The sequence below is a fragment of the Flavobacterium gelatinilyticum genome (genome assembly GCF_027111295.1).
Classification (GTDB): domain Bacteria; phylum Bacteroidota; class Bacteroidia; order Flavobacteriales; family Flavobacteriaceae; genus Flavobacterium; species Flavobacterium gelatinilyticum.
Window position 1 is genome coordinate 3,056,589 of the sequence record NZ_CP114287.1, and the last position, 57,671, is coordinate 3,114,259.

At 35.3% G+C, this 57,671-nt stretch carries 48 protein-coding genes and 3 tRNA genes (1 of these 51 only partly in view); 30 read left to right on the forward strand and 21 right to left on the reverse strand.

The window, feature by feature from the left end:
* Nucleotides 1-451 carry the 5' portion of a lysylphosphatidylglycerol synthase transmembrane domain-containing protein gene (locus tag OZP11_RS12925; protein WP_281230978.1) on the reverse strand. It extends 494 nt beyond the left edge of the window, so 451 of the gene's 945 nt are visible here — the first part of the coding sequence; it begins with the start codon at nucleotides 449-451; its stop codon lies beyond the left edge, outside the window.
* Nucleotides 452-640: 189 nt separating this feature from the next.
* Here OZP11_RS12925 and OZP11_RS12930 point away from each other — a divergent pair, with 189 nt between their 5' ends.
* The 9 genes from OZP11_RS12930 (at nucleotide 641) to OZP11_RS12970 (ending at nucleotide 7,425) form a co-directional block, all read left to right on the forward strand.
* Nucleotides 641-2,314 (forward strand): WG repeat-containing protein, encoded by a 1,674-nt coding sequence (locus tag OZP11_RS12930; RefSeq protein ID WP_281230980.1) that lies wholly within the window; start codon nucleotides 641-643, stop codon nucleotides 2,312-2,314.
* Between the two features lie 9 nt (nucleotides 2,315-2,323).
* Entirely contained in the window at nucleotides 2,324-2,878 is a 555-nt protein-coding gene (ruvC, locus tag OZP11_RS12935) for a crossover junction endodeoxyribonuclease RuvC (RefSeq protein ID WP_111288456.1), read from the forward strand.
* A gap of 101 nt (nucleotides 2,879-2,979) precedes the next feature.
* Complete coding sequence (gene hemW, locus OZP11_RS12940; RefSeq protein WP_281230981.1) at nucleotides 2,980-4,110, forward strand: radical SAM family heme chaperone HemW; 1,131 nt, start codon at nucleotides 2,980-2,982, stop codon at nucleotides 4,108-4,110.
* Between the two features lie 120 nt (nucleotides 4,111-4,230).
* Nucleotides 4,231-4,608, forward strand: a complete 378-nt coding sequence (locus OZP11_RS12945; RefSeq protein WP_281230982.1) for a GxxExxY protein — start codon at nucleotides 4,231-4,233, stop codon at nucleotides 4,606-4,608.
* A gap of 56 nt (nucleotides 4,609-4,664) precedes the next feature.
* Complete coding sequence (locus OZP11_RS12950; RefSeq protein ID WP_281230983.1) at nucleotides 4,665-5,429, forward strand: cyclase family protein; 765 nt, start codon at nucleotides 4,665-4,667, stop codon at nucleotides 5,427-5,429.
* Between the two features lie 51 nt (nucleotides 5,430-5,480).
* Nucleotides 5,481-5,882, forward strand: coding sequence for a GNAT family N-acetyltransferase (locus OZP11_RS12955; protein WP_281230984.1), 402 nt, complete (start codon nucleotides 5,481-5,483; stop codon nucleotides 5,880-5,882).
* On the forward strand, nucleotides 5,879-6,229 hold the full coding sequence (locus OZP11_RS12960; protein ID WP_281230985.1) for a DUF4260 domain-containing protein: 351 nt from the start codon (nucleotides 5,879-5,881) through the stop codon (nucleotides 6,227-6,229). The genes OZP11_RS12955 and OZP11_RS12960 overlap by 4 nt, the downstream gene beginning before the upstream one ends.
* A 6-nt stretch (nucleotides 6,230-6,235) precedes the next feature.
* Nucleotides 6,236-6,604 (forward strand): MmcQ/YjbR family DNA-binding protein, encoded by a 369-nt coding sequence (locus tag OZP11_RS12965; RefSeq protein ID WP_281230986.1) that lies wholly within the window; start codon nucleotides 6,236-6,238, stop codon nucleotides 6,602-6,604.
* A 110-nt stretch (nucleotides 6,605-6,714) separates the two neighbouring features.
* On the forward strand, nucleotides 6,715-7,425 hold the full coding sequence (locus OZP11_RS12970) for a PH domain-containing protein (protein ID WP_281230987.1): 711 nt from the start codon (nucleotides 6,715-6,717) through the stop codon (nucleotides 7,423-7,425).
* 182 nt (nucleotides 7,426-7,607) lie between these two features.
* Here the strand turns inward: OZP11_RS12970 and OZP11_RS12975 are convergent, their stop codons facing one another.
* Complete coding sequence (locus tag OZP11_RS12975; protein WP_281230988.1) at nucleotides 7,608-8,708, reverse strand: DUF4407 domain-containing protein; 1,101 nt, start codon at nucleotides 8,706-8,708, stop codon at nucleotides 7,608-7,610.
* Between the two features lie 234 nt (nucleotides 8,709-8,942).
* Between OZP11_RS12975 and OZP11_RS12980 the strand changes: the two genes are divergently transcribed.
* Both OZP11_RS12980 and OZP11_RS12985 read left to right on the forward strand, forming a co-directional pair.
* Nucleotides 8,943-11,753, forward strand: a complete 2,811-nt coding sequence (locus OZP11_RS12980; protein ID WP_281230989.1) for a TonB-dependent receptor — start codon at nucleotides 8,943-8,945, stop codon at nucleotides 11,751-11,753.
* A gap of 77 nt (nucleotides 11,754-11,830) precedes the next feature.
* The gene (locus tag OZP11_RS12985; protein WP_281230990.1) at nucleotides 11,831-12,889 is read left to right on the forward strand and encodes a phytase; all 1,059 of its coding nucleotides are present in this window, start codon (nucleotides 11,831-11,833) and stop codon (nucleotides 12,887-12,889) included.
* Between the two features lie 129 nt (nucleotides 12,890-13,018).
* On the opposite strand, the gene pckA is transcribed toward OZP11_RS12985, so the two are convergent.
* Nucleotides 13,019-14,623 carry a phosphoenolpyruvate carboxykinase (ATP) gene (pckA, locus tag OZP11_RS12990; protein ID WP_281230991.1) on the reverse strand — a complete coding sequence of 535 codons (1,605 nt, stop codon included), beginning with the start codon at nucleotides 14,621-14,623 and terminating at the stop codon, nucleotides 13,019-13,021.
* 204 nt (nucleotides 14,624-14,827) lie between these two features.
* Nucleotides 14,828-15,214: a DUF423 domain-containing protein gene (locus tag OZP11_RS12995; protein ID WP_281230992.1), complete on the reverse strand. Its 387-nt coding sequence runs from the start codon at nucleotides 15,212-15,214 to the stop codon at nucleotides 14,828-14,830.
* A gap of 188 nt (nucleotides 15,215-15,402) precedes the next feature.
* On the opposite strand from OZP11_RS12995, the gene OZP11_RS13000 reads away from it, so the two are divergent.
* Nucleotides 15,403-16,767 (forward strand): saccharopine dehydrogenase family protein, encoded by a 1,365-nt coding sequence (locus OZP11_RS13000; protein WP_281230993.1) that lies wholly within the window; start codon nucleotides 15,403-15,405, stop codon nucleotides 16,765-16,767.
* Nucleotides 16,768-17,146: 379 nt separating this feature from the next.
* Here the strand turns inward: OZP11_RS13000 and OZP11_RS13005 are convergent, their stop codons facing one another.
* Complete coding sequence (locus OZP11_RS13005; RefSeq protein WP_281230994.1) at nucleotides 17,147-18,535, reverse strand: dipeptidase; 1,389 nt, start codon at nucleotides 18,533-18,535, stop codon at nucleotides 17,147-17,149.
* A 110-nt stretch (nucleotides 18,536-18,645) separates the two neighbouring features.
* On the opposite strand from OZP11_RS13005, the gene OZP11_RS13010 reads away from it, so the two are divergent.
* Nucleotides 18,646-18,727: transfer RNA gene (locus tag OZP11_RS13010), tRNA-Leu, on the forward strand.
* 235 nt (nucleotides 18,728-18,962) lie between these two features.
* Here the strand turns inward: OZP11_RS13010 and OZP11_RS13015 are convergent.
* Nucleotides 18,963-19,202, reverse strand: a complete 240-nt coding sequence (locus tag OZP11_RS13015; protein WP_281230995.1) for a hypothetical protein — start codon at nucleotides 19,200-19,202, stop codon at nucleotides 18,963-18,965.
* A gap of 670 nt (nucleotides 19,203-19,872) precedes the next feature.
* Nucleotides 19,873-20,535 carry an HAD family hydrolase gene (locus OZP11_RS13020; RefSeq protein WP_281230996.1) on the reverse strand — a complete coding sequence of 221 codons (663 nt, stop codon included), beginning with the start codon at nucleotides 20,533-20,535 and terminating at the stop codon, nucleotides 19,873-19,875.
* Nucleotides 20,536-20,651: 116 nt separating this feature from the next.
* Between OZP11_RS13020 and OZP11_RS13025 the strand changes: the two genes are divergently transcribed.
* Nucleotides 20,652-21,272 carry a hypothetical protein gene (locus OZP11_RS13025; protein ID WP_281230997.1) on the forward strand — a complete coding sequence of 207 codons (621 nt, stop codon included), beginning with the start codon at nucleotides 20,652-20,654 and terminating at the stop codon, nucleotides 21,270-21,272.
* A 352-nt stretch (nucleotides 21,273-21,624) separates the two neighbouring features.
* On the opposite strand, the gene OZP11_RS13030 is transcribed toward OZP11_RS13025, so the two are convergent.
* From OZP11_RS13030 to OZP11_RS13070, 9 genes are all read right to left on the reverse strand, one after another.
* Nucleotides 21,625-23,211, reverse strand: coding sequence for an efflux MFS transporter permease (locus OZP11_RS13030; protein WP_281230998.1), 1,587 nt, complete (start codon nucleotides 23,209-23,211; stop codon nucleotides 21,625-21,627).
* A gap of 1 nt (nucleotide 23,212) precedes the next feature.
* Nucleotides 23,213-24,265 (reverse strand): HlyD family secretion protein, encoded by a 1,053-nt coding sequence (locus tag OZP11_RS13035; protein ID WP_281230999.1) that lies wholly within the window; start codon nucleotides 24,263-24,265, stop codon nucleotides 23,213-23,215.
* A gap of 95 nt (nucleotides 24,266-24,360) precedes the next feature.
* Nucleotides 24,361-25,722, reverse strand: a complete 1,362-nt coding sequence (locus tag OZP11_RS13040; protein WP_281231000.1) for a TolC family protein — start codon at nucleotides 25,720-25,722, stop codon at nucleotides 24,361-24,363.
* Nucleotides 25,723-26,144: 422 nt separating this feature from the next.
* Nucleotides 26,145-26,969 (reverse strand): helix-turn-helix transcriptional regulator, encoded by an 825-nt coding sequence (locus OZP11_RS13045; protein ID WP_281231001.1) that lies wholly within the window; start codon nucleotides 26,967-26,969, stop codon nucleotides 26,145-26,147.
* A gap of 478 nt (nucleotides 26,970-27,447) precedes the next feature.
* Nucleotides 27,448-27,693: a GIY-YIG nuclease family protein gene (locus OZP11_RS13050; protein WP_281231002.1), complete on the reverse strand. Its 246-nt coding sequence runs from the start codon at nucleotides 27,691-27,693 to the stop codon at nucleotides 27,448-27,450.
* A gap of 62 nt (nucleotides 27,694-27,755) precedes the next feature.
* Nucleotides 27,756-27,829: transfer RNA gene (locus tag OZP11_RS13055), tRNA-Asp, on the reverse strand.
* 512 nt (nucleotides 27,830-28,341) lie between these two features.
* Nucleotides 28,342-28,415, reverse strand: a tRNA-Asp gene (locus OZP11_RS13060).
* 86 nt (nucleotides 28,416-28,501) lie between these two features.
* Entirely contained in the window at nucleotides 28,502-29,428 is a 927-nt protein-coding gene (locus tag OZP11_RS13065) for a DUF58 domain-containing protein (RefSeq protein WP_281231003.1), read from the reverse strand.
* Nucleotides 29,425-32,013: a M1 family aminopeptidase gene (locus OZP11_RS13070; protein ID WP_281231004.1), complete on the reverse strand. Its 2,589-nt coding sequence runs from the start codon at nucleotides 32,011-32,013 to the stop codon at nucleotides 29,425-29,427. The genes OZP11_RS13065 and OZP11_RS13070 overlap by 4 nt, the downstream gene beginning before the upstream one ends.
* A 157-nt stretch (nucleotides 32,014-32,170) precedes the next feature.
* Between OZP11_RS13070 and OZP11_RS13075 the strand changes: the two genes are divergently transcribed.
* The 5 genes from OZP11_RS13075 (at nucleotide 32,171) to OZP11_RS13095 (ending at nucleotide 37,830) form a co-directional block, all read left to right on the forward strand.
* Nucleotides 32,171-32,521 carry a hypothetical protein gene (locus tag OZP11_RS13075; protein ID WP_281231005.1) on the forward strand — a complete coding sequence of 117 codons (351 nt, stop codon included), beginning with the start codon at nucleotides 32,171-32,173 and terminating at the stop codon, nucleotides 32,519-32,521.
* A 404-nt stretch (nucleotides 32,522-32,925) separates the two neighbouring features.
* A complete protein-coding gene (locus tag OZP11_RS13080) occupies nucleotides 32,926-33,846 on the forward strand; it encodes a DUF4625 domain-containing protein (protein ID WP_281231006.1) in 921 nt (306 codons plus the stop codon).
* 15 nt (nucleotides 33,847-33,861) lie between these two features.
* On the forward strand, nucleotides 33,862-34,332 hold the full coding sequence (locus OZP11_RS13085) for a DUF4625 domain-containing protein (protein WP_281231007.1): 471 nt from the start codon (nucleotides 33,862-33,864) through the stop codon (nucleotides 34,330-34,332).
* Nucleotides 34,333-34,344: 12 nt separating this feature from the next.
* On the forward strand, nucleotides 34,345-36,549 hold the full coding sequence (locus OZP11_RS13090; protein WP_281231008.1) for a TonB-dependent receptor: 2,205 nt from the start codon (nucleotides 34,345-34,347) through the stop codon (nucleotides 36,547-36,549).
* 51 nt (nucleotides 36,550-36,600) lie between these two features.
* Nucleotides 36,601-37,830 (forward strand): hypothetical protein, encoded by a 1,230-nt coding sequence (locus OZP11_RS13095; protein ID WP_281231009.1) that lies wholly within the window; start codon nucleotides 36,601-36,603, stop codon nucleotides 37,828-37,830.
* 221 nt (nucleotides 37,831-38,051) lie between these two features.
* On the opposite strand, the gene trxA is transcribed toward OZP11_RS13095, so the two are convergent.
* Nucleotides 38,052-38,369 carry a thioredoxin gene (gene trxA, locus OZP11_RS13100; RefSeq protein WP_068844792.1) on the reverse strand — a complete coding sequence of 106 codons (318 nt, stop codon included), beginning with the start codon at nucleotides 38,367-38,369 and terminating at the stop codon, nucleotides 38,052-38,054.
* A gap of 251 nt (nucleotides 38,370-38,620) precedes the next feature.
* Between trxA and OZP11_RS13105 the strand changes: the two genes are divergently transcribed.
* From OZP11_RS13105 to OZP11_RS13115, 3 genes are all read left to right on the forward strand, one after another.
* The gene (locus OZP11_RS13105; RefSeq protein WP_281231010.1) at nucleotides 38,621-41,086 is read left to right on the forward strand and encodes an AsmA family protein; all 2,466 of its coding nucleotides are present in this window, start codon (nucleotides 38,621-38,623) and stop codon (nucleotides 41,084-41,086) included.
* 104 nt (nucleotides 41,087-41,190) lie between these two features.
* Entirely contained in the window at nucleotides 41,191-41,958 is a 768-nt protein-coding gene (locus OZP11_RS13110; protein WP_281231011.1) for an HNH endonuclease, read from the forward strand.
* Between the two features lie 504 nt (nucleotides 41,959-42,462).
* Nucleotides 42,463-42,777 (forward strand): HPF/RaiA family ribosome-associated protein, encoded by a 315-nt coding sequence (locus OZP11_RS13115; RefSeq protein ID WP_281231012.1) that lies wholly within the window; start codon nucleotides 42,463-42,465, stop codon nucleotides 42,775-42,777.
* A gap of 193 nt (nucleotides 42,778-42,970) precedes the next feature.
* Here OZP11_RS13115 and OZP11_RS13120 read toward each other — a convergent pair whose 3' ends face one another.
* Nucleotides 42,971-43,633, reverse strand: coding sequence for a hypothetical protein (locus OZP11_RS13120; RefSeq protein WP_281231013.1), 663 nt, complete (start codon nucleotides 43,631-43,633; stop codon nucleotides 42,971-42,973).
* A 361-nt stretch (nucleotides 43,634-43,994) separates the two neighbouring features.
* Between OZP11_RS13120 and OZP11_RS13125 the strand changes: the two genes are divergently transcribed.
* The 5 genes from OZP11_RS13125 (at nucleotide 43,995) to OZP11_RS13145 (ending at nucleotide 48,033) form a co-directional block, all read left to right on the forward strand.
* The gene (locus tag OZP11_RS13125) at nucleotides 43,995-44,483 is read left to right on the forward strand and encodes a nuclear transport factor 2 family protein (RefSeq protein WP_281231014.1); all 489 of its coding nucleotides are present in this window, start codon (nucleotides 43,995-43,997) and stop codon (nucleotides 44,481-44,483) included.
* Nucleotides 44,484-44,746: 263 nt separating this feature from the next.
* Nucleotides 44,747-46,129, forward strand: a complete 1,383-nt coding sequence (locus OZP11_RS13130; RefSeq protein WP_281231015.1) for an ammonium transporter — start codon at nucleotides 44,747-44,749, stop codon at nucleotides 46,127-46,129.
* 138 nt (nucleotides 46,130-46,267) lie between these two features.
* Nucleotides 46,268-46,945, forward strand: a complete 678-nt coding sequence (gene trmB, locus OZP11_RS13135; protein ID WP_281235527.1) for a tRNA (guanosine(46)-N7)-methyltransferase TrmB — start codon at nucleotides 46,268-46,270, stop codon at nucleotides 46,943-46,945.
* A 40-nt stretch (nucleotides 46,946-46,985) separates the two neighbouring features.
* Nucleotides 46,986-47,624, forward strand: coding sequence for a LysE family transporter (locus OZP11_RS13140; RefSeq protein WP_281231016.1), 639 nt, complete (start codon nucleotides 46,986-46,988; stop codon nucleotides 47,622-47,624).
* Between the two features lie 82 nt (nucleotides 47,625-47,706).
* Entirely contained in the window at nucleotides 47,707-48,033 is a 327-nt protein-coding gene (locus OZP11_RS13145; protein WP_281231017.1) for an MGMT family protein, read from the forward strand.
* Between the two features lie 12 nt (nucleotides 48,034-48,045).
* Here OZP11_RS13145 and OZP11_RS13150 read toward each other — a convergent pair whose 3' ends face one another.
* Nucleotides 48,046-49,371 carry a sensor histidine kinase gene (locus OZP11_RS13150; protein WP_281231018.1) on the reverse strand — a complete coding sequence of 442 codons (1,326 nt, stop codon included), beginning with the start codon at nucleotides 49,369-49,371 and terminating at the stop codon, nucleotides 48,046-48,048.
* A 100-nt stretch (nucleotides 49,372-49,471) separates the two neighbouring features.
* Nucleotides 49,472-50,815: a sigma-54-dependent transcriptional regulator gene (locus OZP11_RS13155; protein ID WP_281231019.1), complete on the reverse strand. Its 1,344-nt coding sequence runs from the start codon at nucleotides 50,813-50,815 to the stop codon at nucleotides 49,472-49,474.
* Between the two features lie 158 nt (nucleotides 50,816-50,973).
* Between OZP11_RS13155 and OZP11_RS13160 the strand changes: the two genes are divergently transcribed.
* The 3 genes from OZP11_RS13160 to OZP11_RS13170 all read left to right on the forward strand — a co-directional run bounded on the left by OZP11_RS13160 (nucleotide 50,974) and on the right by OZP11_RS13170 (nucleotide 55,596).
* A complete protein-coding gene (locus tag OZP11_RS13160; RefSeq protein WP_281231020.1) occupies nucleotides 50,974-52,218 on the forward strand; it encodes an efflux RND transporter periplasmic adaptor subunit in 1,245 nt (414 codons plus the stop codon).
* A 127-nt stretch (nucleotides 52,219-52,345) separates the two neighbouring features.
* Entirely contained in the window at nucleotides 52,346-53,053 is a 708-nt protein-coding gene (locus OZP11_RS13165) for an ABC transporter ATP-binding protein (protein WP_281231021.1), read from the forward strand.
* A 113-nt stretch (nucleotides 53,054-53,166) separates the two neighbouring features.
* Nucleotides 53,167-55,596 carry an ABC transporter permease gene (locus OZP11_RS13170; protein WP_281231022.1) on the forward strand — a complete coding sequence of 810 codons (2,430 nt, stop codon included), beginning with the start codon at nucleotides 53,167-53,169 and terminating at the stop codon, nucleotides 55,594-55,596.
* A gap of 61 nt (nucleotides 55,597-55,657) precedes the next feature.
* Here OZP11_RS13170 and OZP11_RS13175 read toward each other — a convergent pair whose 3' ends face one another.
* Nucleotides 55,658-57,271 carry a L,D-transpeptidase family protein gene (locus OZP11_RS13175; RefSeq protein WP_281231023.1) on the reverse strand — a complete coding sequence of 538 codons (1,614 nt, stop codon included), beginning with the start codon at nucleotides 57,269-57,271 and terminating at the stop codon, nucleotides 55,658-55,660.
* Nucleotides 57,272-57,671: the final 400 nt, after the last annotated feature.

The window sequence follows — 57,671 nt, forward strand, 5'->3', positions numbered from 1 at the left end:
AATAAAGCAATCCAAAAATCCCGAAAAGAATCGTCAGGATCATCTGGATTCCGTTGCAGATTAAGTTTAAGAAAACGACTTTTTTAGCTTCCGATTTTGGATAATACAACGCTTTTCCTGCATACTCTCCTACTCCGTTTGGCGTGAAGATCCCGGCTGTTAAAGCAGCTAAAACCTGTTTTGTGGCTTCATAAACCGATATTTTATGAATTACCTGAGCCAGATTCTGCCATTTTAAGATCTCGAAATAGCGATTCAAAACACTCAAAAGCAAGATAAAGCCAATTCCTAAAACCGATTGATTTTTTTTAAACAGAGTCATAAACTTCTGCCAGTCCAGTTTATCGTTATTTGCCAGCTGATTGTAAATAAAATAAAATGCACCGCCAACAATCAAAAGTTTGACTACAAGAACGAGGAATTGCTTAGCTTTGTGAGGAATTGAAATCATGCCGCAAAAGTAATGCAAAATGTGGCAATTTGAGAATTAGAAAATGTGGCAATTTTCGAAATCTGAAACTTTAAACTTGAAACAAAAAATCTATTGGCAAAAGAACGCATTATATTATTTTTTCTATCAATGTTAATGATTGCATGCAGCAAAATTGACGTTACTTCACCTAAACTTTTTGTTCGAGTCATGGGACAAAATACATGGGGATATAATGATGAGAAAGGAAATATTCTTATTCCACTAGGAAAATATAAGTTCCTAAATCCAATAGATGAAAAAGGAATGATATTGGCTGACTTAAAAAACAAACACGGTTATATTGATATTCATGAAAATATACTTGTTCCGTTTGAATATGATGATTTAACTGTTTTTTCAGAAGAATTGGCTTGTGCAAAAAAGAATAGCAAATTTGGCTTTATAAATAGAAAAGGAAAAATAGTAATTCCGTTTCAATATGATGACGAAACCTATTTTCAGAAAACAGGATTAGCACTTGTCAAGAAAAACAAGCTTTATGGTTTTATAAACAAAAAAGGAAAAGAAATTATTCCAATTCTTTACCAAAATGCAGATGAAGGCACAGCAGACAGTTTAGTCACTTTGAATAAAGGAGGGAAATGGGCTTTCTTCGATTCATTTGGAAAACAGAAAACCGATTTTATTTATGATGAAATTGCTTTAAGTGGTATTGAAATAAAAGGAAAAAGCGAAAGTTCGTACTGGAAAAATGGCTTGATACTAGTTAGAAAAAACAATCAAATTGCTTATTTGGATAAAAACTTAAAAGAAGTCATTCCTTTTGGCAAATACAATACTGGTGAAAGATTTAATCAACACAGAATTGCTATAGTTTCTAAAAATGGAAAATATGGTATTATTGATGAATTTGGAAAAGAACGCGTTAAACCAGAATACGATACTATGGAACATCCTGAAGAATCTTATCATGAATCTGAAATTTTTGTTGCTGAAAAAAGCAATTATCTCGTTTTACTTAATGAACATGGAAATAAAATTTATGATAAGATAAAAGGCTTCTCTTTTGATTATTGCCGTTTAAATAACAAAATTGAAAAAATTTACCATGTTCAGGATTTAAATGGAAAATATGGTGCGATTGACACAAAAGGAAAATTGATAATTCCTGTTATATATGATGAATTTCAAGACTTTGGAAGTAATTACAATGCCATTGTAAACTATAAGGAAAAATTTGGATTAATCGATTCAAATAACAAAACAACTTACCCAATTGAGAACGAATTAATTTACGCAGGTACCCGAGAATTAGATTATTATATCATAAAGAAGAATAGCAAAGTTGGAATAATAGACAAAAACCTAAAACCAATTTTTAATTTTGACTTTCAAGAAATAAATCCCTGTTTCTATGATACGAAAAATAGATTTATTGCCAAACAAAATGATAAATACGGCGTTATAGACAGAGCTGGAAGAGTAATTATTCCTTTCGAATATAGTCAAATGTCAAATTGGGTTGAATATGGTCCTGGCGAAAATTATCATTTTGTGACAAAAAACAAAAAACACGGTTTGATAACCAAAGAAGGAAAAACAGTTATTCCTGTTATTTATAATAGCCTGTTTTATAATGATGACAAAACAATTATTCTCTCAAAAGATGGGAAATATGGAGTAGTTACAATACAAAACAAACCCATAATTCCTTTTATGTATGAAAAAATATATATTGAATCTATTTTTGCTCCAAAAAAGAAAGAAATTGAATTTTATGTGTTGCAAAATGGAAAATACAATGCAATAAATAATAAAAATGAAGTCATTAGGTCTAATATTTCAAAAAAAGAAATAGAAGAGAAAATTCTCCGATTATAAATAAAACAATTGACACAAGAACGCATCATATTAGGTATTGACCCAGGAACCACGATTATGGGGTTCGGATTGATTAAAGTAATCAATAAAAAAATGGAATTTCTGCAATTGAATGAATTGCAGCTTTCTAAATACGACAATCATTATCAAAAACTAAGAATCATCTTCGAAAGAACGATCGAACTTATCGAAACGCATTGTCCTGACGAAATTGCAATTGAAGCGCCTTTCTTTGGCAAAAACGTTCAATCAATGCTGAAATTAGGCCGTGCGCAGGGTGTTGCCATGGCAGCAGGACTTTCCAGAGGAATTCCGATTACAGAATACGAACCTAAAAAGATCAAAATGGCCATAACCGGAAACGGAAATGCCAGCAAAGAACAAGTTGCCAAAATGCTGCAACAGCTTTTAGGTTTAAAAGAATTACCAAAAAATCTCGATTCAACAGACGGTTTGGCGGCTGCAGTTTGCCATCATTTTAATTCCGGAAAAGTTGTTGCCGGAAAAAGTTATTCGGGCTGGGATGCTTTTGTGAAACAAAACGAAGATCGAGTTAAAAAATGAGATAATGTGGCAATTTGATAATTAGATAATTTTGAAGACAAGAATAAATTATCTCATTTTCTAATTCTCTAATTGACACATTCTCTAATTATCTAATTAAAATGTCGGGGATCTACATTCACATACCATTTTGCAAGCAGGCTTGTCATTACTGCGACTTTCATTTTTCGACTTCTATGAAAAAGAAAGACGATATGGTTTTGGCTTTAGCTAAAGAAATTGGTATGCGCAAAAATGAGTTTGAAAATGAAATTGTAGAAACTATTTATTTTGGCGGCGGAACGCCTTCTGTGCTGAGCAATGAAGAAATCAACTTTCTGATTTCGGAAGTTTATAAGAATTATAAAGTTGTCGATAATCCTGAAATTACACTGGAAGCCAATCCGGACGATTTGTCGGCGGAACGAATTTTAGAATTATCAAAAAGTCCGATAAATCGTTTAAGTATTGGCATCCAGTCTTTTTATGAAGATGATCTAAAAATGATGAATCGCGCTCATAATTCGGCGGAAGCCAAAAAATGTCTGGAAGAAGCGACAAAATATTTCGATAATATTTCGCTGGATTTGATTTACGGAATTCCGGGAATGAGCGACGAAATGTGGAAACAGAATATTCAAACGGCTTTAGATTTTGGGATTCCGCATATTTCGAGTTATGCTTTAACGGTTGAACCAAAAACGGCTTTGAGCAAATTAATTCAAACCGGAAAAATTGCCCAACCTCAGGATGAAGCGGCTTCAAACCATTTTATGATTTTGGTCGAAACACTTCAAAACAACGGTTTTATTCATTACGAATTATCAAATTTTGGAAAAGAAAATTATTTCTCCAAAAACAATTCGGCGTATTGGCTTGGCAAAAAATATATCGGAATTGGTCCTTCGGCGCATAGTTATGACGGCGAAAAAAGAGGTTGGAATATTGCTAATAATTCGCTTTATATAAAATCAATTCAAAATAACGAACTTCCTATTGAAACTGAAGTTCTGACAATTTCGGATCGTTATAATGAATATATTATGACGGGCTTACGAACCATTTGGGGCGTTTCTTTAGATAGAATCGAAAATGAATTTGGACTAGAATATTTAGATTATCTAAAGAAACAATCTCAAAAGTTCTTAAATGATGATTTGCTTTCGATTGAAAACGACATTCTAAAACCAACTCCAAAAGGAAAATTTTTAACGGATGGAATTGCTTCAGATTTATTTTATCTTGAAGAATAACTTAACCGCAAGGTACGCTAGGAATTACGCAAAGGTCGCTGTGTTTTTTTTTGTAAGAATTAAATTATGTTTGTGTTTTAATATTTTACATTTGAGTTTTAATATTTATTGAAACTACTTATGTCAGAAAATGATTTATCCCGAATTGTATTTAATTCAGCTTTAAAAGTTCATCAAACCTTAGGTCCTGGTCTTTTAGAAAGTGCTTATGAAGAATGTTTGTTTTATGAATTAAAAAAATTAGATCTTAAAGTAGAGAAACAAAAGCCATTGCCATTAATTTACGAAGAAGTAAAATTAGATGTTGGATATCGTTTGGACATTTTAATAGAAAATAAACTAATTTTGGAAATAAAGGCAGTAGATTGTTTAAATGAAGTTCATTTTGCTCAGCTGCTTACTTATTTAAAACTAACAAATTGCAAATTAGGTTTATTAATAAATTTTAATGTCGCATTATTAAAACACGGCGTTAAAAGAATAGCAAACAACCTTTAATAAAATCCTAGCGCCCTTTGCGTAAACCTTAGCGAACCTTGCGGTTAAATAATTTTATGAAAGCAAAAATCAACAACTTCGAAATAGATTTATCAAAACCAATCGACATCTCGATTCCTTTAACGAATACCGATGAAAACCCAATTGCCTGGTATATCGAAAAACCTTCTATTGAACCTGTAGTTTTTGGCGATTGGATTGGAAAAGTTTCGGAAGGAAAATCATCTACGAATTTCAATAATATTTTCTTCAATCCGCATGGGCATGGAACACATACGGAATGTCTGGGACATATTACCAATGATTTTTACAGCATCAATCAATCATTGAAACAGTTTTTCTTTACTGCAAAATTGATTACGATTGAACCTGAAAAAATTGGTGATGATTTCGTTATTACAAAAGATCAAATTGCAAGCTTGGTTACTGAAAAAACAGAAGCTTTAATTATCAGGACACTTCCAAATCAGCTGGATAAAAAATCAAGAAAATATTCGAATACCAATCCGCCATATTTGGCTGAAGACGCCGCGATTTTCATCCGCGAAAGCGAAATTCAACATTTATTGATTGATTTGCCTAGTGTGGATAAAGAACATGACGAAGGAAAATTATTGGCTCACAAAGCGTTTTGGAATGTAAAAGACACTGTGAATCTAAATCAAGACGCGAGATTAAATGCTACAATAACCGAAATGATTTATGTGCCGGATGAAATCGAAGACGGAAATTATATTCTAAATCTTCAAATCGCTTCTTTCGAAAATGATGCGAGTCCAAGCAAACCGATTTTATACAAAATTGCAGATTTTAGATTGTAGATTTTAGATTCTGCTTCTACAAAATCTGAACTCTAAAAATCTAAAATTAAAATGATAACAGTATCTACAGATAAAACAAAACTCGACGTTCTCTTTATTCAGAACTTTTTAAAAGACATTTATTGGGCTGCAGGGCGAACCATAGAAGAAGTTCAAAGAACAATCGATGCTTCTGTTTGTTTTGGAATTTACTTAGACGGAAAACAAATTGGTTTTGCGCGCGTGATAACCGATTATGTTGTTTTTACTTATCTGATGGATGTATTTATTACAGAAGAACATCGCGGAAAAGGTTATTCGTCAATTTTAATTGAAGCGATGATGAACGAACCGCAATTACAGGAAGTCAAAATCTGGCGGCTGGCAACAACTGATGCGCACTTTTTATACGAGAAATTCGGATTTACAAAACTAAATCATCCTGAAAAGATGATGGAAAAAATAATCAAATGAAAACAGTTTTAAAACTTGAAGAAACGGCTTTATTTATTCTTGGAATCTTTCTTTTCAACCGTTTAAACTTTGAATGGTGGTGGTTTCCGGCTTTAATTTTAGCTCCGGATTTGTCGATGATTGGATATGCTTTCGGAAACAAAGCCGGTGCATTTTTGTACAATATCTTTCATCACAAAGGAATTGCGCTTTTAATTTATGGTATCGGATATTATTTAAATATTGAAAGTATTCAATTAGCCGGAATTATTTTATTTTCACATTCGGCAATGGATCGTATATTTGGTTACGGACTGAAATATGAAGAAGGCTTTAAATACACACATTTAGGTGAAATTGGTAAATAAACAATTATGAATTTAGAAACGTTTTACGAATATTGTCTTTCGAAAAAAGGGGTAAGCGAACATTTTCCTTTTGACGAAGATACTTTGGTTTTTAAAGTTGGCGGAAAAATGTTTGCTTTGTCTTCTCTTTCTCAATGGGAAAAGAACGAGCAGTCGGTGAATTTAAAATGCGATCCAGACCGCGCACAGGAACTCAGAGCTGAATATGACGAAATACAACCGGGTTTTCATATGAGCAAAGTGCATTGGAATACAGTGGCTTTAAACGGAAATTTGCCCGTAAAATTCGTCAAAGAATTGATCGATCATTCGTACGAATTGGTTTTCAAAAGTTTGACAAAGAAAATTCAAAATGAAATAACCAGCCAGACATAAATTTTTTTACCGAACAGGCGAAGCAATTAGAAAATTAGGCATTACATTTGCATCGTTAGAAAAAACCTTAGCAACTTAGTTACTGTGTGACTTAGCAACTTATAACAACCATGAAAGAACAATTTAAAAAATTTCTAAACGAAGAACAAGATCCAAAAGCGATTGAAAAAATCACTTCGAAACTTACAGATTTATTAATGAAAGGCGAAGAAGTTGGATATATCGCAGTGCAAAAAAAGCCTGCAATTACTGTTTTTCCAGATAGTATAATCTTAACCAATAAACGTATCATTATCTGTACGCCTAAAAACTTAGGTCTTTCAATGAATTTTACAGATTATACTTGGGATGATATTACAGGCACATTTGTTAAAGAAAACATTTTAGGTTCTGAATTTTCATTTAGCACTAATACAGACCTGATTCTTTCTATAGATTATATTCCGAAAATTCAGGCTAGAAAAATGTATACTTATGCTAAAGAGCAATTAGATTTATTGAAAAATCCAGTTCAGACTGCAGCTCCAGTTCAAGAAATTGTGGAAGAAGCTGAACCGGAAATTGAAGATGAAATCGAAGAAGTAGAAGCTGAAGAAGTCACAAATTTTGCTGAAATTTTACCGCCTGCTCCTCCTGTTACAGAAACTTTTGAACCACTTCCTACTCAACCAGCTCAGCCTGCTGGAGAACGTAGATTAAGCGATTTATCTAAAGAAGAACTTTTTGATAAATTACAGAACTATAAAAAACTTCTTGATAATGGTTTAATCATGCAGGGAGAATATGATGCTTATAAAAAAGAAATCTTAAGTTACATGTAAATAAGTCTTAAAGTCAAAAGTCGAAAGTCTTAAAGTTTTCTTCTCTTTATAAATAATAAAAAGTCCGAAATAGAATTCTATTTCGGACTTTCTTTTTCAAGTCTGTTTAGACTTTATGACTTTTGACTTTTCAACTTTCTGACTGAAAAATACTTTATGACTTTTGACTTTCCAACTTTCGACTAAAGCGTAGCTTTCTGCTTCTCTACAAATTTATGCGATTGCAGCTCCAAGAGTTCTTTTGCGTTTTTACGCTGTAAATCGTAAAGTGCTTTATCTTCTGCAATATCAGCGTATACTTTGTCATGCATTTCGGCGCTGGTTTTTATTAAGAGTTCACGCTGGTATTTGTTTTGTTCAAGAGTCGCTTTCATAGCAGTTTCGGCTTCTTCCTGTTTGAAATCGAATTCTCCTTTTGGCGCTAATAATTTGGCAATAATCGGCGAAGTTTCAATTGCCAGAAACAACAGCATGATAAAAAATGACGGAAGCCAGGGCAGTTTGTTCAATGCATTGATACGGGCCATTAATCCGTCAAATCCTTCGATGATAGGCTGTGTCTGCGAAACTTTTTTATCTAAATCAGCTTGCAATTCTTTTCCTGTTTTCTCTTTTTCGGCGATTTTGGCTTCGTTTGTTTTTTTAAGCGTCTCGTATTCTTTAAGAGCGGCATCGTGTTTTTCACGTTTTTCTTTATATACTGGGCCTTTTCCAAGTTTTTTAGTTCCGGCAGTTCCTTCAGCTTCTGTAATATAAGTCGAATACAAGGCATTCACTTCTTTTTCTTTCTTTACAATATCGGCTTTTAACGCTGCAATCTCAGCTTTATTTTTATCTAAATCCGATTTGAAATAATTACCAACCTGCTTTTTGTTAGCCAGTTCCATTTCATTTTTCTCCTTTAATAAAACAGTATTGATTTCTTTTTCAAAAATTTTAATTTCCAAAGGCTTCGAAATTACAATAGCAATAATAACGGCTAATATAATACGCGGAGTCGCCTGCAGGAATTCATCCATAAAGCGATCTCTCTTTTTAATAGTCGAAACGATGAATCGGTCAAGGTTAAAAATAAGTAAACTCCATACGAATCCAAAAATTAAAGCCGGATAAATGGAATCGAAAACGGTAAAAAGTGCATAAGCACTGGCAAGAAAAGCCATTACGGCAGTAAAAAAGACAGTGGCGCCAATTCCAACGTATTTGGTTTGTTCCCCTTCGGAACAATCTTTCAGAAGATCGCGGTCGGCTCCTGAACAAAGGATAAAAAATTGTTTTAACATGATTGATGATTTTTGATTGATTGATAAGGCAAATTTAACGCCAAATTTTTAATTATGATTAAATTATTTTTTTGTTTTTAATTGTAAATCAATTATTTGATTACTTATATGTTATTTAAAGATTAATAAATGCAGATTTTAAAGGTTTAATCATAACACTATGTTAATTTTTTTTCAAGGGTTTAGTAATACTGGGGTTTTAGCTTCGCAACCAAAATCAAACTAAACAACACAATGAAAAAATTCTATTTATTAATCGCATTCTTTTTATTAGCCTTTACAGGTTTTGCCCAGAAGGGGATTATCTCCGGAAAGGTACTGGATGCTGATGACAAACTGCCTCTGCCAGGAGCCATGGTGCAAATTGTAGGTGAGAAAAAATACACCGTTTCAGATTACAACGGTCGTTTTGAACTATTGAATATTACTGAAGGAACTTACAAAGTTGAAGTAAAATATATTGGATACACCACTTTAAGCCAGGAAATAAAAGTAGAAGCAGGAAAAAACAATGTAATCGATTTTGCTCTTAAAACTTCTGAAAACGAACTGAAAGAGGTTGTAGTTGGAGACATCTTAAAAGGTCAGGCAAAAGCACTGAACCAGCAGAAAAACAATAAAAACATCGGAAACGTAATTTCTTCAGATCAAATGGGTCGTTTTCCGGATGCTAACGTTGGAGACGCTTTAAAACGTGTTCCGGGTATTACAATGCAGAATGATCAGGGTGAAGCTCGTAACATTATCATTAGAGGTCTGGCTCCGTCTTTGAACTCAGTTACCTTAAATGGCGATCGTATTCCGTCTGCTGAGGGAGATAACAGAAACGTACAAATGGACTTAATTCCATCTGATATGATTTCTACAATCGAAGTAAACAAAACCCTTACATCAGACATGGATGCTGATGCAATTGGAGGTTCTGTAAATTTAATTACAAGAGCAACTCCAAACGGAGAAAGAATTTCTGCGACTCTTGCAGGAGGATATCTGCCAATTCGTGACCACGCTTCTTATACTGCAGGTTTAGTATATGGTAATCGTTTTGCAAAAGATAAATTAGGAGTAGTTTTCAGCGGATCATACAATAATGTTGATTATGGTTCTGATAATATCGAAAACGAATGGGTAAAAGATGATTTTGGAAATGAATATTTACAAGCATCAGAAATTAGAAGATATGATGTACAGCGTATCCGTAGAAGTGCTTCGGTTGCTTTAGATTATAAATTTAACGACAACAATACGATTTTTGCCAATGCAATCTATAACTGGAGAGATGATAGAGAAAACCGTTTCAGAACTACTATCGATGATATTGAGCCTCTTTACAACGGTGAAGAAATCATTGGTTTTGAAGGTCGTGTAAAACGTCAGACAAAAGGTGGTGTTGACAACAGCAGAAACAAAAACAGAAGATTAGAAGATCAGAGAGTTCAAAACTACTCACTTCGAGGAGAACACCTAATCAACTCTACTTTAGACTTAGACTGGTCTGCCAACTATGCTAAAGCAAGAGAATACCGTCCGGGAGAGCGTTATATCGAATACCGTCAGAAAGGTCTTGATGTGTTTCAGAATTTAACTGACCCAAGATTTCCTTTAGTAACAACTGAAGGTGAAGCAGCTGACCAATTCGAATTTGATTCGGTTACAGAAAACACAGACGAAACAAGCGAAAGCGAATTTGGTGCTAAAGTAAACATCCGTTTCCCATTCTCTGTAATTGCAGGAGAAAAAGGAAGATTGAGAACAGGTCTTAGACTTCGTTTAAAAGAAAAAGAAAGAAACAATATGTTCTATTCTTATACTCCAATCAACGACGACATGGAATTATTATCACAAGTTCCAACAAGTTATTTTGGCGGACAAGGATTTAATCCGGGAAGTAAATATGTAGCAGGAACTTTTGCCTCTGCAAATTATTTAGGAGGTTTAAACTTAAACAACGCTTCTTTATTTGAAAAAGAAACAGATCCTGCAGAATATTTAGCAGTAAACTACAACGCAAAAGAAAGCATTTATGCCGCTTACGTAAGATGGGATCAGGATTTCAACGATAAACTTTCTATGGTTCTTGGTTTCCGTATGGAAAACACACGTATCGATTACACAGGAAACCGTGTATTAGATGAAGAAGAATTAGAAAGCAGAATCAACAATACCAATTCATACCTGAATTTATTGCCAAGTATTTCTTTCCAGTACAATGCTACAAAAGATTTAATCTTAAGAGCAGCTGCAACAACGGCTTTGGCAAGACCTAACTATTATGCTTTGGCTCCTTATGTAAACAATATCGCTGCCGATAAAGAAATTACAGCAGGTAACCCGGATCTTGATGCTACTTACTCATACAACTATGATTTCATGGCCGAAAACTATTTCAAATCTGTTGGTTTAGTTTCGGGAGGTGTTTTCTACAAAAGATTAAACGATTTCATTTACAACTACAGCGACAATCAGTATACTGATGCAAAATTTGCTGCAGATTTCCCGGGACAGGTAAACCCGATTCCAGCCGGAGAAAACTGGTCATTTTTACAATCAAGAAACGGAGACAAAGTTGACGTTTACGGATTCGAGGTTGCTTTCCAGCGTCAGTTAGATTTCCTTCCTGGAAAATTCCTTAAAGGTTTTGCAGTATACTTAAACTATACTTACACACAATCTAAAGCAAGAGGTATTGCAGATGAGGACGGAAACGAAAGAAACGACATCAGCCTTCCGGGAACGACACCTCATATGTTTAACGGGTCTTTATCTTGGGAAAACAAACGTTTCTCTGCAAGGATTTCTACAAACTTTACATCTGATTACTTAGATGAATTAGGTTCTGAGTCTTACAAAGACAGTTACTATGACAAGCAGTTTTTCTTAGATGCAAATGCTTCTTATAAAATCACTCCAAAACTTCGCTTTTTTGCCGAAGCTAATAACTTAACTAACCAGCCGTTACGTTACTATCAGGGAGTTGCTGCTCATACAAAACAAGCTGAGTACTACCAGCCTCGTTACAATTTCGGATTGAAATTAGACTTGTAAAACAAACCTATTCTAAAATTTATAAATTAGACAGAGTTTAACCGCTCTGTCTAATTGCATTCAAAACAAACAACAAAATGAAAAATAAATCTATACTGTCTTTTTTACTTTTAAGCGTTTTATTTACAGCTTGTAAAGACGATAAATTAGCTCCAATACAGCCAAATGCCCTAAAACCAACAGCAGTTACAGAAGCTCTGCCTCATGATACTGATGATCCATCGATCTGGATTCACCCAACAGATTCAACAAAAAGCATTATTGTAGGAACAGATAAAGACACAGACGGAGCTTTATATGCTTTTGATTTAAACGGAAAGATCCTTAAAAAATCGATCACATTAAAACGTCCAAACAATGTTGATATCGCTTACGGATTAATTATTGACGGAAAAAAAGTAGACGTTGCCGTAACAACAGAACGTGAAGAAAATAAAATCAGAATTTTCAGCCTACCTGATTTAGAGCCTATCGACAACGGTGGAATCTCGGTTTTTGAAGGAGAAGAGCAACGCGACCCAATGGGAATTGCTTTATATACACGCCCAGGCGACGGAAAGATTTTTGCAATCGTTGGCAGAAAATCAGGTCCTTCGGGAACTTATTTATGGCAGTATGAGCTTTCCGGAAACGGAAAATTCGCCGCGGCAAAAGTAGTCCGTAAATTTGGTGCCTACAGCGGTAAAAAAGAAATCGAAGCCATTGCGGTTGATAATGAATTAGGAACGGTTTTATATTGTGACGAACAATTCGGAATCAGAAAATACAAAGCAGACCCTGCTTTGAACGATAATAAAGAAATGGCTCTTTTTGGACAAAAAGATTTCAAAGCTGATAATGAAGGAATCGCAATCTACAAGAAAACAGATTCTACGGGTTATATTTTAGTATCAAATCAGCAGGCAAATACTTTTATGGTATATCCAAGAGAAGGTGCAAAAGGAAATCCAAACAGTTATCCTTTGTTGGCAGAAGTTCCAACTTCGACAATCGAATGTGATGGTGCCGATGTTACAAACCTAAACTTAGGAGGAACTTACAAAAACGGACTTTTTGTAGCGATGAGCAACGGGATGACTTTTCACTATTATGCGTGGGATTTAATCCAAAAACGTATCGACGAAGCTAAAAAATAATATTTAGTCGCGGTTTTCAGTCGCAGTGTCCTGTGTTAGTGTTTATTTTTTTTTAGCTGCGATTGTCAACCAGACAAAAAAAAGCTGTTCATGTATATGAACAGCTTTTTTGTTTTGAATTAATCCCTTTTATTCTGTAATTGGTGCTCCTGCCAGGATTTCAGCATTTGCAAACTCTTCAAACTTCGCGAAATTAGCTTTGAACTTCTTAGCTAATTCCAACGCTTTTATATCATATAATTCTCTGTCTTCCCAGGTATTTCTAGGATTTAAAATTTCACTTGGAACATTCGGACAAGATTGTGGTTTTGCAATTCCAAATACTGTGTGATTTTCGTATTCTACATTATCCAGTTCACCGTTTAATGCAGCGGTAATCATCGCACGGGTATATTTAAGCTTCATACGGCTTCCTGTTCCATATGCACCGCCTGTCCATCCGGTGTTGATTAACCACACTTTTACACCTGCATCTTTCATTTTTTTGCTTAACATTTCAGCATATTTTGTTGGATGCAAAGGCATAAACGGTGCTCCAAAACAAGCCGAAAAGTTTGGTTGCGGCTCAGTAACTCCTGCTTCTGTTCCGGCAACTTTTGCAGTATATCCTGAGATAAAATGGTAAGCTGCCTGACCTGGTGTCAATTTTGAAATTGGAGGCAGGATTCCAAAAGAATCTGCCGTTAAGAAAAAGATATTCTTAGGATTATGTCCAATAGAACCCGGCTGAATATTATCGATATGTGTTATTGGATAACTTACACGTGTATTTTGAGTAATCGAAACATCATCATAATCCACCTCATTTGTTCCCGCTTTAAAAACCACATTTTCTAAAAGCGCTCCTTTTTTGATCGCTCTAAAAATATCCGGTTCATTCTCTTCGGTTAAGTTGATTACTTTAGCGTAACAGCCTCCTTCGAAGTTGAAAACGGTATTTTCTGCAGTCCATCCGTGTTCGTCGTCTCCAATTAATTTACGTTCCGGATCTGCAGATAAAGTTGTTTTTCCTGTTCCCGAAAGTCCAAAAAAGATTGCTGTATCGCCGTCTTTACCCACATTGGCACTGCAATGCATTGGCAGTGTATTTTCGAAAACCGGTAAAATGAAGTTCAAAGCAGAGAAAATTCCTTTTTTCATTTCTCCTGTATAACCCGTCCCGCCTATTAAAGCTACTTTTCTGGTAAAATCCAGAATAGCAAAATTAGACTGGCGCGTTCCGTCTACAGCAGGATCAGCCATAAAACTTGGAGCGCAAATCACTGTCCAGTCCGGAGCAAAATTTGCCAGTTCAGACTCTTCCGGTCTTAAAAACATATTGTAACAAAATAAGTTTGACCATGCAGTCTCTGTTACAACGCGAACATTTAATTTGTAATTTTTATCAGAACAAACATAAGAATCGCGAACAAAAACTTCTTTGTTGGATAAAAATGCTGTTACCTTATTATATAATTTCTCAAAAGCTTCCGGATCAAACGGGATATTAACATTTCCCCACCAAACTTTATCTTCTGTAATTTTATCTTTTACAATAAAACGATCTTGTGGAGACCGTCCTGTAAATTCACCTGTATTAATTGCCAAAGCACCTGTAGAGGCCTCAACACCTTGTCCTGACTGCACAGTAATCGCGTGTAATTCTTCTGGTGATAACTGGCAGCGAACCGTTGCATTTTCTATTCCTAATTCTTTTAGCGAAATCGATTGCGCAAATAGGATATTATTGTCCATAAATTTTAATGTTGTTGTGTTATTTTTTAGGTGCAACAAAATATAATTTTACTCTATTTGAAGCGTAAACCTCAAGTTTGCAAATTGTTATATTTTTTATCAAAGGAGATAAAAAGCAATAAAAATTCACATAAGTAACCTTATATGTTAATTATGAGACAAAATTAAAGATTAATTTTTAGACAGAATTTTTTTTTCGGGATTTTATGATTTTTTCCTCAAAATCGAAAGAAATAATACCGCCCAGCCAATAATTAATAGGAATCCGCCCAAAGGTGTTGCGAATACGATAAATTTAAAATCGAATAACGTCAGGCTTTTTGTAGACAATAAATAGATCGATCCGCTAAAAAGAACCACTCCGGCAACTACTAAATTGTAGATTGTTTTTACTGTTTTTTCGGCAATTTCTTTGCGTGTAGAAAGGAAAAGAAGAAACAAAGCATGGTACATTTGATAACGTACTCCTACCTCAAAAGTATTTAATTCATCAACCGTTAAATATTTTTTTAGAAGATGCGCGCCAAAAGCACCTAATATAATGGCCAGCATTCCTATAAAAGTTCCAGTTAAAACTATTCTTCTTTTCATGTTTTCTTAACTTTAAAATTTAAACAAAAATACGGTATCGCAGTCAATTTTCATTTGCGTTTTTTAAAAATATTTCAGGAAAAAAACATTCTTTTTCAAGTAAAAATCACAGAAAAAAATAATCATTTCAATAATTTAATTTGTTATAATTATAACATTTTAGTATGTTTGTGTTAAATACTTAAATTATGAGAAGCGTTTTAATAATTGGAGCAGGAAGATCTGCATCTTCCTTGATACGGTATCTGCTTGCCAAATCAGAAAGTGAAAACCTCCATCTTGTTGTTGCCGATTTATCTTTGGCTCTAGCCGAGAAAAAAACGCAGAAACATCCCAACGCAACTCCTATTGCTTTAGATATTTTTAATAAAGAAGAAAGACAAACCGCAATTTCAAAAGCTTCTATCGTAATTTCGATGCTTCCGGCACATTTGCATATCGAAATTGCAAAAGACTGTCTTTTGTTTAAAAAACATCTCGTAACAGCTTCTTATATAAGTGATGCCATGCAGGCTCTTGATGAAGAAGCAAAGCAGCACAACCTCATCTTCATGAACGAAATAGGTCTTGATCCCGGAATAGACCACATGAGTGCCATGAAAGTAATTGACGAAATCCGTTCAAAAGGCGGTAATATGCTTCTTTTTGAATCGTTTTGCGGCGGTTTGGTCGCTCCGGAATACGATACCAATTTGTGGAATTATAAATTTACCTGGGCGCCAAGAAACGTGGTTCTTGCCGGACAAGGCGGTGCAGCCAAATTTATTCAGGAAGGCACTTATAAATATATTCCGTACAGCGCTTTGTTTAGAAGAACGGAATTTCTTGAAGTCGAAGGTTACGGAAAATTCGAAGCGTATTCAAACCGTGATTCACTTAAATACAGGTCGGTTTATGGTTTAGACGATGTTCTTACATTATATAGAGGAACCATTCGCAGGGTTGGTTTTTCACGCGCGTGGAATATGTTTGTTCAGCTGGGCATGACTGATGACAGCTATATCATGGAAGATTCTGAAACGATGAGCTATCGCCAGTTTACAAATTCATTTCTGCCCTATCACCCAACTGATTCTGTCGAAATTAAAACGCGCTTAATTTTAAAAATCGATCAGGACGATATTATGTGGGACAAACTTTTGGAGCTGGATTTATTTAACCCCAACAAAATAGTAAATCTTCCAAACGCAACTCCGGCTCAAATTTTAGAAAAAATCTTAACCGACAGCTGGACTCTGGAACCGGAAGATAAAGACATGATCGTGATGTATCATAAATTTGGTTACGAACTAAACGGCGAAAAGAAACAAATAGACTCAAAAATGGTCTGCATTGGCGATGATCAAACCTATACGGCAATGGCAAAAACAGTCGGACTTCCGGTTGCAATAGCGACTTTGCTTATCCTGAACGGAAAAATCACAACTCCGGGCGTTCAGCTTCCGATACGAAAAGAGGTTTACAACCCAATATTAAAAGAATTAGAAGAGTATGGTGTAATTTTTAACGAACAAACCATGCCTTATTTTGGATATAACCCGGATTTATTTTAGTCCGGATCACAATTTTATTTTTAGAATTTTTTTAGTTGAATTTTCCGCTTCTGTTTCAAGAAGCGGATTTTTTGTTTTTTTTTCTAAAGTGACAGAGAGACATAGAAACAAAGTGGTAAAGGTTTTCCCTTCTTTATGGATTTTAAAGTACATGAATTACTTTCGGCTTTAGCCAAAATAATTCCCGGCTTATTAGAATATTTATTTTGGGGACTTAAATACCTAACAGGTTTTAAAAACCTGTTAGGATAACAACCAGGCAAAAAAAATCCGCTCATTTCTGAACGGATTTTCTATAAAGTCAGCTTGGTTAAAGTTTAGAACTTTGACAAAGCTTCAAAATTTAAAATCTTTGTGCTTTATTCCTTCGTGGTAAAACTTATTTACTCAATTCCACAAAGTACTTATAAAACAACGGAATTGTCTCAATACCTTTTAAGTAATTAAAAATCCCGAAATGTTCGTTTGGAGAGTGAATTGCATCGCTGTCTAATCCGAATCCCATTAAGATTGTTTTACTTTTTAATTCCTTCTCAAACAAGGCTACAATAGGAATACTTCCTCCTGAACGAACCGGAATTGCCGGAACTCCAAAAGTCTGCGTATATGCTTTGTTAGCCGCCTGATACCCTACGCTGTCAATTGGCGTAACATAACCTTGTCCGCCATGATGAGGCGTTACTTTTACGGTAACTCCCGCCGGAGCAATACTTGTAAAGTGTTTTGTAAAAAGTTCTGTAATCTCTTCCCAATCCTGATTAGGAACCAAACGCATAGAGATTTTTGCAAAAGCTTTGCTCGCAATAACCGTTTTAGCACCTTCTCCTGTGTAACCGCCCCAGATTCCGTTTACGTCTAATGTTGGACGAATTGAGTTTCTTTCGTTTGTTACATATCCTTTTTCACCATAAACATCGGCGATGTTTAGAGCATTTTTATATTTTTCTAAGCTAAAAGGCGCTTTTGCCATTTCGGCTCTTTCTTCTGTCGATAATTCCTGAACCTTATCGTAGAATCCCGGAATCGTAATATGATTGTTTTCGTCGTGAAGAGAAGCAATCATTTTTGCCAGAACATTAATTGGGTTCGCCACAGCACCTCCGTATAAACCAGAATGCAAATCACGGTTTGGGCCTGTAACTTCTACCTCAACATAACTTAAACCTCTTAAACCTGTCGTGATAGACGGCTGCTGGTTTGAAATCATTCCGGTATCTGAAATAAGGATAACATCATTTTTTAGTTTTTCCTGATTGCGTTCTACGAACCACGCCAAACTTGCAGAACCTACTTCTTCCTCACCTTCGATCATGAATTTTACGTTACAAGGCAGTTCATTGTTCTGTACCATATATTCAAGCGCTTTTACGTGCATGAACATTTGTCCTTTGTCGTCGCAGGCACCGCGGGCAAAAATGGCACCTTCGGGGTGAATATCAGTAGTTTTTATAACCGGCTCAAATGGCGGCGAAGTCCATAATTCTAACGGATCCGGCGGTTGTACATCGTAGTGTCCGTAAACTAAAACCGTTGGAAGATTTGGGTCTATTATTTTTTCTCCATAAATAATTGGGTAACCTGGAGTATCACAAATTTCAACTAAATCGCAGCCCGCTTTAGATAAACTTTCTTTTACAGCTTCTGCCGTGTCGATTACGTCTTGAGAATATGCAGTGTCGGCACTAACCGACGGAATTTTTAATAATTCGATCAATTCATTGATAAACCGATCTTTATGTTGTTGAACGTAGGACTTAATATTTTCCATTTAAATAATTTTTATAGAAAACCAAAAGTACAAAAAAGAGAATTAAAAAAAATTTTCAAAAAATGCTTTGATTATTCAAAAGTATGCTTATCTTTGCACCCACAATTACCGCGGATATGGCGAAATTGGTAGACGTGCCAGACTTAGGATCTGGTGCCGCAAGGCGTGTAGGTTCGAGTCCTATTATCCGCACTAAAAAGAAGCTTCTGAAGATTTTTCAGAAGCTTTTTTGTTTTTGGTGTATTTTCTTGCTTAAACAAACATCCACACAATAAGCATAATTATTACCACAAAATCTCCAATATTGTCATTTTGACGTATAGAGAAATCTTCACGAGAAACTCCACAAAGATTGGAATTTCGGCACTTAGTTACTTGCGAAGATTTCTCCTCCGTCGAAATGAACTACGATTAAAACTCAATTTCTTTATTCAATATCAATATCTAAATAAGGATCTAAAACTTCTGCCAATCTATTTAGCCAATAAAAATCATCATCGATATGATTTATTTCAGATTCTAAAGTTTCGCACCCGCGCATTGAGCTTAATGAAAGCGCATAATTAACTTCTCTTATTGTTTTCGCCATATCTTTTGGGTCAATTACTTTTGTAAAGAAACCTTTTAATCTCGTTTCAAGTTCTTCTGAAAGATGATTTGTACTCATAATTTTAGATTTAAAATATCGCAAAAATCATTAGAACTAAATTTCATTTGAACCCATATATGCCTTCAACTTTAATTATTTTTTCCATATAGAAAATTAAACTTCGGCTAAAGCCATTCCCTAAAATCATAAAAAAAACCTCCAGCTAAAGCAGGAGGCAATTTATAAAACTTCATATTTAAACATTTAGTTTGTCATTTCGACGTAAGGAGAAATCCCACGCGGGATTCACGTACTGTTGCGGAGTTTCTAGTGCGATTTTCGTTCCTCGAAATGACAAAACTTTGTGACTTCAGTTATTGAAAACTGTTATGGAGTTACTTGCGGAGATTTCTCGTTCCTCGAAATGACAACTTTACGGAAACTATCTTCCAAAACTGCTGCGGAGTTTCGAGTGTGATTCTTCGTTCCTCGAAATGACAAACTTTATGGTTACGATGCGGAGCTGCTTGCAGAAATTTCTCGTTCCTCGAAATGACAACTTTGCGGCAACTATCTGCCAAAACTGTTGCAGAGTTTCGAGTGAGATTCTTCGTTCCTCAGAATGACAAACTTTGTGGTTATAACTTTAAAATCTCTCGCAAAGGCGCGGAATCGCAAAGTCCAATCACTTTTCACCAATTACTTTTCACTAATTACTTTTCACTAATTACTTTTCACTAATCACTAATTACTTTTTACCTAAAAGCTCAAGAATCTTATCCACATTTACTTCGCTGTAATCGTTGATATAAAAATCACAAGGCGGAAGCTGTTCTTTTGTATGCGTACTTAAAACACCTACAACTTTCATTCCTGCATTTAATCCTGCCGAAACTCCCGAAAAAGAATCTTCGAAAACCACACAGTCAGATGGCGAAACGCCAACACGCTCTGCCGATTTTAAATATACTTCGGGATTTGGTTTATGAAACGTAACATCTTCGCTAGACATCATCGAATCCATTTTTTGGTCGAGTTTCAGGAAATTAGCAATCAAATCGAGATTGGCACGCGGTGCCGATGTTGCAACGGCTGTTTTGAATCCGCGGGATTTTAGTTCTTCCAAAAACTGCATATAATGCGGAATCGTTTCGACTTTGTCTTTGTAAATCTCACGAAACATTCCTTCTTTTTCGTCTTCAAGCTTGATTAATTCTTCTCCTTCGATAGAACGCTTAAAGAAATGTGACATGATATAACTATTGTGTTTTCCGTACATATGTTCTTCAAATTCTTGATTGGTGTACGGAATTTTATATTTATCGAAAAATGCCTCGAAAGCTACTACATGATGCGGATTGGTGTGACAAATCACGCCGTCCATATCAAAAATCACACATTGCTGGCTCATATTATTATTTTATTTTTTAAACGGGTGCAAGATACGATCATTTATACGGTTTGTAAAATTTAGGCGTTTAAGAAAATAAGATATTATAACTTTGTTTTTACAGATTGTACATTATCATGGAAAAAATAAAACACAAAGACAAAAATGTTATTTGGGAAAGCAAAACCAAACAAATCATTTTGATTATTATCTGTTTCTTATTCACTTTCATGGTTTTATGGACAGGAAAAGTGAATGAAATTCGTTTTTGGTTTCCATTAATTTTATTTGGAGGGGGAGGATTCTTTGTTCTTATTAGATTTTTAAACCCAAAAAACTTGTTTGTTTCTCCAAATTCAACATTAGGAAAAGAAATAATTTCTTTGCAGACCGTAGAAAATCAAAACGATTTAGGAATATTTACATACAACGAAGACAGTTTTACCATCGCTGATGAAAATCATTCTAAAACATACAGATGGAACGAAATTAAAACCGTTTTTGCTTATAAAACAGATTTATTAACCGAAGACGAAATTTGTATTGACGTTTATACTCAGGATTCAAACAAATTCACCATTTCTGAATCGACCTGGGGATGGTTTCAATTTATCAGCAGATTAAGCGAAAACATTAAATCCATCAAAATCGATTGGTATGTAAACATCATAAGTCCTGCTTTTGAAAAAAACTTAACCTTACTTTACGATAAAGAAAACCGAAAAGTAGAAGAGATCATAAAACAGGATTTTAATTAATTACTACAAAAGAAATTCTCTAATCTGTGACGAATTACACAGAGATTCGCTGAGTTTTTTTTGAATCTCGCAGAGTCGCTGAGTTTTTTGTTTCACGCAGATTTAAAAAAGATTTTAGCAGATATACGCAGATTATTTATTCTTAAAATCTTAAAAATAAATCTGCTTAAATCTGCAAAATCTGCGTGAAACAAAATCCTTTTAATCTTATTATCCCGATAACTACAGGAAAAGTTAAACAAAGAAATTTTTCAAGATTAATTTTAATTATAAGCATACATAATCCGTTAAACCTGCCAAATCTGCGAGAGAAAAAAATCTTCTGTTAAAAATCCGTGTGAAACCAATCCTTTTAACTAATCCAGAGTTTTTTCTTTTTAAAGAAATTTGCCGTATGTCTTAAATGCTGATTACATGCAATTAGAATTATCAAAACCACTAAACCGTACCCTACGATGGTATAAATTTCCATATCGGCCAACAGGGCGGATTGTTTGGTCACGGTGCCGAAGATCTTTTTCATAGCCAGAACACTCGCATTATCTGCAGAATATCCTTTAGCAATAAAACTTTGTGTGGTTTTAGTGATTGTTTCCTGAGCTTCGGGATTTTCGCCGGTTACGAATTGGCTCAATTTCAGGAAGTGTTTTTTACTCAGGAATACCATTGCATTCTGCATAACGCAAAAACCAATTGTACTTCCCCAAAAACGCCCCGAAACGCCAACAATTCCAGACGAAACCGCCATTTTTGCCGGAACCGATGATGTGGTAAACAGAATTAAGGGAACGAATAAAAATCCAACGCCAATTCCTTGCAAGGTATAAGGAATCACAATATCGCTCAGTGCCACATCGGGCACAAAAAGAAAGGTGAACCAAAAATGGAATACCGCAATAAGCGTAAAACCAATCATGAAAATAACTTTGGTCGATACTGATTTCATCAGAAAAAAAGCAGCCAAAACAAGTCCAATCACGTTTCCTAAAGCATTAATGTACTGCACGCCCGCAACGCGCGAAGGATCCCAGTTCCAGATCGAATACATCGTCGAATGACAAAGACTGAGCGTTGCCCTGCTTATATAGAAAAGGAAAAACAATACAAAACCAATGCGTAGGTTGGCGTATTTAAAAACGTCAAAGTTAAAACTTGGTCTTTTTACCAAAAGTTCTTTAAAGATGAATAAACCGCCGGTAACCATCGAAAAGGCAAGCATGAAAACCATTTCGGCAGAGTCGAACCAGTATTTTTTTTCGGCATAAACAAAAAAGTAGGCACCGCAGAGAATCGAGGTTAAAACCAAAAAATAACTCATCCAGTCGATTTGATACAAAGGAATTTTCTTTGTTATGCGGTGCCCTCTAAAAGTAACTAAGATTAAAAAAACATTGAGAACCTGAAGCATTCCAGAAACATACAACATGTATTTCCAGTCGTAATGATCCAGAAACCAAACAGCAATATTCATAATAAACGGCGTGGACAACAACAACGAGCCATAATAAAATGAAAAACCAATGATAATGGCGTTTTTAGAATTAAACTGTTCTATAAGCAGCTGTCTTATCGTGATTACCGGAAGTGCCATAAGGATCCCCTCTACAACACGCATTAATAAAAAAACAGCAAAATTGGTAATATAAGCCGATGACACAATTGTAATCCCTATTAAGGAATAAACTGCCATGAGGTAATTTTTGGCCGGAAAGAAACTCGAAAACCGGCTTTCTATTAAAATAGTTCCAAGGAGCGTTCCGTACGTTACACACATGGCATACTGAAGATCCTCCGGCTCGACGTCCAGAAAACTTGCCGCATAGGTTACGTTTGATGTATAAACGCCCAATAAAATCATGGAATGTAAAAGACAGACGAACAAAATAATAATGATCGCCCATTTTGGAACCCAGGATTTAAATATACTTATATCTTCCATTTTATTCGTGTGCAGCAACAACGGTAATGTTCATTCCTGCTCTTAAAAAATCGGTTTGTTTGTCATTGCCTTTTAACAGAATTCGCACCGGAATTCGCTGTTCGATTTTTATAAAATTTCCGGTTGCATTATCAGGAGGAAGAAGTGAAAATCTCGCGCCGCTCGCAGGCGATAACGAAGCAACTGTGCCTGTAAAAACTTTATCGCTTACGGCATCGGCTTTAATTTCGACTTCCTGACCAACGGTTAAATACTGCAGCTGCGTTTCTTTAAAATTGGCTGTAACCCACTTTTCTTTGCTTACAATGGAGAGCAGCGACTGGCCTTCTTTCACCATTTGTCCCGGCTGTAAAGTTCTTTTTCCAACCCAGCCGTCGTAAGGAGCCGTGATAATTGTGTACGAAAGAAACAAAGCGGCATTATCAGCAGCAGCCTGTCTTGATGCAATATTCGTTTGCGTTGCAGGCACATTGGCCTGAGCAGCAGAAGTACTTAATGCAGATGAATGAATTCTGTTTTTCATTTCCTGAAAATGCGCCTGAGCCAATTCATACTCGGCTTTGACTTTTTCTAATTGCTGCGAAGTCGCCGCTTCTTCTTTTACCAAAGCTTTATATCGTTCGTATTCGAGTTTGGTTTTCCAAAGATTCGATTTTGCAGCCTCTAACTGTGCTTCATTTATTGCTGTTGCACTTGCTGTATTTATAGCGTTTTTCTCGGCAACTACACTGTTTTGTTTTGCGTTTTGAACATCAGCCAGAGCCACATTTAGTTTCGACTGATATTCTCTGTTATCAATTACCACCAGAGTATCGCCTTTATGTACAAACTGGTTTTCTTCAAAACGAACTTCCTGCACATAACCCGTAATTCTGGACATAATTGGCGTAACGTATTGTTCTACCTGAGCGTCATTGGTTTCTTCGTGGTTTCGATTAAATACATAAAACCAAATCCCTAAAATAAGACCGCTTACCACAAGCCCGCACGCAATAACTGTTATTAGTATATGAAACGATCTGTTTGTACTAGTTTCATTTTTTATCTTAACCATCTTCTATCTCTTTATCTTAGTTTTTTAAGTCTTTTCTCTTGCTTCTTTCTTCTATCAAGTCTTTCCTCTTGCTTCTTTCTTCTAACTTTTCACATTTAACTTCCTGCATTAGGCATAATCCCCGCCGTGTGCATCATCTCATAATGTTTAAGAACCGCATCTAATCGGGTAGAAATTTTATTATATTTCGCCTGCAGCAAAGCATTATCAGCATCGACCATTTCGGTAATTAAAACCAGCTGGTTTAAGTATTTCAGTTTTACGATTCGGTAGTTTTCTTCGGCTAAATCCAGGGCCTTGTCCACAACGACAAACTTTTCAAGGATTTCCTGATATTGTGTGTGTTCTTTGTACAACTGATCCTGAATTTCTTCTTTTATAATTTCAGCCTGCATTTCCTGCACATCGATTCTGGTATTGGCTTTTGCCATTTTGGTTTTGTTTTTATACAAAGCCGAAAGATCAAAACGCGCCTCGATTCCTACCTGACCTAAAGTGTACAAATACGGATTGGGCGGAAAGAATTTGTAGTTTGGATAATAAAATCCATAATTCCCAAAGAAATTTACACTTGGCAGATAATTCCCTTTTACCAATTGCAGTTCAGTCTTACTAATGTTTAGTTCCTGACTTGCCATTCGCATTTCTTCATTCTGCATTGCCTTATTCAAATAAAAATCATAAGGATCTAAACCATTCGTTTCATCCAGATTTGAAGTCGTATCGATAGCAATTTCTTCATTTTCCGGAATCTGAATTAAAGTCTTCAGATCATGAAGCGCTATTTTTATGTTTTTAGAATTTGTAAGCGCGTTAAGCTCACGATCTGAGAGCTGTAATTCGGCACGAATAACTTCATTTTTAGTTACCGTTCCGTGTTTTTGAAGCGACTGCACTTCTTTTAATCGGCTTTTTTCTTCTTTGATGTTTTCTTCAAATATTTTTTGAAGTTCCATCATTTTGTAAATCGCCAGATAGTTGGCCACAACTTCCAGCTCAATATCATTTTCTGTTTTTTCCGATTTTATTTTGGCAATTTCGTTTTCCTGATTCGCAATTTTAATCGCGTTGTTAATCTTGTTTCCAACGTAAATTGGCATTTTAAAAGTCGAATTTACCTCGTAGATTTCAGGAATTGCAGGCGTTACTTCTTTGTCTTTTAAGAAACTGCTTCCTTTAAATTCGGTAATGTTGGTAATTCTGGAGTACATTCCATTTAATTGCACATCCGGCAGTCTGAGTTCTTTTCTTTCTTTAATGTTTTGCTCAGCGAGCGTAATCTCCAGTTGAGATTTTAGAACTTTTTTGTTGTTTTCCTTCGCCAGTTTCATCGCTTCTTGTAAAGAAACTGTATGAACTTCCTGAGCTTGTAAGTTATTGAATGCTAATGCAGTTAAAAGTATCAATAAGCTTCTGGGGAAACAATCTTCTTTAGAGTTTGCTATTTTAAGGAACATGAATATATAAATATTTTACGCGGCAAAGTTCCTTCATTTTTTTATTGGCAGATGATTCTAAAAAGTCAATAACATATTCATTTCGGACAAATGTTAAAATTGCATTTCTAGAAAAAACCATATTAAAACATTGAAAAACAGACAGTTGAAAAAAAGTTATTTCACGCAGATTTGTACAGATTTTAGCAGATGGGCACAGATTTCTTTTTTTTTCTCTCGCAGATTTGGCAGATTGAGCAGATTATTAATTTAAAAATCTGCACAATCTGCTTAAATCTGTACAAATCTGCGTGAAACATTCATTCAGCATTTCAAAAAATCTCCTAAATCTGCGGAATCTGCGAGAGCTATTTTTTTAGCATAGAATAAAAGAAAATCTGCCAAATCAGCTTAAATCATTTTAAATCTGCGTGAAACAAAAATCATTTTCCGCGTTCCAAAATTTCCTCTCCATTTAAGTAATCAGAAGGTCTTTGACCTAAAATCTTGAAAAAAGTATTGCTGAAAGTCGGAACACTATTATAACCTACTTCTAAAGCTACTTCTTTAACAGATAATTTTCTTTCTAGCAAAAGTTCGATTGCTTTAAGAATTCTTCGAATGGTATAATATTGAATAAATGACATCTTGAGATCTTTCTGAAACAAGCGATACAAAGAGCGTTCGCTAAAGCCAAATTCATTTGCCACATCTGCAAACAGAATCGTTTCGCCCAGATTATTTTCAATGTATCGAAGAATTTTTCCAAGTCGTTTATCTTTAGGCTGAGGCAATTCTAAAGGCAGATTATTAGTGCATATTTGCGGAAGAATTGCTTTGATAGCTTTTGCAATCACAAAATTTGGAGTATTTTTTTTCAAATCACCATTCCACTGATTGGTAAACATCATCATTTGGAGCAGTAAATTGTTCACCGGATAAATACCTTCGCTTTTATAAAATTCATCTTCATCTTTTTCAACCGGAAAATAGAGGTTTCGCATCATCACATGTTCTGACTTTGGTTCGATGCTGTGTTCCAATCCAGCCGGAATCCAAATAAAATGTCTTGCAGGCAGAAAATACGATTTCGTTTCAGTAGTCACAAAAACCACATCGCCTTCCGCGTAGAGCATTTGCGCTTTGTTGTGTTTATGCGTTGGAACAAGCAATTCGCCCATTATATCATGATGACAGTAAATACTTTTTTTATCGGCATCTACTTTATTGAGATAATATTTGTCTACTTTGAATGTACTTTGTTCCATAGTATCAAAGATAGGAGAATTTTAACCGCAAAGCACGCAAGGTTTTTTCTAGGATTACGCTTATAAACGCAAAGTTCGCAAAGCTATACGTGTAAACTTTGCGAAAATCTTAACGTTCTTTGCTGTTAAACTATTGGAATAAATCCCAATCTCGACACAGTTTGTCATTTCGACGAAGGAGAAATCACACTAGAAACTCGCCAAAGATTGGCGATTTTCTTTATGGAATCTCGTGTGTGATTTCTCCTTCGTCGAAATGACAAAACTAGCCGATCATTTAAAAATAAATTAGCGCGCTTTGCGTAAACCTTAGTGTTCTTTGTGGTTAAACCTCACAAAAGTTTATCCAAAAAAAAAATGCCTCTCGTAATGAGAGGCATTTTACAAACTTGGTCTCGTTCTTGAAAACGAGAGGACTCGAACCCGTCTCGTCCGTAGACGAGATGACAGGCATGTATCCTAACCAACTGAACCTTTGTTACTTTTGATTATTAATTAAAGCCTCAAGGGATTTCCTATTTAGCTTTTTCAATCTCAATTCCTCAATCAAAGCTTCTTTTTTAGTTTCAAATGATTTTGAATAAACTAATTCCCATGGCCCTTTATTAGCTGTATATCTGCTTTTATTTTCATTATGATACAATAATCTTTGCGAAATATCTTCACTAAAACCTTTATAATAAACATCAAAAGTTTTAGAATAAATTATATAAACGTAAAACATAAATCAAAACTTAATTATAAAAAAAATGCCTCTCGTAATGAGAGGCATTTTACAAACTTAGGCGGTCTGGACGGGACTCGAACCCGCGACCCCATGCGTGACAGGCATGTATTCTAACCAACTGAACTACCAAACCCTGCGTTATTGTGGGTGCAAAAATACAACAGAATTTCGTTTCTGCAAGCGTTTTTACGAATAAAATTTTGATAATTTTTTAATTAATTAAATTCCAATATTTTAAAAGTTTAGATTTTAATGAAAAAGTAAGAACTTTCTTTTATTTAACCTACAAAAAGTGCAATCACGATAGCTATCGGGAGCAAAAGCTTTATCAAATTACAGCTTTGCGGACTTTGCATTCTTAAAAAATATCTTTGCGTATTCTTTGCGATCTTTGCGGTTAAATCTTTGTCGAGTTCCTAGTGTGATTTCTCCCTTCGGTCGAAATGACAAACTATACGATAAAATTGGAATTTGCCGATAGGCTATAAATCAAAAAAGCCATCCACAAAAGTGGAAAGCTTTTCATTGGTCTAACTACTAAACCAGCTACGAGTTACAAAGTCGTAGCAAAACAACACAACTAATCTTAGATACCGTTTTTGGGCAAAAAAGCCTTTCCGTTAAGAAAGGCTTCTCCCAATATTGCGGTCTGGACGGGACTCGAACCCGCGACCCCATGCGTGACAGGCATGTATTCTAACCAACTGAACTACCAAACCTCTGCGTTATTGCGGTTGCAAAGATATAACAGAATTTCATTTCTGCAAGCGTTTTTATAAAAAATATTTAATTTTTACAAAAAACATTATCCAAAGTTTTGTTTTTCAACTAAATAAGTAGTCAATATTTTTTCAAAATTATCGCCAACATTTACCGGAACGTACTTAATTTGGTTCTTTGCACAGGTTAAAGCCAGGTTTTTAAAGTAAGCTTCTACCCTTTTTTCATATTCTATTTTAACATTATCAGCAAAAATCGAAACTTCTTCGCCTGATTCTAAGTCAATGAACTTTCTTGGTGCATTATCAAAATCAAATTTCAATTCTGTTTCATTATCAACTACATGAAACAAAACTACTTTGTGTTTGTTATGTTTTAAATGTTGCAAAGCATTGAACAATTTCTCATCATCTTCTGTCTGAAACATATCGGTAAACAAAATAATCATCGAACGACGGTGCATTTTCTCTGCAATTTGGTGCAGATAGGTAATTGTATCGGTCGTTTTTTTGACTTTTGGCTGTTGCAGTAATTCCTCCAGCTTATTCAAAAGCATTCTATGATGACGATCACTTCCTTTTTCTGGCGCATAGTATTCATATTTATCTGAAAAAACGCTTAAGCCGACTGCATCACGTTGTTTCTTTAAAATATTCATTAAAACTGCCGAAGCCAAAACTGCAAAACCAATTTTCTTTTCATAAAAAGGCTGATTCGATTTTAGTTCAGGATAATGCATTGACGACGAATTATCTACAATAAGATGACAGCGTAAATTGGTTTCTTCCTCAAAACGTTTCGTGTACAAACGATCGGTTTTGGCAAACAATTTCCAGTCGATATGTTTGGTGCTTTCGCCTGCGTTATAAACTTTGTGTTCGGCAAATTCGGCAGAAAATCCATGAAACGGACTCTTGTGCATTCCCGATATAAAACCTTCCACAACCTGATTTGCCAGCATTTCGAGATGCTGAAAACTGGAGACTTTCTCTATTTCCGATTCAATTTTCATTCGGTTTCTTTTTTAATATTTTGTGCTTTATAAAGCAAATCTGTCGCCATTAATAATTTTCGCTTCAGAATTGGACTAAAATTAGGATTTTCTTTTAAGAAACGCTGTACTTCATCAAAAGCATATTTCGACGAATACTTCCCAACAGTATTATCTAACCAGTCTTTCGGAAAGAAAATATCTCCCGTGCGCTGAATTTCGTCTACCAAATCTAATGAAAATCTAATATACTTCTGCGCACTTTCCTGACGAAGCGGATGATTTACATTCGACAACCCAACCGAAACCCACGATTCTTTCTCGCGATTGGCATCGTCTTTTAATGATTCAATAAAAGTATTTCGAACCGATTCGTCATTTGATAAGGACGGAAGCAAAAATTCAAATCGTTTTTGTTTGTCCGGATTTGTAATTGTTGTTCTGGTTTTTTCTAAGATTTCATTGGCTTTTTCATGTTTAAAAATCGCCAGATTCATCGCCATGTTCGTATAATCATCTTCGTTCAATTTCAATCCCGGAATTATAACTTCCTTATTCCAAATCTGGTACAATTTGGCTTTCGCCGAATCTGAATACGCAATCGAACTGAATAATCCGAATAAAGTCTTTTTGATATTGGCTGATAAGTTGGTTTGCAAACGGCTAAATAAAGTATCAATAAGCTGTTTCTGAACTTTATTTTGTTGCTTTTCAGCAAAGAATCTCCAATAAATGGTATTCAAATTATTAGACACAATTCGTAATACCAATTCGTTTTCTTCAGTTTGAATTCCTTTAAAAAAACAATCAAAAGCTTTGTCTGGAGCAATATTTCCAATCAAGGTATTTTCGTAAAGATTACTATATGCAGAAGCTCTTGCCACCTCATCTTTTAAACTTGAAATGGCATTCAAATTATTCCCGTCAAGCGGAAAAACTCCGTATCCAAAACCGTTATAATTATAAATTATGGCAAGCGGTTTTTCAAGTCCAATAGCTTCTTTTAAAATTAAATTTTTATCTGAAATATTTGCCGTCAGTACTTTTACATCATTAGTATAAACGAAACCAATTTGAAAAATCTGAGGCCAAACATTATTTGATTTATCTTCTGCTTTCTGTTGAATTTCGAACTTTTTAATTCGGTTTTTAGAATCGTATTCTATTTTATCTAAGAAAATCGTTCTTCCCGATTTGTTTACCCAAACCTCACTCCATTTCTTCATATCGAGAGGCGTTTCGGCATCGAGAATTTCGACCAAATTATTCCAATCGGCATTGTCATTGGCGTATTTCTCAATGTATTTTTGAATTCCTTTCTGGAAAGCCTCCTTTCCCATCGAAGCTTCTAACTGACGCATCATAATTGGTGCTTTGTTGTAAATCATGGCACCGTAAAGTGAACCTGCATTTTTTAAATTTGCTAAATGCTGTCGTATCGGATGTGTTCCCAAAGATCGGTCTTCCGCGTAAGCGTTAGGATAATGCGCCGAGAAAAACTGTAAATTATGATTGACTTTTGGAAAAATCGGATTCATAATTTTATCTGCCATGAAGTTCGCAAAAACTTCTTTCATCCAAACATCATCAAACCATTTCATCGTTACCAAATCGCCAAACCACATATGTGAGGTTTCGTGTGCAATAAGTTTTGCTCGGTTTAATTTTTCACTATCTGTTGCGCTGTTGTCCAAAAACAAAGTCGATTCTCTGTACTGAATCGCTCCTACATGTTCCATTCCGCCGTATTGAAAAACCGGAATTGAAGCAAAATCCAACTTCTTGAAAGGGAATTTATAATTGGTATATTTTTCTAAAAAATCTAATGATTGTTGATGCAGATTGAAAATTGTATCAGTGCTGCTTTGTATTTTTTTCTCATCATTCTCGCGATATAAAAAATTCATTTCGCTAAATCCGAACTTCTTTTTAGTAGTTTTAAATTTTCCCGCTACGAAAGAAAATAAATACGTACTCATTTTATCCGATTCATCAAAGCCATACCTCATATAAGAAACATTATCAATCACAATTTCATATACTCCAAAAATTCGGGAAGCAGAAAGAACGGTCCATTCAACAGGAACCTGTAGAGTCAGTCTATAAGTCGCTTTTAAATCTGGTTGATCAAAACAGGGAAATAAAGTACTGGCGCGATCTGGAACCAACAGCGTATATAGAAAATCATCATTTCTGTTTAAAGATAAATTTCCTGCGATAAACGAAATTTTAATTTTATTTTTTCCTAAAATCAAATTCTCAACAGGAATTGCGATGTGTCCTTTTTCATGAATAATTGCAATGTTTTTCCCGTTGGCTTCAATTGTTTTTATGTTTTGAGTTTTCTCTTTAAAATCTAAATACAACGGCTCACTCAAATCTGACAAAGACAAATCTACATTAACCTTAGAAACAATATCTTCACTTTTCTTATTCGGAATTTCAAATAGAAGTTCATACTTGAGATCTGAAATTTGATGTTTTCTAAATTGAGCCAATTGCTCTGAGACACCTTCTTCCAAAACAAGATTTCCTTTTGTTTTTGATTGAGAAAATCCAATCGTAATTGCCATTAAAAAAGCAAGAAAGGGGTAGAAAATTTTCATTTTTAGAAGGAATATATGAATGGCTAAAATAGCAAAAGCAATGATTTTTCGCAACTATTACCGCAACTTCATTGCATTTATAAATAAGATTTCTATATTTGCAACAATAGTGCATTAATTGCATAAAATACCACTTACGGAAGTTAACTCTTCACGAATGAAAAAGAAATTTAAAATTATAAATCTTTTAATGCCGTTTATCGTATTGTTTGCAATACTGTTTCCGGCCGTGCATTCGTATGAGCATATTCTTGACACACAGCTTTCGAAGGAAAAAATAGAATATTCGGTTTCTGAAAAACCGCAGTTTAAATCCAAACTGCATTCTTTTCATAAATGTTCGATCTGTGATTTTAAATTCAGCGCCGTTGGTACATTTGAATTCAATGTTTTTCAATTTTATAAAAATGTTTCTGTTGTAAAACATATCATTTTTTACAGCGAACAACATTTTGTATTTTTTAAAGGCTCACTTTTCTCACTCCGAGCCCCGCCTTTTACTATCTAGTATTTTTTTGTGTTCCGATTTTCTGATTCGGAGTTGAACTGCATTTTTATTTAATTCAAAAATTTGTCTTTAACAGATTATTCTGCAACCATTTTGTTGGAAGAATTCTGGACATATTTGATCTTGAATCTTTAAATAATTATTCATTTTTAGTTGTCTATTTTACAGCTTTAGTTCACTTTTTATATAGAAAACCCCAAAGTTTTTCTGTAGAAATTCTGCTTTCGCACACAAAAAAAACTCACTTCATTTTATTGGTTTATTTCATTCAGGCTAGATCTCAATCAAAGGTTTTGGTTTGAAATAAGCTGTTTCGTGCTTTCCCTGATTTTAAAATCGGTCGGCATTGTCTTTTGTAACCCAAATAATTCTTTATAAAAATGATCAAAATCAAATCAGAAAAAATGAAAACAACAAAACTAATTCTGGCTTCGGTCTTTGCCATACTTGCTTTTACAGGTTGCAGCAACGACGATTCGGAACAAGAAAAAGCAATTCCGACGATTGACAAAATCGAATTGGGGCTTGGTAATAATGAAACCGCAACTATTGGTGCAGATTTTCATTTTAATGCCGAAATCACTGCAGCCGACAAAATAAAAGATGTACAGGTGAAAATTGTACAAAAAAGCACAGAAACATATTCAAAACCTTGGTCTCACGAAATTACGTGGACGCAATATGTCGATGCTAAAAACGCAACGGTTCACAAACATTTTGACATTCCCGAAGATGCTGCAGAAGGAAAATACGATTTCATTATTATCGTAAACGACCAGAACGGAACCAAGCTGGAGGTAAAGAAAAACCTAACGATTTACAAACTCGAAAATATTCCTGTAAACCCTGTTGTTTCGGTCTTTACGGTTTTTATCAACGATGCTTTTATGTACAGAAAAGGAAAATTTCCTGATGCTGATGCGAAGTACAAAAACAATGATATTTTCAGTTCACAAGTTACGCTCGAAGGTGTAAAAGGAGACGGAATTATGTACCTGCTTTTGATTAATAAAAATGCGAAACACAATCCTGAAAGTGTCGACCAAATTGATTTTAACAAAGTGATTGTTTATGATGTTTTCGAACATAAAAATATGGCAGATGCCGGACAGTTTTCTAACATTCCCTGGGATGGTACAAAGTTTTTAAGAGAAACTCCAAAGCTTACAATTGGCGCTGCAAAAGATAATAATGTTCCTGTTCAGCAAGATTTAATCGCTAACAAATCCTGGGCAGCCGGCGATTATACTTTTCTGGTTTTGTATAAAAACACAACATACAATATCAATTTTTCTCAGTCAGTTGATCTTCCGTTTTCTCTTTAATTAAAATCAAAAAAAATGAAAAAGATAAAGTTTCTATTAGGCATTTTGGCTCTTGCTTTTATTTCTTCCTGCTCCAGCGATAATGCAGAAATCGATACTGAATATCCTGTAATTGATATAACGGGGGCAAACGCTTTTCCAATTCAGTGCAGTACAATCGAGCGCGGTCAAACTATCACTTTTAAAGCCGCTTTTAATGACAATGTGGCTTTGGGTTCTTACAGCCTTGATATTCATCACAATTTCGATCATCATACGCATAGCACGGAAGTAACAACCTGCGAAACTGAAGCGGTAAAAAAACCGGTAAAACCAATGCTTTTCATCAACAATTATACTATTCCTGATGGTGTAAAAAGTTATGAAGCAACAGCACAAATTTCAATTCCTGCCGATGTTGATCCCGGAGATTATCATTTTATGATCAGACTTACGGATAAAGAAGGCTGGCAGACGCTGAAAGGTTTAAGTATTAAAATTTTATAATATCAGAATTTAATGAAGAATGCCCAATCCATTTTTTGGAAATATTGTTTTTTACCCGTCAGTTTATTGTTTTCGGCAGAAGTTGTTTCTCAAAATCAGCCTTCAGAAAAAAAGCCTGAAATTAAAGAACTCAACGAAGTTATTGTCAACGGAAATGCTATTGAAAAACGCAAAAAAGAAGAATCGCTGAATGTTGAAACTGTAAACAGCAGTTTTATTCAGCGCAATCTGGGCGGAAGCTTGATGCAGTCTTTACAACGATTACCCGGAGTTAAGACTATTTCTATTGGTTCCGGAGGTTCAAAACCGCTTATTCGTGGTTTGAGTTTTAATCAGGTAATTGTGGTTGAAAACGGTTTGAAACACGAAGGCCAGCAATGGGGCGCCGATCACGGTTTAGAAATCGATCAATATGCTGTAAACCGGGTAGAAATCATAAAAGGTCCTTCTTCGTTTATTTACGGATCTGACGCTGTGGGCGGTGCGGTAAATATTAAACCGCTTCCTCTTCCATCCAAAAACACCTTTGGCGGAAGCGTTGACCTTACCGGAAAAAGCAATAACGCGCTGTTTGGAAGTTCTATTAATTTATATGGAAGAAATCAAAACTGGTTTTTCGATTCTCGCGTAACCACTATGGATTACGGCGATTATCGTGTTCCGACTGATGTCGTTCATGTCTACAGTTATGCGGTTCCGTTATACAAAAATCATTTGCGAAATACAGCTGGACGTGAACTCGATTTTCATTTGAGTACGGGGTATTCTGGAGAAAAATTGAAGTCGGTTTTTTATTTCAGCAACGTTCATACAAAAAGCGGATTTTTCGCGAATGCGCACGGACTCGAACCGAGAAATGTCGATATCGAATTGCACGACAAATCGAGCCGGGATATTTTGATGCCGTATCAACAGGTTAACCATTTGAAATTGAGCAATACGACTTCTTTTAATTGGGGAAATCATGCTTTTGAAACGCAGATTGGTTTTCAGAAAAACTTTAGAAGAGAATGGAGTCATTACGTCAATCACGGTTATATGCCACCGATTTATCCAGATGATATGTACGCACCTCAGGATTTGGAACGTCAATATAATAAAGACGTTTGGTCATTTTCTGCAAAAGATGAATTTAGAATTAACGGGCATCAAATTACTATTGGAACTAATGTCGTGGCACAAGAAAATGCGATTGGCGGATGGAGTTTTTTGATTCCCGCTTTTTCGCAATTCAACGCGGGTTTGTTTGCTTATGATAAAATCGAACTAAACGAAAAATGGTTTCTGCATGGCGCGGTTCGTTACGATTATGGCAAAATCCAGATGAAATCGTATTATGATTGGTTTCAAAGTTCGGTTTCAGAAAATAATCAGACGCAGTTGGAATATTTACAGCGTTCTCAGGATTTGACTAAGAATTTTGACAGCTTTACATGGTCAGCCGGGGTAAATTACAATCCAGGAAATTTGACTTTGAAAGCCAATCTGGGTTCGAGTTTTAGAATGCCGATTGCGAAAGAACTGGCTTCAAACGGTGTGAATTATCATTATTTCAGATTCGAAAAAGGAAATCCAAATCTGGATGCCGAACGTTCATATCAGTTGGATTTAGGAATGGAATGGCAGCAGCAAAACTGGTCTTTTCAGCTGACTCCGTTTGTCAATTATTTTCCAAATTTTATTTATCTGAATCCAACCTCGGCACACGACATGTATTACGGAGCCGGAAATCAGATTTTCGAATACGAACAAAGCAAAGTATTTCGTTACGGCGCTGAATTTCAGACTCGGTATTATTTCGTGAAATCGTTAAGCGCAGAAATTGGTGCCGAATATCTGTATTCAGAACAAAAATCTGGAAGCAAAAAAGGATATACGCTTCCGTTCTCGCCGCCGCCTTCTGTTTTGTTTGGATTGAATTATGAACCGCAAATCCGTTTTTTAAAAGATTCTTATTTCTCTGTTGATTATCGTCTTACAGGGAAACAGGACAATATCGTACCTCCTGAAAAGAAAACAGCCGAAAGTCATGTTTTCAATTTGTCTTTTGGAACAAAAATAAAAGCCGAAAAACAGGATATCAGCATCAGCGTTCAAATTCAAAATTTATTTAATACGAAATATTTAAATCACACCAGCTTTTACCGACTTATCGAACTTCCGGAAGCCGGACGGAATATTATTGTATCGATGAAAATTCCGTTTTCATTTCGATAAATCCGGCTGATCAAAACCTAAATTATTTATACATTTAAAACCTTCATTGCAATGAAAAACAAATTTTACAAACTGCTTTTTTTATTCTCATTGTCCCTTTTTGCCGTTTCGTGCAGCAGTGACGATGATAATCATGACGACCACGATCATGACCACGACCACGAAGCTTCGGGCGAACATACTTTTGTCAGGATTTTACTTTCTGATGAAAAAACAGCGGAGTTAACGCTTTTTGATCCGCATGAAGATAAAATCAATTCTTTTACCGCTAAATTCCCTAAGGCTTCTTTGTACACAACAGAATCCGGGCGTTTTGCCGGAATTGTTCACAGAGACAATAATTTCGTAGAAACATTCGACAGTGGTCTTGAAATGCACGGCGATCACGTTGATGTTGACGATGTTGCTAAATTTGGTACTTTAACCGGAAGCGGTTTAAAACCAACACATTTTAAAAGTAAAATTGGCGAAATCCTGACTTTTAATGACGGAGACGGAACACTTTCTGTTGGTAAAGAAGCAGATGTACACAAAGCCGGAGCAACATTCAAAACCATAAATGCTGGTTTATTGGCGCATCACGGTGCCATGGCAACATTTACAAACGGTACTTATGCCATTACTGAAAAAGACAATTCGGTTACGGGAACGCTTCCTGAAAAAGTAAAAATCATTGATAATACCGGAAAAACACTTTTTGATGCTAAAATTGCTACAAAAGGAATTCACGGAAATGCTTCAGATGGAGTTTATGCTGTTTTTGGTTCTGCAAGCGGAGTTTTGGTTGTAGAAAGCAACGGAAACCAAAAATTGATCGATCATCCGGCAGATTTTGATGCTGCCTGGTTTGGAACTATTTTAGAAACGGCTTCTGCTGGAAAATTTATTGGGTTTACTGCTGCAAAAGGTGCTTATTTAATTGATGTTGTGGCCAATACTGTAAAACCAATTATCGCCAACACAACAATTATGCAATGTAAAGTAAGTTACGATCATAAAAAACTGGCTGTTTTATTGCATTCTGGAGATTTAAAAATCTTCAACATTAACAGTCTTCAGGTTGAAAAAGAAACTAAAGCGACCACAGAAACTGCTTCAGATGCGGCATTAAAACCTCAAATGGCAGTAACAGATCGTTTTGCTTACATTACTTCGCCATCAACTGGAGAATTATTACAAGTAAATCTTGAAACATTGGCGGTTAAGAAAACAAAAGTTTCAGGAACGCCTTATATGATTACGATTTTGGGTTATGAAAACAGTGAAACGCACAATCACTAATTAATCATCGAGAAAATAAAATTCAAAAGTGGTACTCTAATCGAGTACCGCTTTTATTTTGGATAAAGCGGCTATGTTTGTTCAAACTAATCAAATGCCTTTTTCAGATTTCTATAATCTATGTTCCTATGTGTTAAAAAAACTAAGCCCAACTTAATTCCAATAAAAAAGGCTTGACCAGCAAGTCAAACCTTTTTTAAATATAAATCATAATCTTACGATTACAACAAAGCGTCTAAGCTGTCAGCGTAGGTTTGTTTTGGAGCAACTCCTACTTGTTTACCTACTACTTCACCGTTATGGAAAACCAAAACAGTTGGTATGTTACGCACACCATATTTAGCAGCGAATTCCTGGTTAGCATCTACATCTACTTTACCAACAACTACTTTTCCTGCATATTCTTCGCTTAATTGGTCGATGATTGGACCAACCATTCTACAAGGACCGCACCATGCTGCCCAAAAATCTACCATTACCGGTTTATCTGATTTTAAAACTACTTCATCAAAAGTAGCATCTGTTATTGCTAATGCCATAATAATTTTCTTTAAAGTTATTCAGCTTTTGTCTCGGGGACAATCATTTTTCAAAACTGAAGTACAAAGTTAAAAATTAAAAACAAAACCTGCACCATCTGTAAATTAGTTTTGGTTATAAAAGTATTATAAATACTTATATCATAACTCCAATATGTCCTAACATAAAAAGCCTATAAACATGTAAATCAAAACCTTAAGCAAAGTTATTTTTTTATAGTACCTTTAATACATTGGAAATTTGATATTAAATGACGCAAACTTTACTCCAGATAAAAACCTTTCTTGCATCTGAGCGTTTTAAAAAATATGCAAAACGTTCAGCCTATGCTGTTTTAGGATTAATCACCCTTTTATTACTTGCCTGTGGCGGATTGTCGGTTTATTTTAATCAGAATAAAAAGGAAATCGTTGCCAAAATGAACCAGAAAATCAATGAAAATATAAACGGAAAGTTTAGTATTGGCGATTTTCATTATAAGTTTCTTACCGGTTTCCCAAATTTTACCCTGGCTTTAAAAGATGTAGAAATCAGGGATAATCAGTGGACTATTCACAAACATACTTTACTGAAAGCAAAAGAAATCGAAGCCCGGCTGAACATTTGGAGTTTATTGCAAAACGAAATCAACATTCATAAAATCCTGATAAACGATGCCGCGATTTATATTTATAAAGCCGAAAACGGATATTCGAATGTAAATATCTTTAAAGCCAAAAAGAAAAAAACTAAAGAGGCAAAAAATCGCGAAACAACAGTTGATGATGTAAACCTCAGCAATGTACAGGTTACAATCGACAATCAGCTCGGGCATAAATTGTTTGATTTTGAAGTGGCAAATCTGCAGTCAAAAGTAGATTATGAAGATCATAACTGGCGGACGAATCTGTATTTGAAAACCAAAATTAACAGTCTGGCTTTTAATACCGTTCACGGAAGTTTTGCTAAAAGCAGAGAACTCGAAGGCCGTTTTGATATTTCGTATGCCGAAGAAAATCACATTATAAATGTTGAAACCCGAAAATTAAAAATTGGCCGGGACCTGTTTGATATCAAAGCTTTTTTTAATGTAGGGAAAAACAATTCGCTTTTCGGGATTAATATTGCAACCCGAATTTTATGGCGAAATGCTTCCAGTCTTTTATCAGCCAATATTACATCCAAGCTTAACCAGTTTGATTTGAAAAAACCAATCGATGTAAACTGTGATATAAAAGGCGATCTAAATGTCGAAGGCGATCCTAAAATTGTGGTTCAGGCCATTATCAAAAACAACGAACTCACGATTCCCGACGGTTTGTTTACCAATTGTAATTTCAAAGGAATTTTTACCAATAATTTTAAACCCCAAAATGGATTCAACGATCCCAACTCGGCTATTATCCTAACTCATTTTAAAGCCGATTACGAAAATATACCGCTTACGATTCCGCAGGCCGTTATCAGTAATTTAGAAAAACCGCTTGCCACCGGAATCATAAATGCCGATTTTGATATTTCGAAACTCAACGGAATGATGAACGAAAAACTGCTTCATTTTGAAAGCGGTCACGCACGCGCCAGCCTAAAATTTCAGTTTGATATTGTCGATTTGTACATCAATAAACCCCGCGTAATAGGCGATATAGATATTGAGAAAGCCACTTTTGATTATGTACCGAAAAACGTGCGTGCCGAAAATACCGATGTAAAACTTTCCTTTACAGAACAGGCGCTTTACATCAAAAAAATCGCTTATAAACACAAGAAAAACATTATTCAGATTGATGGTCGAATCGATAATTTTCTAAATCTCTATTACGACGCGCCCGAAAAAATGGTCGTAAACTGGAACATTTACTGTCCGAATATCGATGTGAAACAATTTCTAGGGATACTAAAAAACAATCAAAAACAAAAAACAACGCAGAAAAAACAGACTCAAAAAAGCGTTAATTTCTCCAATCAGTTAAAGTCGGTTATAGACAAATGTACCGCCGTTATTAACCTCAAAGCCGATAAAATAAATTACGGAAACCTGACTGCCGTTAATACCCGCGCCCAACTGCAAATGCTGAATTCTAAACTACTGCTCAAAAACGGAAATCTGCAGACATCCGGCGGTTCTATTGCTTTTAGCGGTTTTATTGAACCCAGCGGAAATCATTACGTTTTCAGTTCGATGGCGCAGGTAAACCGTGTAGATATTGCAAGTTTTTTAAAGTCATTTAACAATTTCGGAATCAAATCCTTCAGTCCCAAAAACATTCACGGAAAACTCAGCAGCAATGCCAACGTTACGGGATTAATGAGCAGCAAAGGCGATTTGATTGTTAACTCCATGAAAGGAAAACTAAAATTTAAAGTCACTCAGGGCGCTCTGCGTCATTTTGAACCTATAGAAAAAGTGGGCAAACTGGCTTTTCCGCTTCGCGATGTCGAGAATATTACTTTCAGCGATTTATCAGGCGATCTCAACCTTCGAGGCGAACAAATCGACGTAAAAAATCTAACCATAAGTTCCAGCGTACTAAACTTTGATATTAACGGAATTTACTCTTTCGGACGAGGTACAAATCTCGCGCTGACCATCCCGCTAAGAAATTCCAAAAACGACACCCAACTCACCCAAGCCGAACGTGAGGCCGTTCGCGATCGCGGTATTGTCCTGCATTTACTGGCGGTTGATGATAATGGAAAGATGAAGATTAAGTGGGGAAAGAAGAAGGGAAAGTAGAAAAAAATTAATCCACAGAAAAAAATAAGTAAATACACTTTCACAACTTCTTGTTTATTAATACTCTTGTCTTATATTATTTTCTCAAACCAAATATTTAAATAATGCCACAAAATGATCGCCGTCTTTGGAGCAAAGAAGAATTAATTCTCGCTTTCAATTTATATTTAAAGATTTCTTTTGGAAAAACGCATTCTGGTAATCCAAAGATAATTGAACTAGCCAATCTTATAAATAGAACCCCAGCTTCGGTTGTAATGAGATTGGGTAACTTTGCAAGCATCGATCCATTTCATATAAACAGAGGAATCAGCGGGTTAAAAAATGGTATGAATCAGGTTCAGCCAATTTGGGATGAATTTTTCAATAATCAAGAGGAACTAATATTTTTGAGTGAAGAAATTCTTGCACAAAAGCAGCATACTTCAATCGAAAAAAAGTATGAGAACATCCTTTCTGATATAAAAAATTTGGAAGGAAAAGATGTTTATCGAACTGTAAAAACACGAGTAAATCAATCTGTTTTTAGAGAAATGATTTTATCCAACTATAATAGCAAATGTGCTATTTCAGGTATTGATCTTCCAGAACTTTTACTAGCAAGTCATATTATACCATGGTCACAGAATGAAGAACATCGTTTAAATCCTGAAAATGGAATTTGTTTATCTGCACTTTATGATAAAGGATTAGTTGGAATTAATTTGGATCACAAAATTATACTCTCTGATGCATTAAAAAAGAAGAGAGATAATGAATACTTTAACAAATATTTTTATCACCTTGAAAATCAACAGATAATTCGACCTCAAAAGTATCTACCAAAAAAAGAGTTTCTAGAACATCATTTAGATACCATTTTCAATAAATAAATTTACAAATGTAAAACCCGCATGCTTTAGGTGTCCTACGCCTTCCAGAAAGCGTTGCAGTTGTTTCCAATACTGCCACCTTACCATACGGGTAATTTTTAATTCAAATTCCTTACTACTTAAATTAGCTTATTCAGCCAGCAGAATGCTATTACTTAGATTCCGCTTTAGGATATAAGCCCGCAAGATTTAGCTGTTCTACGCCTTTCAGAGCGTTGCAGTTGTTTCCAATACCGCCAGCGCACCACACGGGCAAGAAGTTGTTGTGTTTATATTCTGAAATTTTAGGACTCTGCAAAAGTACTAAAAGTTAAAAATACAGAAAAATATTCTTACAAATTACTTTGCTTGTTGCTGCGGAATTTCTAGTGCGATTTCTCCTTAAGTCGAAATGACAAACTGCGGATATTTTTTTTAAATAATTTCATAATGTTTCCTTAACTCGTTTGGCTTTTTACGCTAAAAAAAATAGCTTTGAGAAACAATCATTAAATTATAAACCGTATGAAAATTCAAATCAACACCGACAAAAACATTGATGGACACGCAAGATTAGAAAGCTACTTTTCTGGAGAATTAGAAAAAGGTTTAGCACGTTTTGAAGATAAAATAACCCGTATCGAAGTGCATTTTGGAGATGAAAATGGCGAAAAATTCAGTCTGCATGACAAAAAATGCGTAATCGAGGTACGTCCTGTAAAATTACAGCCAATCACTGTTACAGAACACGCCGAAACTCTCGAAAAAGCCTTTAGCGGTGCTTTAAGCAAAGTAAAAAAGTCCCTTACTACGACATTTGATAAAATAAAAGCCCATTAAAATATATTTGGTTACGTTTTGTAACTATAAGTTATATAAGTTTATAATAAGCAGAACGCTTTACTATTGAACTTGATATAAAGTTAAAAAACCATATACGTTATAAGATCTATTAAGCTGCTCAAAAAGCAAATCTTAAATCTCTTATAACGTATATGGTTTATTTTTTATAGTTGTTTTTAAACCGTATTTTTTATGATTTAGGCAGAGGCGCTCCAACAGCAACGTCGCATCTGTGACCCGGTTGTCCATGCGGCGGGTTCATTCCTTCTGCTGTTTTTTGCTCTGGTTCTGTACTCAGCAATGCCGGAACCGGATTAGATGCCGGCGGAGGCGTTACTGTAAAACTTTGCGATGCTGTACCTCCCTGCGACGTCGATGTCGCAGCAGCAGCTTTTGCAGCTGGAGAATTTAAAGGTGCTCCTACAGCAATATCGCATCTGTGGCCCGGCTGACCGTGAGGCGGATTCATGCCTTTTGCCGTTTTAACCGGAGTTGTTGTAGTCGTAACTACCTGTGGCTGATTCTGGTTTACCTGAACTGTTTGTCCCGACTGAACTGCAGCCTGCCCTTGTTGAGGCGGTGCCGAATTTAAAGGTGCTCCTACAGCAATATCGCAACGATGTCCGGGTTGTCCGTGCGCCGGATTCAGTCCTTTATTATCTCCTAAAACCGTGTTTGGATTTGCAGTTTGTGTCTGAACAACGGGAGCAGCCGTTTTAGTAGTATCTTTTGCAAGCCCAAGTCGTATTAATTCAGATGTTGCTGTGCTTTCCTGAGGCTCTAATTCTTTTTTGCACGAAACAAAAAGTAAAGAAGTTATAGCGATTGAACTTATAAAGATTTTCGGATTCATAATTTGTGGTATTTTTAAAGCTCTCAAATATACTCGTTTTTTCGGGATAAATTCACATAAGTAATGCTAAGATAATTTTAGCTTTAAGTTGCTTCTAATATAAGATAATTTAAGCTTGAGGCTTCTGGATAGTTTAATTTTTGTTTCACGCAGATTTATTAGATCCTGGCTGATTTTGCAGATTTTATTTATTGAATTCCTTAATTTAATCTCGATAAGCCCCTAAGTTTATCATTTTCACAAAAACTTATATGCCCTAAAAGCATTACCCGCCAAGCTTACATTTACTTGTATAACTTATAGGGTTCAAAAAACAGCCTTCGAAAAAAATTAATACCTTTAAACTCAAATAAATTTACTCATGAAAAAAACAATCCTACTTTTTTTATTAGCTGTTTCGTTTGCAAACGCTCAAACCGACAAAGATCAAATCAATAAAACTTTAGATGCCTGGCACAAAGCGGCGGGCGATGTAAATTTTGATTCTTATTTTAATGTTTTGGCAGATGATGCGATTTATATAGGGACAGATGCTACTGAAAACTGGAACAAAAAAGATTTCCAGGCTTGGGCAAAACCTTATTTTGACCAAAAAACAACTTGGAATTTTAAAGCACTTGAACGCAACATCTTTTTTGACAAATCAGGAAAACTGGCTTGGTTTGACGAATTACTGGACACACAAATGAAAATCTGCCGCGGTTCAGGCGTTTTGGTAAAAGTGGGGAAAGAATGGAAAATCAAACATTACGTTCTTTCAATGACAGTTCCGAATGATGAGGTTGATGCTGTAACCAAAATTAAAACCCCAATTGAAGATGCTTTGATTGCGAAGCTTCAAAAAAAATAAACAATTTCAGGTTTTATTCTTATAATCCTAACTTTTAGAGCGGTTTAGGTTTTTGAATAAGAAAAAAATTATAACATATTTAGCAAAAAGTGCCTCTTTTGGAAAGTCAAAACTAAAATAGTCTCAAAAAAACAGATTAAATTTTAAAATATTAGCCAAAATAAAACAACAACCTCTAATTTAACAGCCTTCAAAACAAGAATATTTATTTTTTTTTAACTTTGACCCCAAAAAAAATAGGGTTAAACAAAGTATTTTAAAAAATGAAAATAGAAAAACGCTGGATCATTTCTTTTATCATGATAAGTGTCGTATGTACGATAGGTGCATTTTGGCCAACGGTAACAGAAAATAATTATGTTTTATCAGAATTTGGAACTTTAGATCATATTGTTCCTGCCGATGTTGCCTGGATGCTTACTTCGAGCTGTCTGGTATTAATCATGACGCCTGGATTATCTTTTTTTTACGGCGGAATGGTAGGTAAAAAAAATGTAATATCAACCATGCTTCAAAGTTTTATCTGCCTTGGTGTGGTTACGCTTTTATGGGTTGTTGTGGCATTTAGTCTGGCTTTTGGAGATCCGGTAGGTTTTGGTTCCGGAGATCATTTCTACAGCTTTTTCGGAAACCCAACAACCTTTGCTTTTATGGATTATGTAGGTCTTCTGCCTCATAAACAACTGGCTTCTACGATTCCGTTTATGCTTTTTGCATTGTTCCAAATGAAATTTGCCATTATCTGTCCGGCTATTATCACGGGTTCGTTTGCAGAACGTGTTCGTTTTATCTCGTATTTAGTATTTATCAGTTTATTTACCATCTTTATATATGCTCCTTTGTGCCACGCTGTATGGTATCCTACAGGTGTTTTAGGAAGCTATTTTGGAGTAAAGGATTTTGCAGGAGGAACTGTCGTGCACATGAGTTCTGGTTTTGCCGCTTTGGCCGGAGTTATTGTTCTGGGTAAAAGAAAAAACAGTCAGCATATTCCAACCAATATTCCGTTTGTATTATTAGGAACCGGAATGCTTTGGTTTGGCTGGTTTGGTTTCAATGCCGGATCTGCTCTTGCCGCCAACGGAACTGCTGCTATGGCTTTTGCTACTACTACAACCTCATCTGCCGCTGCGATGTTAACCTGGATTTTCTTCGACAGAATGAACGGAAGAAAGGTTTCGGCTCTTGGTGCCTGTATTGGTGCTGTTGTGGGACTTGTTGCCATTACACCTGCTGCAGGTTTTATATCGGTTCCGGAAAGTATGTTTTTCGGATTCATTACGGCTTTGGTGTCTAACACAGCTGTAAATTGCAAATATTCAAAAAGATTTGACGATACTCTTGATGTTTTTGCCTGCCACGGTGTGGGTGGAATCATGGGAATGATCTTAACGGCTATTTTTGCTCATGGAGAAGATGCGAGTTTACTTCACGGCGGATGGAATGTTTTCGGACATCACATGATGGCGTTAGTTTTGGTTTCTGTTTTTACTTTCTTCGGAGCTTATTTCCTGTTCAAAGTAACGAATTTCATCATCCCGTTACGAGTTTCAGAAGAATCAGAACATATAGGACTGGATTTATCTCAACACGATGAATCTCTTGATCCAAAAGCACAGCCCATTACTGAACCTCATTACGGTTAAATAAGATTTTTTTTCGCCGCGAATTCACGAATTCTTTTAAAAATAAAATTTGTGAATTCGCGGCAAAAAACTTTTAAACCTAATTCCGCTATTTTCATTCGTTTATATTCCTTAATTTTGCCGAAAATTTTTGTAAAAGTGGGAAGTAAAAATAAACTTAAGAGATTCAGAGAAAACGAAACATTTCAAAACGTTTTTCAACCAACAAGAGAAGAAGTGGTAGGCGATTTAATGCCTTTGAAAGGAAAATGGAATTCTGATTTCTTTAAAAATGACAATCCTCTGATTCTTGAATTAGGATGCGGAAAAGGCGAATACTCGGTTGGATTGGCAGAAAAATACCCCGACAAAAATTTTATCGGAATTGATATTAAAGGAGCACGTTTCTGGCGCGGTGCCAAAACAGCTGTAGAAAACGGTATGCATAATGTTGCTTTTGTACGTACACAAATCGAACTGATCAATCATATTTTTGCCGAAGGCGAAGTAGACGAAATCTGGATTACTTTCCCGGATCCGCAGATCAAGTACAAAAGAACCAAACACAGAATGACAAATTCTGAATTCCTGAAATTGTACAAAAAAATACTTAAAAAAGACGGTGTTGTAAACCTTAAAACCGACAGTGAATTTATGCACGGTTATACACTTGGATTACTTCACGGTGAAGGTCATGAAGTATTGTACGCCAATCATAATGTTTACAAAAACGAAGGAAGTCCGGAAGTAGTAACTTCAATCCAGACATTTTATGAGAAACAATATTTAGAAATTAACAAGGCAATTACGTATATTCGTTTCAAAATTAAAGACTAATTAATTTGACCGCTGTCATTTAACCGCTTATACAAGCTGAATGGTTTATTTAACTCCATTATTTTCAGGCTTTATCGCCGCTGCAATTGGGATTATTCCTCCGGGATTAATCAACATGACGGCAGCCAAAATAAACCTGAAAGAAGGAAAAAAGAATGCCTTATGGTTTGTCATTGGAGCGGTTTTCGTGATTTTTCTGCAGGTTTATCTCGCGGTCCTATTTGCCAGAATTATTGATAACCGTCCGGATGTTGTAACCTTACTGCGTGAAATTGGTTTTGTAATCTTTTCGATCCTGACTATTTACTTTTTGTTTATTGCCAAGGAACCAAAAACCAAGAAAAAAGCAGCAATTAAAAAAAGCAGTAAAAAAAGCCGTTTCTTTTTAGGCATGCTGCTTTCAGGACTAAACTTTTTTCCTATTCCGTATTATGTTGTTGTAAGTGTTACACTCGCCTCGTACCATCTTTTTGTATTCGAAAACACGGTTATTTTTACTTTCGTTTTAGGATCGGTTTTGGGATCTTTTGCGGTTTTGTATAGTTATATTGCCTTTTTTGGAAGAATCGAAAAGAAAACCGATTATTTAATGCGTAACATGAATACTATTATTGGTAGTATTACGGGTTTAGTGGCAATTTTGACTCTTTTCAATATTCTGAATTATTACTTTGGGTAATTTAAATCAACCATTAAGAGGGTAAGAAAAATTAAGTTTTTATCTTTATTACTTCATATCTTAATGGCAAAACATCTTTAAAATGGCTGAAGAGAATTTTTTCGAAAGAGTATACGCGGTCGCCAGGCAAATTCCGTACGGAAAAGTAACATCTTACGGTGCAATTGCAAAAGCTTTGGGTACCGCACGTTCTGCCCGAATGGTGGGCTGGGCAATGAATGCCTGCCATAATATGGATGATATTCCCGCACACCGGGTTGTAAACCGCAAAGGACTCCTGACAGGAAAACACCATTTTGACGGAACAAATTTAATGCAGCAGCTTTTAGAAAACGAAGGTGTAAAAGTGGTCGATAACCAAATTGTCGATTTAGAAAAACATTTCTGGCAGCCTGAAATTGAAGGCTGATATTTTAGGAAGTTAAATCAAACAGATCACAAAACTCGTTTTATCTTCATCGGTTTGATAGCTTAGGTAGCCGCCGTGCGCCTCTATAATATTCTTCGAAAGCGTTAAACCAATTCCGGCACCATCTTTTCTGGTCGTAAAAAACGGAAGAAATACTTTGTCCTGAATTTCCGGATCGATTCCTTTTCCGTTGTCTGAAATCGTGATGAAAAAACGGTTGTTTTCGGTATGACTGGATACGTATAATTTCTTATCTGCCTGCTCTTTTAAAGCATAAACGCTGTTGGTAATCAGGTTTATAATTACCTGTTCCATTTGATTTTTATCAATTAAAATCGAGCGCGGGCTATGTATTTCATTTATCAATTTGATATTTTCCGCGTTTAAAATCGGACTCATGATTCTAAGGCAGTCTTCAAAAAGAACATTTATTGGTGTCATTTGTTTGGCAGGCGTTGGCAGCATCGCCAGTTTGCGGTAATTCTCGACAAAAACCTGCAAATGATCGCTTCTGTTTATAATGGTTGAAATACTGCTTTTTATGTCTTCAAAATCATCTTCTTCCAATTGTTCCTGATCGACAATGTGGAGTAAATTCTGCGAAAGCGCCCTGATTGGCGTCAGGGAATTCATTAGTTCATGCGAAATAATCTTCATCAGATTAATCCAGGCTTCTTTTTCTTTCTTTTCGATAACACGCTGAATACTATCTAATAAAACAATAAAATATTCTTTGTTGTAAGTCTGTGTTTTAGATGTCTGCAGCATAAAAGTCTGCAAATCCTGCTCTTCAATTTTAATCGAAATTGCCGATTTTAATTCGCTGAAATCTGTTTTTTCAATTTCAGAACAAAGAGATGGCAGATAATTTTTAAGATATTTCCAATGACTCACTTTTGGCACTTTAAACAAATCTGAAAAACAATCGTTCATCAAAAAAATAGTCCAGTCTTCGGTTTCTTTTTCAAGGATTAAAGCCGCAGTATCGATATTATTCAAAAGCGAACGGTAAATAAGCTCTTTTGAGGTTTGTTCCTGCTGGCGGATTTTTAATGTCTCGTATAAAGTGTACAGACTTTTGAAATTGTTCTTTTTATTCTCTTCGGGAAAATGGGTTGAGAAATCATTCTGCAAAATCGAAAGCAGGGTTCTGTCGTAAAACTGCAGTTTATTTTTTGCGTAGAAATACATTTCCGTAAACATCAAAACAGCAAAGAAACCTACTAAAAAGGCATTATAATAAAGCGTTTTATAAATTAGAAAAGCGCAGAAAAAAAAGAGGATCATTACAAACAAAACCCTAACAAATAATGCATTATAGAACTTCCAGTTTTTCATTTTTTATTTTTGCCGCAAATTATGGGATTAAAAAGATTTTTTCGTTGTCTTAAAGTTTCGTTTTCTAGCAGATTTTAACAGATAAGAAAAAACTTAATTCTTAATTCTTCAAATCATATTTATCAATTCTTCTATACAAAGCCGCTCTTGACAAACCCAGTTCTTCGGCGGTTTTGCTGATGTTTCCATGGTGTTTTAAAAGCGCTTTTTCGATAGCCGTTTTTTCCATTTCTGACAATGGATTTTCATCATTTTCCTGAATTTCTTCAAAATCAAGAATATCCAGATTGCTTAACGAAATCGTGTTGTTATCAGCCAGAATAAGGGCTCGTTCGATTTTATTTTCCATTTCCCTCACATTTCCTTTCCACGGATAACGTTCTAAATATGGAGCCGTATTATCATCAAATCGCCAGTTTTCCTGATTGTACTTTTCGGCAATCTGATTGAGAACAAAATTTGCCATCGGAATTATATCTTCTTTTCGTTCACGCAGCGGCGGTAAATTAATTTCCATTGTATTGATTCGGTACAGCAGGTCTTCACGAAATGTTTTATTTTTTACTTCCAGCTTAATATCGCTGTTTGTAGCCGCAATTACACGTACATCTAGGTTACGCGGCTTACTTTCTCCCAATCTCGTCAATGTTTTGGTTTGTAAAACGTGGAGTAATTTTGCCTGAAGATGAAGCGGAATATTCCCTATTTCATCCAGAAAAATAGTGCCGTTTTGTGCGGTTTCAAATCTTCCTGCTGTATCTGTTTTAGCATCGGTAAAAGCTCCTTTGGCGTATCCAAAAAGTTCACTTTCGAACAAATTATCGCTTAGAGAACCTAAATCGACATGTACAAAAGGTTCGTTTTTCCTGTTTGAATTCTGATGAATAAATTCGGCAAAAACATATTTTCCGGTTCCGTTTTCACCCAAAATCAAAACATTTGCATCGGTTTTTGAAACCCTTTCGGCAATAGAATAGGCTTGTTTTATTTTTTGCGAAGTGCCTGTAAAGTATCTTTTTTCTGTTTTTTCAACAATAATTTTCTTGTTGTTTTTTCGGCTTTCGGTCAAAGCCTTATCAATAGTTTCGAGTAACTTTTCGTTGTTCCATGGCTTTAAAACATAATCAAAAGCACCAATTTTTATTCCTTCGACCGCAGTATCAATTTTTCCAAAAGCAGTCATTAAAATCACAATTGTATGAGGCGAAAGTGTTTTTATTTCCTTAAGCCAGTGAATACCTTCTCTCCCATCTTCAAACCCAATGCGGTAATTCATGTCCAGCAGTACGACATTTATTTCGTTTTCACTTAAAATAGAAATGATTTTTTTAGGACTGTTTGCCGTAAAAATGGTTTCAAAATGCTTTTTGAGAATCATTTTTGCCGAAAAAAGAATTTCTTCCTGATCGTCAACAATTAATATCTGGGCTAGTTTTTTTCTCATTCTGGTATTTTTTTGTTCGATTTTGAACGGTCAACTGTTCATTATCGAACACTCGGGTTTTGGTTTGTTTTTACGGTCTCTTTAAAATCAGTGCTTTACAAATAATAAATTTTATGGCACAGTATTTACCTATTGGTAATCAGTAAATTATTTAAAAAATGGACAAGGTAATTCCTCGTAAAAATAAAAAATTTAGGTATCTCACAATAGTAATTGGAGTTTTTTTAGTTTTGGCTGTAATTGTGTTTTTTTCTTTTAATTCGAAAAGAACTTTAAATGTAAAAGCAGATGAACTTTCTATTCAAAAAGCAGAAAAGGCTTTTTTTGAAGATTTTGTGGTTTTTCAGGCTAAGGTCGAACCTTTGAACGTAATGCTTGTAAACGTAACAGAAGGAGGATCTGTTAAAGAGATTTTTGCAGAAAATGGTGCAATGGTTACCAAAGGCCAGCCGCTGGCTCGTTTGTATAACCCCAATACTGAATTGAATTATCTGACTCAGGAAACGGCAATTATTGAACAAATCAACAACTTAAACACCGGAAAACTGAATATTAGAAATCAGGAACTAAACCTGACCAAAGATTTTGTTTTAATTGAACACGATTATAACGACGCTAAACGATTGTACGATGTGAATTTAAGGTTGTTTGAGAAAGATGTAATTTCCAGAAACGACTGGAATACGTTTAAGGAAAGTCTTCGTTTTCAGGAAGAACGCAAAAAAACGATTCAGCAGAGTATTCAAAAAGAAAAACAGTCGAATCAGGTTCAGATTTCGCAGATCAACCGTTCGATTCAGACAATGGAAAAAAGTCTGGAAATCTTAAGAAACAACAAAAAGAATTTCCTGATCACAGCTCCGGAATCCGGACGATTAACATCATTTGAACCTGTTTTGGGAAAAACATTCCAGGCCGGACAAAGCATTGGTAAAATCGATTCGAAACAGGGGTATAAACTCGCTGCAGAGGTCGATGAATTTTATCTGGAAAAAGTCCGTGAAGGTTTAAAAGGTCAGGTAGAATTTAAAGGAAAGGCTCTTGAGGTTATTGTGACAAAAGTAATCCCGGAAGTAAAGGGCGGACATTTTATCGTGGAGCTGGCTTTTGCCTCAAAAGAAGATATTGCTTTGCAGGATGGTTTAAGCTTTGGAGTAAAGCTGATTTTATCTGAGAAAAATAAAATTCTTGTACTGCCAAAAGGCGTTTTCAGTCAGGAAACAGCAGGAAAATGGATCTTTGTGGTAAAAGGAAACAAAGCTGAAAGAAGAAATATAAAGTTAGGAAGAGAAAATCCTTCGTATTATGAGGTTCTGGATGGACTGAAGGAAGGGGAATCTGTGGTAATTTCGTCTTACACGGATTATAAGGATATTGAGGAACTCTCTATTAGCAGTAAATAAATTTTTTCAAGTTTCAAGTTTCAGGTTAACACAACGAACCAATCTGAAACTTGAAACCTGAAACAAACAATAAATAATCATTCAATCATCAATCAAAAAACGTTAGTATTAACTAATCTAAAAAACTATGATAACAATACAAAATTTAACCAAAGTATTTAGAACCGAAGAAGTCGAAACGGCTGCTTTGAGCGACATTAATCTCGAAATTAAAAAAGGGGATTTCCTTACCATTATGGGACCTTCTGGCTGTGGAAAATCGACTCTGCTGAATATTATCGGACTGCTGGACGGTGCAGACAGCGGGAGTTACAAGTTACTGGATCAGGAAATGATTGGCTTAAAAGAAAAAGGGAGAGCCAAAGTACGCAAAGAAAATATTGGGTTCATCTTTCAGAATTTCAACCTCATCGACGAACTTTCGGTTTATGATAATATTGAATTACCGCTTTTGTATAACAATGTAAAAGCTTCTGAAAGAAAGCAGAAAATTGAAGCTATTGCCGAGAAATTAAACATTTCGCATCGTTTGAAACATTTTCCGCAGCAGCTTTCGGGAGGACAACAGCAAAGGGTTGCTGTTGCAAGGGCTTTGGTAAACGATCCTAAGATTATCCTTGCTGATGAGCCAACGGGAAACCTGGACAGTAAAAACGGTAATGAGGTAATGGAACTTTTAACAGATCTGCACGCGAAAGGTGCTACAATCCTGATGGTAACCCACTCTGATTATGATGCTTCGTTTTCGCAGAAAACCATTCATATGAAAGACGGTGTAATATTCTCTGAAAAACTAAACCAGAGAAATGTGGATGTTTTTATGGACGCTAAATAAATAAGTCATGATCAAAATTATTGTTACTGCACTCGTAATTCTGGTAGAATTTGTCTGCAAAATTTTTACTCTTCTTTAAAAAATTAACTAACCTACTATAAAGATATACCACCATGATTTTTAACTGGTTTAAAATATTTATTTATCATTTAAAGCAAAGCAAATTGTTTTCGTTTTTAAATGTTTTGGGATTAAGCATTGGGATTGCCAGTGTGATTTTCGCCATACTTTACTGGAATCATGAACATGCTTACGATCAATGGAATCCGGGGAAAGAAGATACTTATGTCGTGCTGAACAAAATAGGTACAACCGGCGAAACGTGGGCCAGCAGCTCAATACCTTTTGGTCTGACGTGCAAACAAACAATTCCCGAAATTGAAAAAATATGTTTTACTTTTAATTGGTATAACAATGGCCTGATTAAATTTAAGAACCAAAAACTGGTCGATAAAAAGATTACTCTTTCTGACGAAAACTTCTTTGATTTTTTTCCTTTTGATATTATAAAAGGTGCAAAAAAAGATGTGCTGAAAGAAAAAAACAGTGTTGCAGTCTCTGAAGAACAAGCCAAAGTACTTTTTAAAGACGAAGATCCAATAGGAAAATCAATCTGGTATAATAATACAAATTATACGGTTAAGTCGATTTATCGCATTAACAAACCGTCTTCTATAGAACCCAATTTTGTTTTTGGCGGCATAGTGCAGGAAAACGATAAGAACAGTTGGGGTAATTTTAGTTACGGACTGCTTATTAAAATTAAAAAAGAAGCTGATCCTACCGCTGTTTTAAAGAAAATGCAGCATGTAAATTACGTAAACAGAACCTTAAAAGAGGCAAAAGAAAGCGGCCTGACACCGGAACAGCATATAAAAGAAAACGGAGAAATCACGGTAATACTGGATCAGTTAAAAACGGTTCGTTTACACAGCACAAAAACCTCTGGAGGACGAGACCTGCCTGAGGGAAGCGGTAATTTAAAACTGCTTTACATTATGGGCGGATTGTCTGTTCTGATCTTGGTTTTATCATTGGTAAACTATATCAATTTAGCCACGGCTTCGGCAATAAAACGTGCTAAAGAAGTGGGGATACGCAAAATTGTGGGCGCTTCAAAAAACCAGATTATTACTCAGTTTATTTTTGAAACTGCTGTAATTGTTGTTCTTGCCATTGTATTTGCACTGGCAATTGTAGAACTTTCTCTGCCGTATTACAATACCTTTTTAAAGAAATCGCTGACTATGAATGGTGGTGAATTTTACCTGCAGCTCATTTTTATTTTTGGATTAGTAATCATTCTTGCGGGTATTTTCCCTGCCATTTATATCTCAAATTTCGAGACGTTAAAAGTTTTAAAAGGTAATTTTTCGAGAAGTAAAAGCGGTATCTGGATCCGGAATTCGATGCTTATTTTTCAATTCGGAATTGCTGCTTTTTTTATAATCGGTGCTTTGATTGTAAATTCTCAGGTTAATTTTATGATGAATAAAGATCTTGGTTTCAGCGGCGATCAGATCATTACAATTCCGTACAACACAAAAGATGTCTTTAAAAAAACGCAGCAATTTTCAACTTCAAAACAAGAGATCAAAAAAATACCCGGCGTTATAGATGTTTCAACCTTTGCAGGTTCTTTGGGCCTCGGCACCAATTCAAGTTCAGGGTTTAAGCATAATGGTATTTTTGTACAGCCGAGAAACATAGAAATGGATTTTGATTTTCTTAAAATGATGAAAATCAAAATAGTCAAAGGGCGTGATTTATCTCCTCAGTTTGCATCAGATACGGTAAGCAATATGCTGATCAACGAAACACTGGTTAAAATGCTGCAGCTTAAAGACCCTCTTAACACCATTATAACGTCTGGATGGGGCAACGAAAAAGGCAGTTTTAAATTCAAAATTGTTGGAATTGTAAAAGATTTCAACTTAAACAGTCTGCAGGAAAAAATACCTCCAATGGTTTTTATAAATATTAAAACCCTGAAGTGGAATAATTTCAATAATGTGTTTGTAAAGGTTTCTCCAAATAATTTAACAGAAACGTTAGAAAAATTGAAATTGTATTGGGATAAAAATGTAAATTCTGATTATCCATTTGAATATGAATTTGTTAACAAAGGATTTGCTAAGACTTATGAGGAACAGGTTAATCAAAAAAACTTATTTTTTATTCTAAATTTAGTCGTAATCATCATTGCCATCTTCGGATTGTTTGCTTTGGCATCATTTTCGATGGAGAGAAGGCTGAAAGAAATTGCCATTAGAAAAACACTGGGCGCAGAAACAGATATTCTGCTGAAGGATTTATCAAAACAATATATTGTTTTCTGCTTAATGGGATTCGGAATCGGGATTGTACCGGCTTATATCTTATTACAGAAATGGCTGGAAGATTTTGCTTTCAGGATCGACATTTCTTCGGTTCCTTTTGGCGTTGCTCTTGTATCGCTGCTGGTTCTTACTTTACTGATTGTTTTTGCAAAAGCATATCAGGTAACCAAAATTGATATTTTGAAATATTTAAAATACGAATAACTTGTAGGCCATTTTTTAAAAATCCCCGCTAGACACAGCCGCTAACGGGGATTTGTTTTTTTTAATTCATCGTAACTGAATCCGAATACAGGAGTTTGTCCAGGCTAGGATCACGGTCATAAACATCGGGATAAAAACCAATTTCGCCGTCATCGTTTACCCAGGCTGTAAAATATCCTATGTAAATCGGAATTTTTCTTTTCAGCATACAGGTTGTTTCCTTTTCGCCGCTCATGGCATTATTAATTTTATCAATCGGCCAGTCGGGATCATCTTTTAACATTTCTATTGCCAGTTGTTTAGCCTCTCTTACATTAATACAGCCATGGCTGAAAATACGTTTCTCAAAATCAAACAAACTCTTTGCCGGTGTATCGTGCAGATAAATATCGTTTGGGTTCGGGAACATAAATTTCACCAGTCCTAATGAGTTTTGAGGTCCCGGTTTCTGGCGTACATGTCCTCCGTTCCATTCCATATTATGATCGGCAAGATAGTTTTTATCTTCGGCAATTTTCAGTTTCAGTTCATTCTGGATAATACTTGCCGGAACATACCAGTACGGACTGAAAACAATCCGGTCGATTTTTCCACTAAAGATTACGGTTTCAGTCATTCGGGTTCCCACAAAAACATCCGAGACCAGATCGTATTTTCCGTTCTTTAGGTAAATCAGCCTGAAAGACGGGATATTTACCATCACATATTCGCTTGCATTAGCGAGTTCAGTCGGAATCCAGCGGCATCTTTCCATATTCAGCATAATCGTTCTGATTCTTTTTGAAATTGGCTCATTCATCTGATCGATTTGTTCTTTGGTGAAAGTATAATTCAGTTTCAGACCGTATCGTTTTTTGTACTTTAAAACGGCGGCCATCATTTCTTCATCATAGATTTGATTTTTAGAATCTTCTTTTAAATCGCCCACCACAAACAAACGTTCGCGTATTTGTTTTACAATAGTACCGCTGTCAAAAGGCCTGAGTTCTTTGTAGGTATCGGCATCAATATCAATTTTTTTCCAAAGTCCTTTTTTCTCGATATTTCGGTATCTTTTTAATACATCCTGAAGTTTATAATATTGACTGAAAAGAAGGTTTTCATCTTTATTTAATCGGTCCGGATCCTGCATTAACGAATCTAAAATTCTGTCGTACGAAACCGTTTTGGCCGGCAGAAACCAGCCTATTTTTTTTAAAGTCTGTGCATCAACACCTGAGTATACATTGCTGGCATAAAACACATACATATTCGACAATAAAAGTTCGGTATCGGTTTTAGGCAGTTTATTGGATACATTTTCATTAAAAACATCATCAACCAGTTCATTATAAGGCATCTCGGCTTTTATACCCTGCTCACCCAGACGCTTTACTTTATGATATAATAATGCCCCAAATTCGCTGACATTTTTGTCATCGTACCAGATCAGGTTGTATTCTTTCTTTTTATAAAGTTCTTCAACATCTTTTTGATACATTTTGAGTTTGGGATATTTCTTAAAAAAACTGTTTATTTCTTCTGCAGTAATGGTACCGAAAGAAAATACATTTGAAGAAGCAACATTTTCAAATTCCGGAATTTCATTTTTTAGTTTATCAGTTTTGGCTGATTTAAAAGAAAACATTAAAAAACTACCGGCAATAATAACAGATAAGAAAGTAAAATTTCGCATATTTTTAAGGTTTAAATTTTAACAAAAAATAATTTTTAAAAAATATCGGAAACTCTGATACAGAAGCTCCAAAGTAAATTATGTACAACTTGGAATCTTCGATTTGGGTTATCAAATTTAATTAAGATAATTGACAATTTTGATATTTTGTGATGTAAATTTCATACAGGTTTCATTTTGGCCGGTAAAAGAAATTCCGCAAAAAACAAGGATCGAAAACATCTATTTGAAAATTTGACAGGGCAAAAAATTCAATATTGATCGTTTTGACTAATCTCAATATCAATAAATACAATCTAAAAGACCGTAAATCCGAACTTAATCTGTTATCTTTGCAGTCTCAAATCAGTTTAAATTAAGATAGATTTTTCAAATTGATTTTTTTCCATACAAAATAGCA

What these genes read in the sequence shown, in the direction of transcription:
- OZP11_RS12930 (WP_281230980.1), top strand. Translation starts at nt 641, where the DNA reads ATGGGACAAAATACATGGGGATATAATGATGAGAAAGGAAATATTCTT.
- hemW (WP_281230981.1), top strand. Translation starts at nt 2,980, where the DNA reads ATGTCGGGGATCTACATTCACATACCATTTTGCAAGCAGGCTTGTCAT.
- OZP11_RS12945 (WP_281230982.1), top strand. Translation starts at nt 4,231, where the DNA reads ATGTCAGAAAATGATTTATCCCGAATTGTATTTAATTCAGCTTTAAAA.
- OZP11_RS12950 (WP_281230983.1), top strand. Translation starts at nt 4,665, where the DNA reads ATGAAAGCAAAAATCAACAACTTCGAAATAGATTTATCAAAACCAATC.
- OZP11_RS12955 (WP_281230984.1), top strand. Translation starts at nt 5,481, where the DNA reads ATGATAACAGTATCTACAGATAAAACAAAACTCGACGTTCTCTTTATT.
- OZP11_RS12960 (WP_281230985.1), top strand. Translation starts at nt 5,879, where the DNA reads ATGAAAACAGTTTTAAAACTTGAAGAAACGGCTTTATTTATTCTTGGA.
- OZP11_RS12965 (WP_281230986.1), top strand. Translation starts at nt 6,236, where the DNA reads ATGAATTTAGAAACGTTTTACGAATATTGTCTTTCGAAAAAAGGGGTA.
- OZP11_RS12970 (WP_281230987.1), top strand. Translation starts at nt 6,715, where the DNA reads ATGAAAGAACAATTTAAAAAATTTCTAAACGAAGAACAAGATCCAAAA.
- OZP11_RS12975 (WP_281230988.1), bottom strand. Translation starts at nt 8,708, where the DNA reads ATGTTAAAACAATTTTTTATCCTTTGTTCAGGAGCCGACCGCGATCTT.
- OZP11_RS12980 (WP_281230989.1), top strand. Translation starts at nt 8,943, where the DNA reads ATGAAAAAATTCTATTTATTAATCGCATTCTTTTTATTAGCCTTTACA.
- OZP11_RS12985 (WP_281230990.1), top strand. Translation starts at nt 11,831, where the DNA reads ATGAAAAATAAATCTATACTGTCTTTTTTACTTTTAAGCGTTTTATTT.
- pckA (WP_281230991.1), bottom strand. Translation starts at nt 14,623, where the DNA reads ATGGACAATAATATCCTATTTGCGCAATCGATTTCGCTAAAAGAATTA.
- OZP11_RS12995 (WP_281230992.1), bottom strand. Translation starts at nt 15,214, where the DNA reads ATGAAAAGAAGAATAGTTTTAACTGGAACTTTTATAGGAATGCTGGCC.
- OZP11_RS13000 (WP_281230993.1), top strand. Translation starts at nt 15,403, where the DNA reads ATGAGAAGCGTTTTAATAATTGGAGCAGGAAGATCTGCATCTTCCTTG.
- OZP11_RS13005 (WP_281230994.1), bottom strand. Translation starts at nt 18,535, where the DNA reads ATGGAAAATATTAAGTCCTACGTTCAACAACATAAAGATCGGTTTATC.
- OZP11_RS13015 (WP_281230995.1), bottom strand. Translation starts at nt 19,202, where the DNA reads ATGAGTACAAATCATCTTTCAGAAGAACTTGAAACGAGATTAAAAGGT.
- OZP11_RS13020 (WP_281230996.1), bottom strand. Translation starts at nt 20,535, where the DNA reads ATGAGCCAGCAATGTGTGATTTTTGATATGGACGGCGTGATTTGTCAC.
- OZP11_RS13025 (WP_281230997.1), top strand. Translation starts at nt 20,652, where the DNA reads ATGGAAAAAATAAAACACAAAGACAAAAATGTTATTTGGGAAAGCAAA.
- OZP11_RS13030 (WP_281230998.1), bottom strand. Translation starts at nt 23,211, where the DNA reads ATGGAAGATATAAGTATATTTAAATCCTGGGTTCCAAAATGGGCGATC.
- OZP11_RS13035 (WP_281230999.1), bottom strand. Translation starts at nt 24,265, where the DNA reads ATGGTTAAGATAAAAAATGAAACTAGTACAAACAGATCGTTTCATATA.
- OZP11_RS13040 (WP_281231000.1), bottom strand. Translation starts at nt 25,722, where the DNA reads ATGTTCCTTAAAATAGCAAACTCTAAAGAAGATTGTTTCCCCAGAAGC.
- OZP11_RS13045 (WP_281231001.1), bottom strand. Translation starts at nt 26,969, where the DNA reads ATGGAACAAAGTACATTCAAAGTAGACAAATATTATCTCAATAAAGTA.
- OZP11_RS13050 (WP_281231002.1), bottom strand. Translation starts at nt 27,693, where the DNA reads ATGTTTTACGTTTATATAATTTATTCTAAAACTTTTGATGTTTATTAT.
- OZP11_RS13065 (WP_281231003.1), bottom strand. Translation starts at nt 29,428, where the DNA reads ATGAAAATTGAATCGGAAATAGAGAAAGTCTCCAGTTTTCAGCATCTC.
- OZP11_RS13070 (WP_281231004.1), bottom strand. Translation starts at nt 32,013, where the DNA reads ATGAAAATTTTCTACCCCTTTCTTGCTTTTTTAATGGCAATTACGATT.
- OZP11_RS13075 (WP_281231005.1), top strand. Translation starts at nt 32,171, where the DNA reads ATGAAAAAGAAATTTAAAATTATAAATCTTTTAATGCCGTTTATCGTA.
- OZP11_RS13080 (WP_281231006.1), top strand. Translation starts at nt 32,926, where the DNA reads ATGAAAACAACAAAACTAATTCTGGCTTCGGTCTTTGCCATACTTGCT.
- OZP11_RS13085 (WP_281231007.1), top strand. Translation starts at nt 33,862, where the DNA reads ATGAAAAAGATAAAGTTTCTATTAGGCATTTTGGCTCTTGCTTTTATT.
- OZP11_RS13090 (WP_281231008.1), top strand. Translation starts at nt 34,345, where the DNA reads ATGAAGAATGCCCAATCCATTTTTTGGAAATATTGTTTTTTACCCGTC.
- OZP11_RS13095 (WP_281231009.1), top strand. Translation starts at nt 36,601, where the DNA reads ATGAAAAACAAATTTTACAAACTGCTTTTTTTATTCTCATTGTCCCTT.
- trxA (WP_068844792.1), bottom strand. Translation starts at nt 38,369, where the DNA reads ATGGCATTAGCAATAACAGATGCTACTTTTGATGAAGTAGTTTTAAAA.
- OZP11_RS13105 (WP_281231010.1), top strand. Translation starts at nt 38,621, where the DNA reads ATGACGCAAACTTTACTCCAGATAAAAACCTTTCTTGCATCTGAGCGT.
- OZP11_RS13110 (WP_281231011.1), top strand. Translation starts at nt 41,191, where the DNA reads ATGCCACAAAATGATCGCCGTCTTTGGAGCAAAGAAGAATTAATTCTC.
- OZP11_RS13115 (WP_281231012.1), top strand. Translation starts at nt 42,463, where the DNA reads ATGAAAATTCAAATCAACACCGACAAAAACATTGATGGACACGCAAGA.
- OZP11_RS13120 (WP_281231013.1), bottom strand. Translation starts at nt 43,633, where the DNA reads ATGAATCCGAAAATCTTTATAAGTTCAATCGCTATAACTTCTTTACTT.
- OZP11_RS13125 (WP_281231014.1), top strand. Translation starts at nt 43,995, where the DNA reads ATGAAAAAAACAATCCTACTTTTTTTATTAGCTGTTTCGTTTGCAAAC.
- OZP11_RS13130 (WP_281231015.1), top strand. Translation starts at nt 44,747, where the DNA reads ATGAAAATAGAAAAACGCTGGATCATTTCTTTTATCATGATAAGTGTC.
- OZP11_RS13140 (WP_281231016.1), top strand. Translation starts at nt 46,986, where the DNA reads ATGGTTTATTTAACTCCATTATTTTCAGGCTTTATCGCCGCTGCAATT.
- OZP11_RS13145 (WP_281231017.1), top strand. Translation starts at nt 47,707, where the DNA reads ATGGCTGAAGAGAATTTTTTCGAAAGAGTATACGCGGTCGCCAGGCAA.
- OZP11_RS13150 (WP_281231018.1), bottom strand. Translation starts at nt 49,371, where the DNA reads ATGAAAAACTGGAAGTTCTATAATGCATTATTTGTTAGGGTTTTGTTT.
- OZP11_RS13155 (WP_281231019.1), bottom strand. Translation starts at nt 50,815, where the DNA reads ATGAGAAAAAAACTAGCCCAGATATTAATTGTTGACGATCAGGAAGAA.
- OZP11_RS13160 (WP_281231020.1), top strand. Translation starts at nt 50,974, where the DNA reads ATGGACAAGGTAATTCCTCGTAAAAATAAAAAATTTAGGTATCTCACA.
- OZP11_RS13165 (WP_281231021.1), top strand. Translation starts at nt 52,346, where the DNA reads ATGATAACAATACAAAATTTAACCAAAGTATTTAGAACCGAAGAAGTC.
- OZP11_RS13170 (WP_281231022.1), top strand. Translation starts at nt 53,167, where the DNA reads ATGATTTTTAACTGGTTTAAAATATTTATTTATCATTTAAAGCAAAGC.
- OZP11_RS13175 (WP_281231023.1), bottom strand. Translation starts at nt 57,271, where the DNA reads ATGCGAAATTTTACTTTCTTATCTGTTATTATTGCCGGTAGTTTTTTA.